This window comes from Chryseobacterium culicis, assembly GCF_900108365.1.
Lineage (GTDB): Bacteria > Bacteroidota > Bacteroidia > Flavobacteriales > Weeksellaceae > Chryseobacterium > Chryseobacterium culicis.
On record NZ_FNWQ01000007.1, the window covers coordinates 57,672 to 115,342 of the forward strand.

At 37.6% G+C, this 57,671-nt stretch carries 50 protein-coding genes (2 of these 50 cut by a window edge); 18 read left to right on the forward strand and 32 right to left on the reverse strand.

Going from position 1 to position 57,671, the window contains the following annotated elements:
- From guaA to BLW74_RS19710, 7 genes are all read right to left on the reverse strand, one after another.
- Positions 1-530: the 5' end (the start) of a glutamine-hydrolyzing GMP synthase gene (guaA, locus tag BLW74_RS19680; RefSeq protein WP_089695433.1), read on the reverse strand. It extends 1,000 nt beyond the left edge of the window; the window shows 530 of its 1,530 coding nt (coding positions 1-530); the start codon lies at positions 528-530; its stop codon lies beyond the left edge, outside the window.
- Positions 531-702: 172 nt separating this feature from the next.
- Positions 703-1,941 carry a phosphoribosylamine--glycine ligase gene (gene purD / locus BLW74_RS19685; RefSeq protein ID WP_089695437.1) on the reverse strand — a complete coding sequence of 413 codons (1,239 nt, stop codon included), beginning with the start codon at positions 1,939-1,941 and terminating at the stop codon, positions 703-705.
- 90 nt (positions 1,942-2,031) lie between these two features.
- Positions 2,032-3,549, reverse strand: coding sequence for a bifunctional phosphoribosylaminoimidazolecarboxamide formyltransferase/IMP cyclohydrolase (gene purH / locus BLW74_RS19690; RefSeq protein ID WP_089695440.1), 1,518 nt, complete (start codon positions 3,547-3,549; stop codon positions 2,032-2,034).
- A gap of 120 nt (positions 3,550-3,669) precedes the next feature.
- Complete coding sequence (gene purN, locus BLW74_RS19695; RefSeq protein ID WP_089695443.1) at positions 3,670-4,236, reverse strand: phosphoribosylglycinamide formyltransferase; 567 nt, start codon at positions 4,234-4,236, stop codon at positions 3,670-3,672.
- 75 nt (positions 4,237-4,311) lie between these two features.
- A complete protein-coding gene (gene purM / locus BLW74_RS19700) occupies positions 4,312-5,304 on the reverse strand; it encodes a phosphoribosylformylglycinamidine cyclo-ligase (RefSeq protein ID WP_089695446.1) in 993 nt (330 codons plus the stop codon).
- 282 nt (positions 5,305-5,586) lie between these two features.
- Complete coding sequence (locus BLW74_RS19705; RefSeq protein ID WP_089695450.1) at positions 5,587-6,138, reverse strand: NADPH-dependent FMN reductase; 552 nt, start codon at positions 6,136-6,138, stop codon at positions 5,587-5,589.
- 37 nt (positions 6,139-6,175) lie between these two features.
- The gene (locus BLW74_RS19710) at positions 6,176-6,904 is read right to left on the reverse strand and encodes a pirin family protein (protein ID WP_089695453.1); all 729 of its coding nucleotides are present in this window, start codon (positions 6,902-6,904) and stop codon (positions 6,176-6,178) included.
- 480 nt (positions 6,905-7,384) lie between these two features.
- On the opposite strand from BLW74_RS19710, the gene BLW74_RS19715 reads away from it, so the two are divergent.
- The gene (locus BLW74_RS19715; protein WP_089695458.1) at positions 7,385-7,852 is read left to right on the forward strand and encodes a lipocalin-like domain-containing protein; all 468 of its coding nucleotides are present in this window, start codon (positions 7,385-7,387) and stop codon (positions 7,850-7,852) included.
- Positions 7,853-8,038: 186 nt separating this feature from the next.
- On the opposite strand, the gene BLW74_RS19720 is transcribed toward BLW74_RS19715, so the two are convergent.
- The 3 genes from BLW74_RS19720 to BLW74_RS19730 are packed head-to-tail and all read right to left on the reverse strand — an operon-like array spanning position 8,039 to position 11,844.
- Positions 8,039-9,457, reverse strand: coding sequence for an MFS transporter (locus BLW74_RS19720; RefSeq protein WP_089695461.1), 1,419 nt, complete (start codon positions 9,455-9,457; stop codon positions 8,039-8,041).
- Entirely contained in the window at positions 9,448-9,975 is a 528-nt protein-coding gene (locus BLW74_RS19725) for a nuclear transport factor 2 family protein (protein ID WP_089695464.1), read from the reverse strand. Before BLW74_RS19725 ends, BLW74_RS19720 begins: the two co-directional genes overlap by 10 nt.
- 9 nt (positions 9,976-9,984) lie before the next feature.
- Positions 9,985-11,844 carry a glycoside hydrolase family 13 protein gene (locus tag BLW74_RS19730; RefSeq protein ID WP_089695467.1) on the reverse strand — a complete coding sequence of 620 codons (1,860 nt, stop codon included), beginning with the start codon at positions 11,842-11,844 and terminating at the stop codon, positions 9,985-9,987.
- Between the two features lie 205 nt (positions 11,845-12,049).
- On the opposite strand from BLW74_RS19730, the gene BLW74_RS19735 reads away from it, so the two are divergent.
- Positions 12,050-13,042: a sterol desaturase family protein gene (locus BLW74_RS19735; RefSeq protein ID WP_089695468.1), complete on the forward strand. Its 993-nt coding sequence runs from the start codon at positions 12,050-12,052 to the stop codon at positions 13,040-13,042.
- A gap of 67 nt (positions 13,043-13,109) precedes the next feature.
- Here the strand turns inward: BLW74_RS19735 and BLW74_RS19740 are convergent, their stop codons facing one another.
- From BLW74_RS19740 to BLW74_RS19755, 4 genes are all read right to left on the reverse strand, one after another.
- On the reverse strand, positions 13,110-15,266 hold the full coding sequence (locus tag BLW74_RS19740) for a glycoside hydrolase family 97 protein (protein WP_089695473.1): 2,157 nt from the start codon (positions 15,264-15,266) through the stop codon (positions 13,110-13,112).
- Positions 15,267-15,342: 76 nt separating this feature from the next.
- Positions 15,343-16,461: a SusE domain-containing protein gene (locus BLW74_RS19745; protein WP_089695476.1), complete on the reverse strand. Its 1,119-nt coding sequence runs from the start codon at positions 16,459-16,461 to the stop codon at positions 15,343-15,345.
- Between the two features lie 16 nt (positions 16,462-16,477).
- The gene (locus tag BLW74_RS19750; protein WP_089695478.1) at positions 16,478-18,076 is read right to left on the reverse strand and encodes a RagB/SusD family nutrient uptake outer membrane protein; all 1,599 of its coding nucleotides are present in this window, start codon (positions 18,074-18,076) and stop codon (positions 16,478-16,480) included.
- Between the two features lie 12 nt (positions 18,077-18,088).
- Positions 18,089-20,836, reverse strand: a complete 2,748-nt coding sequence (locus BLW74_RS19755) for a SusC/RagA family TonB-linked outer membrane protein (RefSeq protein WP_089696167.1) — start codon at positions 20,834-20,836, stop codon at positions 18,089-18,091.
- A gap of 337 nt (positions 20,837-21,173) precedes the next feature.
- Between BLW74_RS19755 and metG the strand changes: the two genes are divergently transcribed.
- On the forward strand, positions 21,174-23,213 hold the full coding sequence (gene metG / locus BLW74_RS19760) for a methionine--tRNA ligase (protein WP_089695482.1): 2,040 nt from the start codon (positions 21,174-21,176) through the stop codon (positions 23,211-23,213).
- A gap of 454 nt (positions 23,214-23,667) precedes the next feature.
- A complete protein-coding gene (locus tag BLW74_RS19770) occupies positions 23,668-24,339 on the forward strand; it encodes a hypothetical protein (protein ID WP_089695488.1) in 672 nt (223 codons plus the stop codon).
- Positions 24,340-24,544: 205 nt separating this feature from the next.
- On the opposite strand, the gene BLW74_RS19775 is transcribed toward BLW74_RS19770, so the two are convergent.
- From BLW74_RS19775 to BLW74_RS19805, 7 genes are all read right to left on the reverse strand, one after another.
- Positions 24,545-25,249 (reverse strand): class I SAM-dependent methyltransferase, encoded by a 705-nt coding sequence (locus BLW74_RS19775; protein ID WP_089695491.1) that lies wholly within the window; start codon positions 25,247-25,249, stop codon positions 24,545-24,547.
- A 134-nt stretch (positions 25,250-25,383) separates the two neighbouring features.
- Positions 25,384-26,196, reverse strand: a complete 813-nt coding sequence (locus BLW74_RS19780; protein WP_089695493.1) for a siderophore-interacting protein — start codon at positions 26,194-26,196, stop codon at positions 25,384-25,386.
- Positions 26,197-26,300: 104 nt separating this feature from the next.
- The gene (locus BLW74_RS19785; RefSeq protein WP_089695496.1) at positions 26,301-28,511 is read right to left on the reverse strand and encodes a TonB-dependent receptor; all 2,211 of its coding nucleotides are present in this window, start codon (positions 28,509-28,511) and stop codon (positions 26,301-26,303) included.
- 297 nt (positions 28,512-28,808) lie between these two features.
- Positions 28,809-30,401, reverse strand: coding sequence for an efflux MFS transporter permease (locus BLW74_RS19790; protein ID WP_089695499.1), 1,593 nt, complete (start codon positions 30,399-30,401; stop codon positions 28,809-28,811).
- 99 nt (positions 30,402-30,500) lie between these two features.
- Positions 30,501-31,619: an HlyD family secretion protein gene (locus tag BLW74_RS19795; protein WP_089695502.1), complete on the reverse strand. Its 1,119-nt coding sequence runs from the start codon at positions 31,617-31,619 to the stop codon at positions 30,501-30,503.
- Positions 31,620-31,643: 24 nt separating this feature from the next.
- Positions 31,644-32,954: a TolC family protein gene (locus BLW74_RS19800; RefSeq protein WP_089695506.1), complete on the reverse strand. Its 1,311-nt coding sequence runs from the start codon at positions 32,952-32,954 to the stop codon at positions 31,644-31,646.
- An 89-nt stretch (positions 32,955-33,043) separates the two neighbouring features.
- A complete protein-coding gene (locus tag BLW74_RS19805) occupies positions 33,044-33,889 on the reverse strand; it encodes a helix-turn-helix domain-containing protein (protein WP_089695510.1) in 846 nt (281 codons plus the stop codon).
- Between the two features lie 74 nt (positions 33,890-33,963).
- Between BLW74_RS19805 and BLW74_RS19810 the strand changes: the two genes are divergently transcribed.
- Positions 33,964-34,437 (forward strand): Mpo1 family 2-hydroxy fatty acid dioxygenase, encoded by a 474-nt coding sequence (locus BLW74_RS19810; RefSeq protein ID WP_089695513.1) that lies wholly within the window; start codon positions 33,964-33,966, stop codon positions 34,435-34,437.
- Here the strand turns inward: BLW74_RS19810 and BLW74_RS19815 are convergent.
- On the reverse strand, positions 34,434-35,501 hold the full coding sequence (locus BLW74_RS19815; RefSeq protein WP_089695515.1) for a DUF2891 domain-containing protein: 1,068 nt from the start codon (positions 35,499-35,501) through the stop codon (positions 34,434-34,436). The genes BLW74_RS19810 and BLW74_RS19815 overlap by 4 nt on opposite strands.
- A gap of 175 nt (positions 35,502-35,676) precedes the next feature.
- Here BLW74_RS19815 and BLW74_RS19820 point away from each other — a divergent pair, with 175 nt between their 5' ends.
- On the forward strand, positions 35,677-36,561 hold the full coding sequence (locus BLW74_RS19820; protein WP_089695518.1) for a DUF4349 domain-containing protein: 885 nt from the start codon (positions 35,677-35,679) through the stop codon (positions 36,559-36,561).
- Between the two features lie 61 nt (positions 36,562-36,622).
- On the opposite strand, the gene BLW74_RS19825 is transcribed toward BLW74_RS19820, so the two are convergent.
- From BLW74_RS19825 to dnaA, 5 genes are all read right to left on the reverse strand, one after another.
- Positions 36,623-37,000, reverse strand: a complete 378-nt coding sequence (locus BLW74_RS19825) for a hypothetical protein (protein ID WP_089695521.1) — start codon at positions 36,998-37,000, stop codon at positions 36,623-36,625.
- Between the two features lie 144 nt (positions 37,001-37,144).
- Entirely contained in the window at positions 37,145-38,947 is a 1,803-nt protein-coding gene (locus BLW74_RS19830; RefSeq protein WP_089695525.1) for a lytic polysaccharide monooxygenase, read from the reverse strand.
- A 400-nt stretch (positions 38,948-39,347) separates the two neighbouring features.
- Positions 39,348-40,046, reverse strand: a complete 699-nt coding sequence (locus BLW74_RS19835) for an SAM-dependent methyltransferase (RefSeq protein WP_089695528.1) — start codon at positions 40,044-40,046, stop codon at positions 39,348-39,350.
- A gap of 59 nt (positions 40,047-40,105) precedes the next feature.
- Complete coding sequence (locus BLW74_RS19840; protein ID WP_089695530.1) at positions 40,106-40,558, reverse strand: low molecular weight protein-tyrosine-phosphatase; 453 nt, start codon at positions 40,556-40,558, stop codon at positions 40,106-40,108.
- Positions 40,559-40,657: 99 nt separating this feature from the next.
- Complete coding sequence (gene dnaA / locus BLW74_RS19845) at positions 40,658-42,112, reverse strand: chromosomal replication initiator protein DnaA (protein ID WP_089695534.1); 1,455 nt, start codon at positions 42,110-42,112, stop codon at positions 40,658-40,660.
- Positions 42,113-42,248: 136 nt separating this feature from the next.
- On the opposite strand from dnaA, the gene BLW74_RS19850 reads away from it, so the two are divergent.
- The 5 genes from BLW74_RS19850 (at position 42,249) to BLW74_RS19870 (ending at position 47,705) form a co-directional block, all read left to right on the forward strand.
- Positions 42,249-42,656, forward strand: coding sequence for an acyl-CoA thioesterase (locus BLW74_RS19850; RefSeq protein ID WP_089695536.1), 408 nt, complete (start codon positions 42,249-42,251; stop codon positions 42,654-42,656).
- Between the two features lie 228 nt (positions 42,657-42,884).
- On the forward strand, positions 42,885-43,733 hold the full coding sequence (gene pheA / locus BLW74_RS19855) for a prephenate dehydratase (RefSeq protein ID WP_089695538.1): 849 nt from the start codon (positions 42,885-42,887) through the stop codon (positions 43,731-43,733).
- Between the two features lie 366 nt (positions 43,734-44,099).
- A complete protein-coding gene (locus BLW74_RS19860) occupies positions 44,100-44,810 on the forward strand; it encodes a hypothetical protein (protein WP_089695539.1) in 711 nt (236 codons plus the stop codon).
- 112 nt (positions 44,811-44,922) lie between these two features.
- Positions 44,923-47,151 carry a DUF2339 domain-containing protein gene (locus tag BLW74_RS19865; protein WP_089695540.1) on the forward strand — a complete coding sequence of 743 codons (2,229 nt, stop codon included), beginning with the start codon at positions 44,923-44,925 and terminating at the stop codon, positions 47,149-47,151.
- A 116-nt stretch (positions 47,152-47,267) separates the two neighbouring features.
- Positions 47,268-47,705, forward strand: a complete 438-nt coding sequence (locus BLW74_RS19870; protein ID WP_089695546.1) for a hypothetical protein — start codon at positions 47,268-47,270, stop codon at positions 47,703-47,705.
- 43 nt (positions 47,706-47,748) lie between these two features.
- On the opposite strand, the gene BLW74_RS19875 is transcribed toward BLW74_RS19870, so the two are convergent.
- Positions 47,749-49,026, reverse strand: coding sequence for a replication-associated recombination protein A (locus tag BLW74_RS19875; protein WP_089695549.1), 1,278 nt, complete (start codon positions 49,024-49,026; stop codon positions 47,749-47,751).
- Between the two features lie 101 nt (positions 49,027-49,127).
- On the opposite strand from BLW74_RS19875, the gene yidD reads away from it, so the two are divergent.
- Complete coding sequence (yidD, locus tag BLW74_RS19880; protein WP_185116373.1) at positions 49,128-49,379, forward strand: membrane protein insertion efficiency factor YidD; 252 nt, start codon at positions 49,128-49,130, stop codon at positions 49,377-49,379.
- Between the two features lie 449 nt (positions 49,380-49,828).
- Positions 49,829-50,710, forward strand: coding sequence for a prolipoprotein diacylglyceryl transferase (gene lgt / locus BLW74_RS19885; RefSeq protein ID WP_089696173.1), 882 nt, complete (start codon positions 49,829-49,831; stop codon positions 50,708-50,710).
- A gap of 93 nt (positions 50,711-50,803) precedes the next feature.
- Here lgt and BLW74_RS19890 read toward each other — a convergent pair whose 3' ends face one another.
- On the reverse strand, positions 50,804-52,321 hold the full coding sequence (locus BLW74_RS19890) for an NAD(P)H-hydrate dehydratase (RefSeq protein WP_089695552.1): 1,518 nt from the start codon (positions 52,319-52,321) through the stop codon (positions 50,804-50,806).
- Positions 52,322-52,566: 245 nt separating this feature from the next.
- Here BLW74_RS19890 and mscL point away from each other — a divergent pair, with 245 nt between their 5' ends.
- Positions 52,567-52,944: a large conductance mechanosensitive channel protein MscL gene (gene mscL / locus BLW74_RS19895; protein ID WP_089695554.1), complete on the forward strand. Its 378-nt coding sequence runs from the start codon at positions 52,567-52,569 to the stop codon at positions 52,942-52,944.
- Between the two features lie 74 nt (positions 52,945-53,018).
- Here mscL and BLW74_RS19900 read toward each other — a convergent pair whose 3' ends face one another.
- The gene (locus tag BLW74_RS19900; protein ID WP_089695557.1) at positions 53,019-53,978 is read right to left on the reverse strand and encodes a D-2-hydroxyacid dehydrogenase; all 960 of its coding nucleotides are present in this window, start codon (positions 53,976-53,978) and stop codon (positions 53,019-53,021) included.
- An 86-nt stretch (positions 53,979-54,064) separates the two neighbouring features.
- Entirely contained in the window at positions 54,065-54,475 is a 411-nt protein-coding gene (locus BLW74_RS19905) for an LNS2 domain-containing protein (RefSeq protein WP_089695560.1), read from the reverse strand.
- Between the two features lie 307 nt (positions 54,476-54,782).
- Here BLW74_RS19905 and idi point away from each other — a divergent pair, with 307 nt between their 5' ends.
- From idi to gcvT, 3 genes are read left to right on the forward strand one after another with little or no spacing between them, the layout of a single operon-like run.
- Complete coding sequence (idi, locus tag BLW74_RS19910) at positions 54,783-55,292, forward strand: isopentenyl-diphosphate Delta-isomerase (protein ID WP_089695565.1); 510 nt, start codon at positions 54,783-54,785, stop codon at positions 55,290-55,292.
- Positions 55,293-55,294: 2 nt separating this feature from the next.
- Positions 55,295-55,765: a hypothetical protein gene (locus BLW74_RS19915; RefSeq protein WP_089695568.1), complete on the forward strand. Its 471-nt coding sequence runs from the start codon at positions 55,295-55,297 to the stop codon at positions 55,763-55,765.
- A 17-nt stretch (positions 55,766-55,782) separates the two neighbouring features.
- Entirely contained in the window at positions 55,783-56,859 is a 1,077-nt protein-coding gene (gcvT, locus tag BLW74_RS19920) for a glycine cleavage system aminomethyltransferase GcvT (protein ID WP_089695572.1), read from the forward strand.
- A 94-nt stretch (positions 56,860-56,953) separates the two neighbouring features.
- Here the strand turns inward: gcvT and BLW74_RS19925 are convergent, their stop codons facing one another.
- On the reverse strand, positions 56,954-57,310 hold the full coding sequence (locus tag BLW74_RS19925; RefSeq protein ID WP_089695576.1) for an arsenate reductase family protein: 357 nt from the start codon (positions 57,308-57,310) through the stop codon (positions 56,954-56,956).
- Positions 57,311-57,431: 121 nt separating this feature from the next.
- On the opposite strand from BLW74_RS19925, the gene BLW74_RS19930 reads away from it, so the two are divergent.
- Positions 57,432-57,671 carry the 5' portion of an acyl-CoA thioesterase gene (locus tag BLW74_RS19930; RefSeq protein WP_089695579.1) on the forward strand. It continues 228 nt past the right edge of the window, so 240 of the gene's 468 nt are visible here — the first part of the coding sequence; its start codon is at positions 57,432-57,434; its stop codon lies beyond the right edge, outside the window.

Below are 57,671 nucleotides of genomic sequence, written 5' to 3' on the forward strand. Positions count from 1 at the left end.
TTCGCACCTTCTTCTGTATGAGAAACTTCCGGGTGGAACTGAACGCAGAATATTTTTTTGTCTTCATTAGAAATAGAAGCAATTACCCCTGATTTTGCGTTTAACTCAAAACCGGCAGGCAGTTCTCCCACTTCGTCAAAGTGGCTCATCCAAACCACTGAGTTCTGGGTAACTCCTTTTAATAAAGAGCTTTCTTTAACGATCTCAAGGTTGGCTTTTCCATATTCTCCTTTTTCTCCTTTATTTACTTTCCCTCCTAAAAGGTGGGCAGTCATCTGCATTCCGTAGCAGATTCCCAATACGGGAACTCCCTGCTCATATAATGCTTTTTCAACGAGGTGGGCATTTTCTGCATTTACTGAGCTTGGTCCGCCGGAAAGGATAATTCCCTTTGGCTGCTTTGCTAAAATATCTTGTAATGGTGTATTGTAAGGTAAGATCTCAGAGTATACCCCCATCTCACGGATTCTTCTTCCGATAAGCTGGTTGTACTGGGATCCGAAATCTAAAATAATAATACCGTTGTTCATTGTTGATAATTGATAAATGATGATTAATTATAAGCTGTAAGCTATAAGCTAAAGGCTGTAAGCTCTCCAGGCTGCAATAAGCATACTGCCTGTTGCATAAAGCTTATTGCTTACTTAACTGTTTTACAAAAAAAGACTTGGAGTTGCTCCAAATCTTTTTTCGTGATTTTTATTAAAACTTTCCGATGTCTTCTCTGTAGAAGCCGTAATCGAAATGTACATGGCTTGCATCTTCGTAAACCTTTTTGCGGGCATCTTCGAAAGTAGCTCCTGTAGCTACAATGTTCAGAACTCTCCCCCCGTTGGAAACCACTTTGTCTCCTTTGCTGATGGCACCTGCGTATAATAGTTTACTGTGTTTCAGCTTATCTTCTCCTGTAATTTCGAAACCTGTTTCGATGTTTCTCGGATATCCTCCTGAGCACATTACAAGACAAATTGCTTTTTCGTCCTTAAATGTAAGCTGAATATCTTTTCCTTCCATACAGTCCTGGATCACATCCAAAAGATTGTTTTCCATCAGCGCCATCAACACCTGAGTTTCAGGATCTCCGAATCTCATGTTGTATTCAAGAAGGTAAGCTCCGTTTTTAGTAACCATCAATCCGAAGAAGATGATTCCTTTAAATCCGAAACCTTCAGCTTTAAGCCCTTTAATGGTAGGCTCCAAGATGTTTTTCTCAAAATCTGCATAGTGCTCCTGAGTAAATTCCGGGCTTGGTGCTACTGAACCCATACCTCCTGTATTAGGTCCTGTATCTCCGTTCCCCGCTTTTTTATAATCCTTTGCAGCTACACAAGGGAATAGTTTTTCCCCGTTAGAGAAAGCAATAATAGACGCTTCAAAACCTTGTAAATATTCTTCGATAACTAAACGGATTCCTGCATCTCCATAAATTCTTCTGATCATGAAATCATGGATGGTAGCTTCAGCTTCTTCAAGGTTGTCACAAATAACCACCCCTTTTCCGCCTGCCAATCCGCTTGCTTTGATCACCAAAGGGTATTGCTGTGTCTGCACATATTCTTTAGCATCATTGTATGAATCAAACACAACAGCTTTAGCTGTTTTGATATCATAGGTCTGCATAAATTTCTTAGAGAAAGCTTTACTTCCTTCCAGACTTGCTACTTTTTGGGTAGGTCCGAAAACCTTAAGATCATGCTTTTTAAATTCGTCCTTGATACCTGCTACAAGAGGAGCTTCAGGACCTACGATCGTAAGATCAATTTTTTCTTTAATGGCGAAATCTCTAAGTTCTTTGATTTCTGATAAATGAACATTTTTCCCTATTACATCGGTAGTAGCATTCCCGTTAGCAAAAAACATTTTAGAAATTCTTGAGTCATTCTGAAGCTTTGCCGCTAAAGCAGATTCTCTACCGCCTTCACCTATGATTAATATTCTCATACTTTATATTATTATCTAGTCTTATTTTACAAATATATAATTTTGAATGCTAAAAATACAATCCCTAATTATTTTTTAATTCTATTTTAATTAGTGAAAAAAGTGTCTGACACCTGTAAACATCATTGGAATATTGTGCTCATTGGCGGCCTCAATACTATCCTGATCTTTTACACTTCCACCCGGCTGAATAATCGCCTTGATACCTTCCTGAGCGCAGAAATCTACCACGTCACGGAAAGGGAAAAATGCGTCTGAAGCCAATACCAGATCTCCTGAGAATTTTTCTTTTGCTCTTTCGATAGCCTGCTGAGTCGCCCAGATTCTGTTGACCTGTCCGCCTCCGATACCGAATGCCTGAATTCCGTTGGAAACTACGATGGCATTAGACTTCACATATTTTACCACTCTCTGAGAAAACAGTAATGCTTTTTTCTGCTCTTCTGTAGGCTGTACTTCCGTTACCACTTTGATATCGTCTGAGAAATGAAGGTCATTATCCTGAACAAGGATCCCTCCGTCTACTTTCACCCAAGTCTGTTTGTCTGAAACCGGGTTTACGATTTTAATGATTCTTAAGTTTTTCTTTTTTCTTAAAATTTCAATGGCGTCTTCATCAAATTCAGGAGCCATTACGATCTCAAGGAAAGTTTTATTCAGTTCTTCAGCTGTTGCTGCGTCTATTTTGTAGTTCATTGCAACAATTCCGCCAAAGATGGAAACCGGATCACATTCGAATGTTTTCTGGTATGTTTCCAGGGCTGAAGTTCCTATGGCAACCCCACACGGTGTAGAGTGTTTTACGGCACAACAAGCCATTTCTTCTTTGAACTCATTCACTACTTTCCAGCAAAGGTCCATATCACGAAGATTGTTGAAAGAAAGTTCTTTACCTCCAAGCTGTTCAAAGTCTTTCATGGCTCCGTTCTCGAAAGTAGAAACATAGTAAGCTGCCGTCTGATGAGGGTTTTCTCCGTATCTAAGGTCAGCTGCTTTTTTGTAAGAAGCATTCAGATAAGCAGGATATTCTTCATCAAGAAGCATTCTTGAAATGGCAGCATCATAAGCAGAGGTAAGGTTGAATACTTTTCCTGCAAGCTTTTTACGGGTTTCGATGTACGTATCTCCGTTTTGCTCCATTTCAATTTTCACAGCTGCATAATCTTCTACATCAGTGATTACAGTTACGGAATCAAAGTTTTTGGCCGCAGAACGAAGCATTGAAGGTCCGCCGATATCAATAAACTCTACTTTTTCATGTAAAGAAATGTCTTTGTTGACATTTTCAAAGAAAGGGTAAAGGTTTACGATCACCATGTCAATCAGACCAATTCCGTGTTCCTGAACGGTTTTCATGTGCTCTTCGTTGGTACGGACAGCCAGCAATCCTCCGTGAACTTTCGGGTGTAAAGTTTTCACTCTTCCGTCCAGCATTTCAGGGAAATTGGTTACCTCATCAATCTGAATAGGATTTAAACCAGCGTCTTTCAAATGTTTGAACGTTCCTCCCGTAGAGATCAACTCATAATTCTGAGCTTCCAAAAACTGCGCGAATTCAATTAACCCACTTTTGTCAGAAACACTGATTAAAACTCTCTTTTTACTCATTTTACTTTCAATTTTTTACTTTTTACAGCTATTTCAAACTGTGTCCGGGTCTTTCACCTCCGGACTTACTTTTATTTTACTTAGATTTTTCTATTTTTCCTGTCAAAAAAAAGTTTGACGTTAATTATTTCCCAGGACCTTATTGATGGCTACAGGAAATATTTCATATTCAATCTGGTGAACTTTCTGAGCAAGTGTTTCAGGAGTATCCTCAGCGGTTACTTCAAAAGATTTCTGAAGAATAGCTTCTCCTTCATCAATGCCCGGTGTTACAAAATGTACAGTTGCCCCACTCTCTACTTCTTTGGCTTCAATAACTGCATTATGAACGTTCATGCCCCACATTCCTTTTCCTCCGAATTTCGGAAGCAGCGCGGGATGAATATTGATTATCTTACCGTTCCAGTTTTCGCAGAATTCAGATTTTAGGATGGATAAAAATCCTGCCAATACTATAAGATCAGTATTTTCCGGGATTACTTCAGCCAATTCACTGCTGAAATTCTTTCCTCTTGGAATGAGTATGTTCTCTATATTGTGATTCTTTGCTCTTTCCAGCCCAAAACATTCCCGGTCTGCTACCACCAAAGTTACTTTTGCATTCCGGATTTCTCCTGAATCAATAGTATCAATGATTCTCTGCAGATTTGTTCCTGAACCGGATACGAGTACAACGATGTTCTTCATTATTCAGATGTTAGATGCCAGATTTAAGATTACAGACTTACCGTCTGATGTCCAGAGTCTGAAATCTGATGTCATTTAAAATTTCAAATCAATTTTCTCAGCTCCTTCTGTGATTTCTCCGATTTCGTAAGCATCATCAAGAAGATTTAATACTTTTTCAGCATGTTCAGCATCCACAACGATAACCATACCTACCCCCATATTGAATGTTCCGTACATTTCCTCGCGAGCTACTTCACCTCTTTTTTCAAGCTCAAGCATTATGCTAGGAATTCTGATTTTAGATTCGTCAATAGAAGCACAAAGTCCTTCAGGAATGATTCTTGGAACGTTTTCGTAAAGACCGCCTCCTGTGATATGGGCAATTCCGCTTACTTTTACTTCTTCCAATACTTTATGAATATCTTTATAGTATAGTCTTGTAGGAACTAAAAGGGTTTCGTATAATGGTTTTCCTTCAAATTCTTCTTCGAAGTTCGGGAATACTTTTCTTACTAAAGAGAATCCGTTTGAGTGGAATCCTGAGCTTGGTAATGCAATAATTTTGTTACCTGCTTTGATGGCAGAACCGTCAATAATCTGATCTTTTTCTACAATTCCTACACAAAATCCTGCAACATCATAATCTCCCGGCTGATACATTCCCGGCATTTCAGCAGTTTCTCCCCCAATCAGCGCACAGTTGTTATCCTTACAGGCAGCTACCATTCCTAAAACGATTTCTGCAGCAATTTCTGAATCAAGCTTTCCACAAGCCAGATAATCTAAGAAGAATAAAGGTTTTGCACCGTGACAAAGAATATCATTGGCACACATCGCGAAGCAATCTACCCCAATAGAATCGTATTTTTTGGTATCTAAAGCTACTTTCAGTTTTGTTCCTACTCCATCTGTTCCTGATACAAGAACCGGATTTTTGTATCCGCCGATTTCATAGAAAGCTCCAAAACTTCCCAAATGATTCAGTACATTGGAATTGTGGGTTTCACCGACCGCTTTTTTGATCTTGTCAACCGTTTTGTATCCTTCTTCTTTGTCTACTCCCGCTGATTTGTAAGTGTTGCTCATGTCTGCTTAGATTTTTAGATATTGGATTCAGATTTCAGATGATTATTTGTCCTGCATCTGATATCTTGTGTCTTCTTATCTTTTAATATTTCAATTACTTTTATACTTGATTTTAGAAAACAAAAAAGCCGACAATCTTTTCAGATTATCGGCCGTTATTTTATCTCAGAATTTCAGAGCCCACAACTTTCCCTTTATGAGAAAAACATTGTTTATAGGAGGTCTGAATTTTCATCTCTTTTCTTTTTGCAAAAATAGTAATTTTAAATGAATATTCAAATTCTATTTTTCAAGGATTGTTTCAATGGCTGCAATCTTTTTGATTTTTTCCTTTAACTCATTGTCTTTCTCTTCATTAGAAATCTTTTGAGCTTCTTTATCAAAATTATCATTAAAGAAAGGCAGCGAAAAAGTTTCCACCACATTTCCTCCGTGGAAAGGAAAACGCTTTGATGCAGCTTCCAAAACTCCTGCTCCACCTCTGCCTCCCGGAGATGTAGACATCAATAGCATCGGCACTTCATTCCAAACTGTTCTGTCTTTGATTCTGGATACCCAGTCGAAAACATTTTTGAATGCTGTAGAGTATGTTCCGTTGTGTTCTCCCAGGGAGATCAACAGTACGTTGGCCCCGTCAACTTTTGCAGCAAAATCATGAGCTTCCTGCGGAATACCATTCGCAAGTTCTCTTTCGTGCTTATAGATGGGCATTTCGAAAGGGTTCATATCAATTACTTCCACTTCTGCATTTTCAAATAAAGTTGATGCGTAGGCTACCAGCTGTTTGTTCATTGAAACTTCTGAGTTGCTTCCTGCTATTGCTAAAATTTTCATATATGAGGTTTATTTTTAAGATTACAAATTTAGTTTTTTATTTAAGATAAGCGGGCAGTTCCATTGGGACTTCCATTAATAATACTTCTGTGTCCTCCACGGCTTCAATATTAAAGCTTTGTGTATCCCAGATTCCCAATCCGTCTCTTTCATTCAGAATACGGTCTCCTATTTTTGCGCTTCCTTTTAAAACAAATGCATACACTCCGTTTCCTTTTTTGTTGAGCATGTAATTTTTACCGTTTCCTTTTGTAAAATTGGCTATATTGAACCATGCATCCTGATGAATCCATACGCCGTCATCATTTTTATCGGGAGATAGGATCTGCTGGAATCCATTGATTTTTTCTCCTTCTTTGATACTTTTCTGATCATATCTTGGTTCAACGTTCTGCTCTCTGGGGAAAACCCAGATCTGCAGGAATTTTACCTCCTCGTCTTTATTTTTATTGTATTCGCTGTGCATTACACCGGTTCCGGCACTCATCACCTGGATTTCTCCTTTTCTGATTACCGCTGTAGTTCCCATTGAATCTTTATGTTCCAAATCTCCTTCCAAAGGAATAGATATAATTTCCATATCCCTGTGCGGATGTGTTCCGAAGCCCATTCCCTGAGAAACGGTGTCATCGTTCAATACTCTTAAAACGCCAAAGTTTGTTCTGTCTCTGTTTTGATAGTTGGCAAAACTGAATGTATGGTAAGAATTTAACCATCCGTGGTTGGCATGGCCTCTTGAATCTGCTTTATGATATACTGTTTTCATTTTCTGTGATTATTTATAGTACAAATGTACGGCATGTGGACATTTTAAAAGTTGATGTAGGGTAAGAAAGGAAATTTATTGGGTAAAAAGCTTGAGAAAGTAAAAATATCAGCTAGGTTGGATTACGCAAAGACTCGATTTTTTTTACTTTCAATATGTTTTTAAGGCGCCAGGATTTTATCTCCGATAAAATTTGTGCTGGATATGATTTAAAGAATTTGGAGGATTATATAAATGTAAACATTTGTGTCATTTGTTTAGTCTACGGGAGGCAATTAGATTATAATATCAACATAGATTAAAAATTTGATTAAAATCAGTTATCAAACAGCATTCATAAAAGCCGCACAAGTAGGCATAAACAATACAATGTATTGAATATCAAATATTTACAATATAGAATTATATCTAAAAGGCAATCCGGTTTTGGATTTATGAAATAATTACATTTGCCCCGTTTAACACAAATAATAAAAAAAAATGATTAAAAAAGCTCTATTTTTAAGTATTGCAGCTCTAGGTATGTTCTCGTGCAGCAGTGATGATGATACCAATACCGTAAACGAACCAAGTATTGTTGGCAAATGGCATCCATCCAAGTATATGGCCTATTCCGGCAAGGATGGAAGTATCATCACCAATGAATCATCTGACGCAGGGGTATGTGATAAAAAAAGCTTTATTGATTTGAATTCTGCTGGTAAATGGCATGAAATTGATTACTATGGAAATGCCGGAGGACAATGTACTGTTGATCTTGATACAACATACGATTATACCTACGATGCGGCCTCTAAAAAACTTCAGGTTAAGTATTCTAACGGAGCAACTGATGTATATACCGTAAAAAAATTAACAGATACACAATTAGAGCTTGTAGAACAACTTTTTGATACCGATGGTGATGGTATAAAAGATGAATTTACTACACTATTTAACAGAGAATAAAAGAAAACGAGGCTGTCCCAAAAGGATAGTCTCCTTTCTTTTTTATAAATTATTTTATATTTTGGCTGAAGCCAATTGATAAATACTACAAGAGAAAGCGGGCTAAAGCCCGCTTCTATTGAATTTTATTAGAATATATCAGATATAAATTGATATTTTGTGCTATTTCTAACTTTTAGTTTCCCATTAAAAATGTACCTGCTTAATCTCTTCTTCAATTTCCTTTGGAGTTTCATCTTCTGACTTAACGAAAATCATGGTTACTAAAGCCCCAATCAGCATACAGACACCGCCTACGACAACATAATCCATAGCCTGCTTTCCGAAAATACCGCTTACAACTGGTCCTCCGAATAAACCATTGATGATCTGTGGAATGACAATAAAGAAATTGAATATCCCCATATAAACACCCATTTTTCTCTGCGGAATGACTTCAATAAGCATTGCATAAGGCATTGCTAAAATACTTGCCCATGCAAAACCTAATCCAATCATGGAGATCCATAAATGGTTTACCTCTTTAATGAAGTACATTGAAACAAGCCCAAGACCTCCGCACAATAAAGCTAAAGCATGAGTCTGTTTCTTACCGATCAGTTTGGCAATAGGAGTTAAAAGAAAAGCAAACGGGATTGCCCAAAGATTATACATCCCAAAGAGTTTTCCTGTTAAGTCACCTGCATCATTGAATGCTTTGGAATGGGTATCTTCCGGAGAAAGCCCGAAATGATGGGTTGCCAATGCACTGGTCGTAAATACCCACATCGTAAACAGTGCAAACCATGAAAAAAACTGAACAATTCCCAGCTTTTTCATCTGGGAAGGAATCGCAGCAAAATCCTTGAAAATATCTGAAAATTTTGATTCGTGTTTTTCTCCGTCCTCCCTATCTTCAAAATCGGCAAACTCCTTTGGAGAATATTCTCTGGTTGTCATGATCGTATATAAGATAGATATGATAAGCAATCCTGCACCAATATAAAAAGAGTAAATCACATTATCTGCAACAAATCCGGCAGGAGCTTCATTGGAAATCCCTATTTTAGTCAACCAATCTGGAAGATAAGAGCCTAATACAGCTCCAATTCCAATGAGAATTGTTTGTACAGAAAATCCTATGGTACCCTGATGTTTTGGGAGCATATCTCCTACCAATGCCCTAAACGGCTCCATAGCAATATTCACAGAAGCATCCATCATAGCGAGGAATATTACCGCTAATAAAAGTGCATTAGCAGCAAACATCTGAGTAACAGAAGCAGCATTGGGAAGCAGTACCAATCCGATGGCACATAAGACCGCGCCAATTAAAAAGTAAGGTTTTCTTCTCCCAAGCGGGCTCCATGTATTATCACCCATATGGCCTATGATCGGCTGAACAATCAGCCCCGTAATGGGAGCAACCAGCCAGAACCACGACAGCTCATGAACATCAGCTCCCAAATTTCCGAGAATACGGCTGGCATTTCCATTCTGTAATCCAAATGCCATCTGAATTCCCAGAAAGCCCATGCTCATATTAATAATCTGAATCAGGGATAAGTCCGGTTTTATCTTTTTTCCGGAGGTACCCTTGTCATATCTTGCGTTCATTAATGCCATTCTGCTTTCAGTTTTTGAATTAATGCCTCTTCAATAGGTGCTTTTTCCGGAACAACTTTATCTACTACTTCGTTAGGAACTGTCATAGAAAGAACGTATTGCTTCACCTTCCAGCTTCCATTAATTTTTTCTACTACTCCGGAACCTCTGCATATTTTCATCTGGGTGTCCAGTAATTCATCAAACCATGCCAGATTTCCATCTTTACTGAAATATATATTTCGTTTAACGGCCTTAAAATTCCAGGTTTTCTTCTTGTCAAAATAAGGTTTTGCCCACACCATGAATTCTTTTTTATTCCAGATTTCCGTAGCATCTGTTCCAATGAAAGTAGATTCATCCGCAAAGAAGTTAAAATAGGCATTATAATCTGCCTTGGCAGCCGCGGTATTGAACCCGTCAAGCATAGTGCTTATTTCAGATCTTTCTTTCTCAAAGGTAGTCTTCGATTGTGCGGTGAGTATAGAAAATCCCATTATAAAGAGGATTATTGTATAAACTGTTGTTAGTTTTTTCATGTATACCAATTATTTTTTGAGTTCAATAATTAACGGAGTTTTTGCAGGAACATTCATGGTGTTTTGTAATGGAATTTCTTTTCCCGAAATTATTTCTTTTCCTTGTGTAAATCCTGTGAGAGATTCTGCGAAGCGCTTCAGGTCTAAGGTCTGATCTTTTTCATTATTATTGATCACCACCATCACACTTTCTTTCTCATTATATCTGAAATAAACAAAAACGCCATCCTGAGGAACAAAATTTTTAGTTTTTCCGTTATGAATGACTTCTTTTCCTTTTCTCCAGTTCAGTAATTTTTTTGTAAACTGGAAAAATTCTTGCTGCTCCGGAGTCTGAGAGGATGGAAGAAAAGCATTTTGTTTGTCAGACTTCCAGCCTCCAGGAAAATCTCTTCTGATATCTGCATCTCCGCCTGCATTTTTATCCCCACGCATTCCTATTTCCGATCCATAATAGATCTGCGGAATTCCTCTAACGGTCGAAATCAGAGTAAGCGCCATTTTATAAGCGTCAGGGTTGGCATTAAAGATTTCATTCCATCTTTCAGTATCATGATTTTCGAAGAAAACGAGAAGATTATTGAGATCAGGATACAGAAAATCGCTGGTAAAAGTATCATACATTTTTATCATCCCTTTATCCCAGCTTTCTTTTTCTTTTAGGGCTTTAGGCATATTTTCAAAAAGCATAAAATCCATTACAGACGGTAAATTTGAATTATATCCTGCAATTTGTCCAACTTTAGAGTCCTTCTGCCAGGCTGCAATTTGCGCTGCAGTATACAGCCACGTTTCGCCTACGATATTGAATTTCGGATACTCATCAGTGATTGCTTTAGCCCATTTTGCCATGGCTTCTTTATCATTATAAGGGTAAGTATCTACCCGAAGACCTCCTAAATCTGCATATTCTATCCACCAGATTGCATTTTGGGTCAGATATTTTAAAACCAAAGGATTTTTCTGATTGATATCCGGCATTGTAGTGTCAAACCAGCCATCCAGCGCATATTTTTTATCGATATCCGAAGCATTGGTATCAAACTGCGTTGTGGTTTTATAATTGGAACGTTTAAATCCGTTTTCTCCATCGTTAAACCAATGTATCCAGTCTTTTGAAGGAAGATCTTTGATCATCCAGTGTGAAGATCCCCAGTGATTGGTCACATAATCCATCACGAGCTTCATATTTCTTTTATTAAGATCCTGGGATAAGGTCTTGTACTCTTCATTGGTACCATAGCGGGCGTCTATTTTATACAGGTCAGTTTGGGCATAGCCATGATAAGAATAGACTTTTTCATTGTCTTCATTCACAGGCGTTAGCCAGACTGCTGTAGCTCCCAGATTCTGAATATAATCTAGATTACTAATAATACCGCGGAGATCTCCACCATGTCTTCCATTAGGTAAACTACGGTTTGCTTTTTCCGTAAGCTCCGGCCGTGAATCATTTTTCTCGTCGCCATTAGCAAAACGGTCCGGCATAATCAGGTACATCACATCTTTTGAAGTAAAAGATTCCCGATTGGCAGATCCGGGTTCTCTCTGTTTAAGTTCATAGGTGTATGAACCGATATTCTTTTTACCTTTTTGAATATTAATGGTAAACTTCGGAACATTTATTTCGTTGGTATTGACTGTAATAAAAACGTAATTGGGATTTTCTACCTTCCTGATGTCTTTAATATGTATTCCATCTGAAAGCACAACCTCATTATGGGCAATGTCTTTTCCATATACAAGAATCTGGAGTTCTGGATTTTTCATTCCTTTCCACCAAAAGGCGGGTTCCACTCTTTCCAGCGTTTTCTGGGAAAAAGCTACAGAAGCTATTGAAAGGGCTAATGCGGAGTATATTGTCTTCATATTAGAGTTCAATTTAGCATTAAATTTTCACATATCCATTTAAAAAAAGGAAGCAGACCAACTTTTTTTAAGGTTATTAATGTAATGTTTCAGAATTTAATAAATTCATTTACGCATTGATTAATAATATTTAATTTTTTCATAAAAAATTCATCTTAAATGTTAATTTTTCATACATTTTATTTTTAGTTTTACAAAAAAAGAAATGTTTGATTTCAGTAATATTTTTAAAACTGAAGGACCGGATGTGGTTTACAGCTGGACTATTCCGGTATTTGCTGTTATTATTTTTCTAGAAATGACTTACAGCCACTTTAATAAAGAGAAAATTTATGAGACCAGAGATGTAGCAACCAATGTTCTTTTTGCCCTATTGAACTATGGGCTGGATATCATTATGAAAGGTTTCTCCTTATTTGTTATGATGTTTTTTTATCATCACCGCCTCTTTGACTGGCAAGAGGGTGTTTGGTATTGGATCGCGGTATTTCTTGCTCAGGATTTTGCCTATTACGTACATCATTATGTAGATCATCACTCAAGGGTTTTCTGGGCTGTACATATTACCCATCACAATTCTGATTATTTCAATATCAGCACCGGATTCAGAAGTCCTGTCTTTCAGCCGTTGTACAGATATTTGTTTTTCTCTCCGTTAGCTTTTATGGGCTTTCATCCGTGGCATATTCTGGTGGCCTATTCTGCGATACAGATTTATGGTACTTTTGTGCACACCCAATCTATTAAAAGCATGGGATTTCTTGAATATATTCTGGTGACTCCTTCACATCACAGGGTACATCACGCCTGTAACATCAAGTATCTGGACAGAAATATGGGCATGGGACTGATAATCTGGGATAAAATTTTCGGAACTTTTGAAAAAGAAGATCCTGAAGTTCCCGTAAAATATGGGGTTTATCCTAAAATTACGTCTAAAGATCCTGCTACTATGCTTTTCTATGAATGGAGGAGAATAGGAAAAGATATCCGGCAGCCGGGATTATCTTTAAAAAATCGGGTAAAGTATCTTTTCTATTCACCGGGATGGAGGCATGACGGCACCGGCAAAACTGTAAAACAATATCAGAAGGAGTATAGAGAAAGGATGAAATATAAAAGTTTATTGGTAAAAGATCCGGTCTCAGAGACCGAATATCAGTATTCACCAGCGGAAAAACCATCGGGAGATCAGTAATTCTTCTGCAAAAAAATACCCCGGACATCAATACTGACGAACCGGGGCACCTTAGTGTCTCTTCAAATTATTTTACAGGCTTTACAGAAATTGCGAAACCGCCGCTTCTTGCCATTTTAAAATTAATTTTTGATTTACTTGTAATCTCTTTTTTATAGATATTATAGCTTTGAGGATTATCAATATAATCAGCGTCTTTTCCATCTTCATAGATTGTTGCTTCATATTTCTTTCCTTTGTCCAGGAATGAGAAGTCCACTGTATAGTCACGTTTGTTTTCATCGGTAATACCTCCTACAAACCAGTTTTCAGTACCTTTTGCTTTTCTTGCAGTAACGACATAGTCTCCCGGTTCTGCAGATAAGATTTTTGTATCATCCCAATCTGCTGCTACGTCTTTGATAAACTGGAATGCATCCATATGCTTTTTGTAGTTTTCAGGCAGATCTGCCGCCATCTGAAGAGGCATATACATGGTTACATAAAGAGCCAGCTGCTTTACCAGGGTAGTTTTTACAAAACGGTTATCTCCAGGGAAATAATAATCCAGTTTTGTCTGGAAAATTCCCGGTGTATAATCCATAGAACCTCCCATCCATCTTGTAAATGGCAGAACGGTCTGATGGTCTGGTTTATTTCCTCCGAATGCTTCATATTCTGTTCCACGTGCGGCTTCTGCAGAAATATAATTCGGGTAGGTACGGCTTTCTCCTGTTGGACGTACAGATTCGTGGGAATTGACCATGATTTTATAGTCATTTGCTTTTTCTGCAATTCTGTAAAAATGATTAATTGTCCATTGAGAATAGTGGTGCTCTCCTCTAGGAATAATATCACCTACGTACCCTGTTTTCACAGCATCATAACCATATTTGTTCATGGTTTGGAAAGCTTTATCTGCCCATCTTTCATAGTTCGTGGCAGAACCGGAAGTTTCATGGTGCATGATGAGCTTAATGCCTTTTGAATGTGCATATTCATTCAACATTTTGATATCAAAATCCGGATAAGGGGTAATGAAATCGAAAACAAATTCTTTAGAGTGTCCGAACCAGTCTTCCCAACCGATATTCCAGCCTTCAATTAACAAGCCCTGGAAACCGTTTTCTGCAGCAAAGTCAATATATTCTTTAACTTTTGTATTATTGGCTGCGTGTTTTCCATTTGGAGTTAATTTTGTAAAATCTGTTTTACCTAAATGAACATTTTCCGCTGTAGAATATGCCCATTGCGATTTTCCGATGATCATTTCCCACCATACTCCCATATATTTTGTAGGATGAATGTAAGAGGTGTCTGTATATTTTGTAGGCTCATTAAGGTTAAAGATCATTTTAGAATCCATTACCTGCTCTGCTTTCGGTGCTACAATAATGGTTCTCCAAGGCGTTACCGACGGCGTCTGAATATACCCTTTTGCACCCTGTCTGTCAGCAGTTAAATGCGTTTTGAATTTATAATTCTGTGCGTCTACTTCAAGGTGTGAAGCCGGATAATCTAATACGGCTGCTTCTGCAACATTGATATACAAAGGCTCTTTTCCTTCCTTTTTAAGCATCAACGGAGACTGAACTGCATTTTTCACCAATGTCTGCGAAGCGTTGGCATCATATGCTTTATCCCATTTTGCCGGAATTTCAGAAACTTTTGTTTCTTGATACTGATATTCCTGAGAATCGTAATCTGCAACCATCCACCATGCCTTCATATCGGTAGGGAAGTCAATTTCAGAATCTTCCTCTCTGATTACGAAATAGTTAAGATTTTTTTGTTGTGGAAATTCATATCTGAAACCCAAACCATCATTGAATAATCTGAATTTCACGACAATACTTCTGTCTGTAGAAGCCTGGTTCAGGGTAACTGCCAGTTCATTGTAATGATTGATATAGTTTTTCTTTTCTCCCAAAACCGGCTGCCAGGTTTCATTTTTGGAGTCTCTTTTTTCATCTGTCTTTGCAAAACCGTTATTCAGATCGAATTTTGCATCTTCTGGTTTGGCTATTTCAGAAGCAAATTTTATGGCTGTGTCTTTAAATAATCTTAATCCCAATTTAGAATCTTCTACTACTACTGCACCATTATATTTCAGGTTATAGTATGGAACTCCAGCTTTCAGCTGAAAATTCATTTCGAACTTTCCGTCCGGAGATTTTAAAGATTGGGCTTTCAAACCTGTAAACATCATTGAGAGCATAAGCGCTCCAACTGTAATTTTCTTCATAATGACTATTTAATTAACTTAAAAAATAGATAAAGTGCTGCTTATCGCAGCACTTTGCTTTATAAACTCAATATTCTTATAATTTTGTAATCTTCAACTTGTAATATGCTGAATTATGCAAATCCAGTTCAATTTTATAGTTTCCTGCTTCTGAAACTTTATATCCAGGATCTCCCGTTACAGTATTCTCTGAACTTAAATAAGACTGAACAGCAGTTCCGGAAACCAAAGTCTGATCTGCATCTTTTGGCTGGAATTTCATTGCCCAATCATCATTGGCTCTGAATTTAAACACTCCGGTAGTGGATAATGCGATTGAATTGATTACAAAGGTTTTGGTTGCAGGGTTGTATACAAAATCAGTATCTGATCCCCAACCGGTAGGCGTAGCGTCACCAATAACACCAAAGTTTGCAATAACTGAAGAATAAGTATTTGCAGCCCAGTTTACTTTTATGTAATAGGTTCCTGCAGCAGGAGCTTTTATATTATCTCCATCTGCCTTCAGTTTTCCGGAATTGCTTCCGTCATCTCCTTTATTTCCCGGCCAGTCCTGATTGATCGCAAATTTATATTTTCCATCTTCAGCGCCAGCTACAGTATTGATCCAGATAAATCCTCTGTACTCATCATTCTTTCCCGGAGAAAACAAATTCGGAGAGTTAGCCGGGGTCCAGTTTGCATACCCTGCCGCTCCTGCATAACTTCCCGGTACATTAATCTTAGGATATACCAAATCCGGGTTGGGAGTATAAGGAGTGACCTTAATAGCTACAACATTAGAATAAAAAGCAGCTGATCCTACAGAAGTTTTCAATCTTACCTCGATATCATTGACAACATCCGGAACAGCTCCAATGGAAAACATTGCGGCATTCATTGCAGCATTGGTTACAGGACCTGAAGTCATATCATTGGAAAAATCAACGGAAGCACTTTTTTTGAAGTTATCCCCTTTGATTCCAAATTCTAATTGTTGACTTGAAACAACGGAAATATTGTATGTAGGTTTTGTCCAGTTAAAAGTGATTACAGCAACATTAGCATTAAGCTCATTAAGAACAATTGCACTTTTATCTGCAGATAACTTACCTGCAGATGTTTCAGTAATAACTGCCTGATCCTCGTCTTTTTCACAGGAAAAAACTATAAGTCCGGTAAAAACCAGGGCTAATATTTTGAATAAATTTTTCATTTCAAATGTTTTAAAATTAATATCCAGGGTTCTGAATAAGATTAGGGTTAGCAATAATATCTTTTGCAGGGATAGGATAAAGGTTTCTGTAATTTTCTACCGCTTTACCTTCTTTTACATTTCCTTTCCATGGCCATAGATAATCTCCTGTAGTAAATTTCCCAAATCTAATTAAGTCTGTACGTCTCGTCATTTCCCAAGATAATTCTCTTGCTCTTTCATCTAAAATGAAGTCTAAATTAATTGAAGCTACATTTCCGCTCGTATTTCCGTAAGCTCTTTGTCTTAATTGATTAACATAATCAATTGCAGTAGAAATATTTCCGTTTCCTCCTCTTAGTGTTGCCTCAGCATACATTAAATAAATATCTGCCAAACGGTATAATGGAATATCTGCCTCTACCCAGTTACTATTAGATCCAGGCGTTCCATCACTTTTAATATTTTTAAATTTGATGAATGCATAGCCATCATTAAATGAACCTAAATCATTTATTTCTAAACTCTGCCCACTTGTATAGAAGTTACCTCTTTTATCACTACCGTTTGTCGGAAACTTATTTACTAACGCTTTTGTAGTTCTAATACCACTCCATCCGCCATTAATACCAAAATCTGCAGCCGGCATTGTTCCTCCTACTGAAGCATGTACTAAATAGGTTGTTCCACCGTTAGTCTGGGTATTGATCCCATCAAAATTAACAGTAAGAATTGCTTCCGGATTATTAACATTATTATCTGCTAAGAATAAAGAACCATAATTTGATTTCAATGAATACCCTGCCCCAATTATTTTATTACAATAAGTGATAACATCATTGTTTCTTTGTGTACCTGTATAAACACCAGCATTTAAATATAATCTGGCTAACAATGACCATGCTGCCGCTTTATCAGCTCTTCCATAGGCATTGGTCCTCGGATCTTTCAAATCATTTGAACAGGCTAATAATTCCTGCTCAACATAATTGAACAATGCAGCTCTTTCTATTCTTTGAGGTGGATTAACAGATCCCGGAAGATAGTTTTCATCCACAAAAGGTACATTTCCAAAAAGATCTAACGCATGATAATATGATTGAGCTCTCAAAAATCTTGCTTCAGCACGCATACGTTTAGCTTCTGCAAGATTATCTCCTGTAATATTATTAGACGCAAGTTTTTCATCTGTTACATTTCTAAGAAACTCATTACAGAAGGCAATTTCTGTAAAAATTCTGTAATACATTGCTGCCACAAATTCATTGGAAGAATCCCAAGTCATTTTGTGAATAGTATGCAAGTTTCCATCGTTCCACCCAATTACAGCTTCATCAGTAGAAATTACATCTAAAGTATACATCAATCTTGTATATTGAGAAAAACCTCCATTTACTCCATTAATATCACTGTTTGGCGGATCTCCGTCACCACTTACCTGTCCTCCCATAGCAAGACCACCATATAATTTTGCTAGCGCATTAGGATAATTGGCAAAATTGGCAAAAACACTGGCAGATGTAACATCGGTAATAGGTTCTCTTTCAAGATCATTAACACAGGATGTTGTGGAAAGTAGCATGACAACAGAAGCTGATAAAATTAGACTTCTGAATTTTATTTTATTTGATTTCATCTTTTTATTTATTTAAAATTGAAAATTAAAACCTAAAGAGTATACTTTTGGACTCTGATAATAACCATTATCAATTCCTCCAAAAACTTCAGGGTCAACACCAGAATATTTTGTAATTACAAAAACATTCTGAGCCATTGCATACACCTTCAGATTACTTCCTTTTGTAAATAATTCTCCAAAATTATATCCGATATTTATATTATCTAATCTAAAGAATGAGGCATTTTCTACGAATATATCTGAAAACGCTCTGTTAGCATCTTTAAATTTATACTCCGGTGCAGTATTGAAAACGTTTTGCAAATATTCGTTTGTAGAGGCAGACTGTAAAGAACTATTAGATGAGGCATTGTTATAAACATAGTTACCCAGAACAGCTCTTGCGCTTAAACCGAAATCCCAATTTTTCACAGATAATTTAGTTGAGAATCCTAAAAGTGCATCAGGAGTAGTAGACTTGTAATAATATTTATCATAAACATCTATTTTACCATCATTATTTCTATCCACAAATGCACCATCTATAGGTTTTCCAGCACTGTCATAAACCTGCTGATATACCCAAAATGCATTTGGAGCATAGCCTACAGCGTGAGCTTGTATTGTATTTCCAGCACCTCCTTCAATTCCACCCACAGGAATATTAAAGCTTGCATCCGCTCTTGTTAATAAATTAGTAATAACCGGTTTATAATGGGTAGCATTGAAATTTAATTCCCATGTTGTTTTCCCATTTTTAATAGGAATTACTGTAATGCTTGCTTCAATTCCCTTATTCTCCATATTTCCTACATTTAGGAGGTTGTGATTACTTAAATCACCTGCAGCAATAGGAGAATCTACCAATAGTTTCTCAGTATCCTTTCTGAACAAATCAATAGAACCCATGATCCTGTTATTCAAAAATCCATAATCTAATCCGATATTTTTGGTAGTAGTTGTTTCCCATGTAAGGTAAGGGTTGTAGATATTGGCACGGAACATATAATAATACTGTTCTCCAAATTGATAGTTTGCCCCCGCACCACTTGGGTTATAAGCTGCAAAAGCAGGATAATTATTAGGTTTATTAGCATCAAGCCCCGGAAGTTCCTGCTGTCCTGTTTTCCCCCAACCAGCTCTTAATTTTAATGTACTTATAGAGGAAATATTTTTAATAAAACTTTCTTCATTTAATTTCCATGCAACAGAAACTCCCGGAAAGTTCCCCCAAAGGTTATCTCTGGTTCCGTTAAAGAAACGGGAAGAGCCATCTCTTCTTAGTGATCCGGAAATAATATACTTATTGGCGATTGTAAATATTGCCCTTCCATAAAAAGATATTAATGTATTTCTTGTTTCAAAATCATTATTAATTTGAGTTGGGGCATTTCCTTTATAATTGATAGCTCCAGGAATTGATGTTAAGAAATCCTGATAAGAATACCCGGCTGTAAGGTCCACTCCGGTATTAATCGCTGAAATATTCTTAACATAGTTAAAATAAGTTTCTAACAACTTATTCTTCTTTTCCATGCTGTAAATATTTGAACTTCCTTTATCATTGAATCCTGATTTATACCTTGCATCAATTTTCTTTTGTCCCTCACTTTTAGTATAATCATATCCGGCATTTACATTAAAATGTAAATCTGGAAGAAAGTGGAATTTATAATCCAACTGTGCATTTCCTAAACCTCTTGTAACTGATGAAACATCATGTATGGCCATTAAAGTAGCAAGTGGGTTAGCATTTGCATTTACGTTTAACCCTCCATTTAGAAGCCACTCATAATATCCGCCATAATTTGAGTTACCTGAATATACCGGCTGAGTTGGGTCAAAATAGGTGGCAGATTTAATAACACCTCCATCTGCAAATCTATTATCTGTAAAAGTACCTTTAGCACTTACATTCACGGATAAATGATTATCAAAAAATTTAGGATTTAGATTTAATCCCACAGAAGTCCTTCTAAATGAGTTTGTTCTCACAATACCGTTCTGCTCATTATATCCGACTGATAATCTGTATGGCAAACCTTTTATTCCTCCGGAAATAGCAACATTATTATCTGTTCCCCAAGCCTTCTGATAAATCAAATCTTGCCAATTTGTATTTGCTGTCCCCAATTTTGCTTTATATGCATCAGAAGCATAGGTATTCACAAAATTTCTAAACTCATCAGCATTAAGGACATCCACATTACCCATTTTAGTAGATAATGAAGCTACTGTTGAAAAATTCACTTTAAGCTTTCCTGCTGTTCCTTTTTTGGTTGTAATTAAAATAACACCATTGGTAGCACGGTTACCATAAATGGCTGTTGCAGAGGCATCCTTTAAAATATCAAATGTTTCAATGTCATTTGGGTTAATTAAAGACAATGGATCCGCTGCTCCATTTACTCCCGTAAAATCCTGTGGTACGCCATCAATTACAATTAACGGAGAGTTATTACCATTCAGGGAAGCTGTACCTCTGATTCTAATTGCAGTTCCGGATCCCGGTGCTCCACTGTTGTTGGTAATCTGTACCCCTGGTGTTTTACCCTGGATGAGCTGACCTGCGGAAGTAGCACCTCCGTTAAAGTCTTTCGCTGTAACTGAAGTGATGGAACCGGTAAGGTCAGATTTTTTCTGTTTTCCGTACCCGATCAAAACCACTTCGTCAATTTTCTTCTCCTGAGGAAGAGAATCCTTTTTCTGCGCGTGCATTACTGTACTTGCCAATAAAAAAGCGGGCGCAATTTTCAAAACTGTTGTAAAGTTCTTCACAATCATATTTTTTTATAGTTTCGTTTTTTTCAGTCATTTTTAGGCCTAGAGCCAGACTCGCAATTTATAAAAAAATTAGAATTATCATAAATTTAATATAATTTTAGCTAAAATTATGTATATTACGAAACCGGTTTTAGTTAGTTTTTTAGGATCCAATATTTTACAACGTCTTATGCTTTGCATAATATTTATTTTAATTTAACAATTTGTTAAACGTTTGTTTAACTTAATTTTCTATTCAGCCTTTCAAAATGGCAATCTTGACCATAATAACACCACCAATAGCAGTATTCAACAGATATTCCTTATCTTTGTAGTCAAAACTTTACTATAAATGTCAAACAGAAAGATGATTACGGCAGCTTTGCCTTATGCAAACGGGCCGGTTCATATAGGACATTTGGCAGGTGTTTATATTCCTGCGGATGTTTACGCAAGATTTCAGAGAAGATTAGGAAAAGATGTAGCGTTTATCTGTGGTTCGGATGAGCACGGTATTCCTATTACGATAAGAGCTAAAAAAGAAGGAGTAACTCCTCAGGATATCGTTGACAAATATCACGAAATCATTAAAAAATCTTTTTCTGACCTCGGTATTTCATTTGATGAGTATTCCAGAACAACGTCTAAAAAGCATTATGAAACCAGTCAGGATTTCTTCAAGGTTTTATACGAAAAAGGAAAATTCACGGAAGAAATTTCTGAACAGTATTTTGATGAGCAGGCAGGAGAATTTCTTGCTGACCGTTATATTGTAGGAACGTGTCCTAATTGTGGTAACGAAAATGCTTATGGTGACCAGTGTGAGAAATGTGGCTCTACCCTTTCTCCTTCTGAGCTGATCAACCCGAAATCAATGCTTAGCGGAAATGTTCCTATTCTTAAAGAAACAAAAAACTGGTATCTTCCATTAAACGAATACGAAGACTTTTTAAATGAATGGATCATTGAAGGCCACAAGGATGACTGGAAGCCCAACGTGTACGGACAGGTTAAATCATGGTTGAATGACGGTCTTAAGCCCCGTGCGATGACCAGAGATCTGAACTGGGGGGTTCCCGTTCCTCTTCCCAATGCTGAAGGAAAGGTTTTATACGTATGGTTTGATGCTCCTATCGGGTATATCTCTTTCACCAAAGAATGGGCAGAGAAAAACGGAAAAGACTGGAAAGACTACTGGCAGAGTCCAGACAGTGATCTGGTACATTTTATCGGAAAGGATAATATTGTATTCCACTGTATTATTTTCCCTTCTATGATGAAAGCTCACGGAGATTACATCATGCCGGCTAATGTTCCTGCTTTTGAATTCCTGAATCTTGAGAATGATAAAATCTCAACCTCAAGAAACTGGGCGGTATGGGCGCATGAATATGTAGAAGACTTCCCCGGGCAGCAGGATGTGTTAAGATATGCTCTTCTTTCATCGGCTCCTGAAACAAAGGATAATAACTTTACATGGAAGGATTTCCAGACAAAGAATAATTCTGAATTAGCTAATATTTTTGGTAACTTCATTAATCGTGTTGCAGTATTAATTAACAAAAACTTTGAAGGAAAAGTTCCTGAAGGAGATGTAAATGCACCAGAATTAGAAGAAATCAGCAAAAGAGCTGTAGAAATCAGAAACTCTCTTGAAAATTATGAATTCAGAAATGCATTAACAGCATTTATGAATCTTGCAAGATTTGGAAATCAATACTTGCAGAATGAAGAGCCTTGGAAAACGGTTAAAAATGATATTGAGAAAACCAAAAATACATTATTTATTGGAGCTCAAATTTCAGTTGCACTAGCAAATTTAGCTGAACCATTCTTACCTTTTACAGCACAAAAATTATATGAAATTTTTAATGTAGAACAAAAAACATGGTCTGAAGTTGAGAATTCAAAAGTATTAATTGAAGCTGGTCATTTAATAATGGCAAATGCTCCAATTTTATTCTCTCAAATTTCAGATGATGTCATCGAAGCACAAATCCAAAAGCTGGAGGACACAAAACAAAACAATAAAAAGACAAACCCTAACGCAAACCCTATGAAAGAAGAGATCACATTTGATGACTTTACTAAAATAGACCTTAGAACAGCTACCATTTTAGAAGCTGAAAAAGTAGAAAAAGCAGACAAATTATTAAAACTTACTGTAGATACAGGAGTAGATGTAAGAACTGTTGTTTCCGGTATTGCAGAAAGTTTCTCTCCTGAAGAATTAATCGGGAAACAGGTAATGATCCTTCTGAACCTTGCTCCAAGAAAAATCAGAGGAATTGAATCTCAGGGTATGTTACTTTTAACAACCAAACCAGACGGAAAATTATCTTTCGTAACACCGGATGACAGCAATGTTGAAAACGGGATTGAGATCGGATAAAATGCCCTATTTAATTATGAAAAAAATAGGATTTTCATTATTTGTTTTTGGGGGTAACTCTATTAAATGCACAAAAAAGAGATTATCTTTTGCTCAATAATGATAAAAACGGTGTTAAGTGGAGTTATTCATTTGATAAAAAAACAGATGATGGATTTTATTCCTGGGTCAAAGCTGACTATACAGAACAACAGGATCCGATGGTGGAATCTAATGAATATTTCATACAATTCAGATGCTCCGATAAAACAATGTCAGACCAAATTGTTCAAATCAACTATCGAGATCAGGAACATCAAATGGATAAAACTAAAATGCCATTCAGATCAATTTCAGAAAACAGCATTTTTTATTCATTACTGAAAAAACATTGTAAATAAAAAAAGACCGTCATAATGACGGTCTTTTTTACTGTCTGAATATAGTTGTATTTCATTATACATATATTTGTAATGTGATAAGAATTAACAGAAGTATTTTAAGAAAGCTCTCCACGCGTGAATTGGAGGCCTATCTAAAAGAAGGCAACCGGTTTGTTCCAGAGGCTGTTCAGATGGCTTTTGAAATTCTGGAAGAAAGAGGGCGTGTTTTCAGTGAGCAGGAAAAAACGGCCATTCAACAATTCATTCAGTATAAAAAAGAACAGGAGGAAGCAAAACGTGCAGAAGAGGTTGAAGTGTGGAAAGATTATATTACAGAAGATCCTGAGGCTATTCAACTTTATTCACGGATGACTATTTTTGTCAGCAGTATTTTGTTCAGCACAATTCCCGGAGCTATTTTACTCTCTCTTAATTTAATCAAACTCAAAAAATACTTCTCTGCTATTCTTACAATGGCATTTGGTATGTTGTTTTTTATATTTCAAAAATACGTTTTGCTATCCCATTTTGATTTCGGTACAACTTCCAGATACAGTCCAGAAATTGGAGTTATTTCAGTTGGAGCTTTGGGCTTGCTTGTCATCAGCGTTTTAGCCACTCCCAAAAAACTTCCTTACCGTGCAGAATCTTATATTCTTCCTGTAGTTTTATGTGCCGGAACCGCTGTTCTGATGTATTTTTATTTTCAGGAATGGTTTTCTTTCTATCCGTTGGCAAGAGCCATTCATCTATTCAGACAATAATAAGGAGCTGATTCCCGCTATCCACTTTTACTCCTCGCTCCCGGCTGCCACCCTGAGCGTAGTCGAAGGGCCTCTTCTTTGCTGTGGGGTAACCGTTACTATCGGGGCTGGAAATAGTACAAAAAAAGTCATCCCGGTTTACAGGATGACGATATATTGATTCCTAAGATTGCTTCGCTTTCAGCTCGCAATGACTTGTTGCAAATCATTTCTTAGTCAGTTTTGCCAGGTAAGAATCCTCATCTTTTAAAACTTTCTCTATTTTGAAACCATTATTTGTGGCAGCATTTTTTAACGTATTAAAGTCAAGGTACAGCCAGGTAATGGGCTCTTCAGATTCTCCTTTATAATGAACTACATATCCTAACTCTCCATAATAACCTCCGGCAGGAATATAGACTCCGCCATCTTTATCACGGTCAAACATGTAAAGAATATCTGTACTGTCAATCAGAACCTGTCCTTTATCATTGAGTAAAGTATGCAGTTTCTGAAGGTAAGTATCAATTTTTGCTAGCCTTTCAAAGACGCCGGTTCCGTTCATCAGCAATAAAATCGTATCAAATTTCTCCCCGGAAAAATGAAGCATATTTTCACAAACTGCTTTTTTTACTCCCCTGAGCTTACAAACTTCAACAGATTTTGGGGAAATGTCCAATGCAGTCACATCAAGATTTTTTTCATTCTGAAGATATAAGGAATGAGACCCCGCACCTGCTCCGATATCCAGAACTTTTCCGCCGGATAGCTGCAGTGCTTTCTGCTCAATATCATTCATTTCTTCAAAATCTCTGAATAAATAATCCACCGGGAGCTCATCCAGCTCAGAAATTGACGTTTCAGTCTGCAGATCTTCAGGATTGTCATTGTGGTAATAATCCCAGATCGCTCTGCCCATTAAATCTTTCATAGGGCAAAGATACGGGTTCGGGGTGATAGTTCCCATTTTATTTTGTTGCAGGTACGGGATGCTGGTTGTTTTTATTCGTAATTATCCCACAACGTTAAACTCTCTCAAATCCTCAAACTCAAAATCCCTTCCGCCTACTCCATCGAGTCCTTCTCCTTATGCCTGTCTGCCTGAGATTCATTCTCCGCAACTCCTGCTTTCCAGTAAGAATAGGCATATAATTCCTGGGAGGTCCAGTTTTTTTCTTTTCTCAGATACGTACGGATTTCTTTCACACTTGAAAACTCACAGGCTACGTAGCCAAATTTTGCAGTTTCAGGAATATCTAAACTTTTTACGGCATCTGAAATTTTACTGCCTCTATGAGGCTGTTCATTGTGCAGCCATTTGAAATCAATCTTAGCTTTGGTTTCAAGCCGCTGTTCATCTTCTTTTCCGTGAACTTCAATAATACATGTTCCGTTTGCTGTTTCAGGAAGTGTTTCCAAAATAGCACTGATCACCGGGATGGCTGTAGCATCTCCTGCGAGAAGGTACCAGTCTGCAGCGGGATAAAGCTCTTTTGCTTCCAGACGCATCATTACGCCCAGCTTTGAACCTGCCTCAGCCTCTCTTGCCCATCTGGAAGCAGGACCGCCGTCTCCGTGATCCGCAAAATCAATGATCAGTTCATTTTTTTCCAGATCAATTCCTCTGTGGGTATACGTTCTGATGGCCGGAGCTACTTCTTTTGGAGGATGTACCCATTGCTGATTTTCATCGAGTGTCGGGAAATGAATTTCATTCAGCCCAACCGGTGGAACAGCAATTTTATTATTGTCTCCCACGGTAGTGTTTTTGAATATCTGAACTTCAGGTGAATATAAATAGACTCTGATAAAATGGTCAGTAATATATTCTTTTCTGGTTACTTCGGCAACAATCTGCCCTGTTGAAACTTTAGCCATAACTGATTCTTTACAAGTTAAAATCCGGTTTCCGATCAATTCAGAAACCGGATTTGAAATACCATATATTTTCAGATCAAGGTATTTTTACCTTCATCTTATTTTTAAAATTCAAAAGTGTAAGAAAGGTTGAATGTTCTTCCTCTTCCTTTATAATTAAATAATTCCGGAAGTCCGTATGTAGAATACAGAACCTGCGAACGCTTGCTCCATATCGTCTGATAATCCGTATTAAATAGATTCTGAATTCCCAGATTGAATTTCCCCCAGTGGAATCGGTATCCTATCATCAGATCTGAGGTATTGTACCCCTCCACCACATTATTAAGCTCGTCTTTCTGTTTGAAATTCTGCAAAGACTGGAATCTGAAAGACCAGCTTTGAATATTATATCCAATATACGTTACCAATTTTGAAGGGGAAGCATTGTAAATTTCCTGCTTCTGCCATTCTCCTTTGTTATCTACTTCAGATTTGATCAGAAGTCCGCTCGCCCCGAAATAAACACCATTGTTTAAAGAATAAGAAACCTCAGCTTCAATTCCCATATTTCTTAATTTCAGATCATTCACAAGAATCTGAAAGGTCTTTTTATCTACGGCAACAGTTTTGTCAGAATTACTCAGGAACCCGGCAATCTGAGCTCTTAAGCCACCTCTGTTGACACGGTAACCCACTTCAAGCTGGTTGGTTTTGATGGCCTGCAGCGGCTGTTCTTTTACATTGATACTTGAGACTACATCCCAGTTTGTTCCCACCAATTTGTACTGCCCTATTCCATAAAATTTAGCAGGATCGGCCAGGCTTGCCCCCTGGGAAAATGTTCCCCATACCTGATGCTGCTCATTGAATTTGTACAGTAATCCGGCATTAGCCAATGTTACATTGTAAGAACTTTCACCGCCGGGAATTGCAGATGCTGAGCTTCCATAGCCCATAGCTACCTGTGTTTGCTGTTCTGAACCTACAAAATCATCCATTTTTACGTTGATATGCTGGTAACGGATTCCTGCATTCAATTGTAACCTGGGAAGAATATTGTATTTGGCCTGAACATATCCTGCATAACTTTGGGAATGATTGGTAGGATACCTTCCCAGACTGTATTTTGTTTCGTTGACTAAACCTCCGCTGGACATGGTCTTTGCGATATCATAAACAGATTGGGTTCCCTCAAATTTTTCAAAATCAAAATCCGCTCCGTACGTAACATTCAGTCCCCGCCATGATTTTGATAGTAAGGCCTTAATTCCTGAATAATAAGTATCCTGCTGTGAAGAAGACATGTAAGGTATTTTCCCGGTCTGTAAAGTGACATTCCCCGGAAATGGATAGAACCCTAATTTTTCAGCACGCGTTGCCAACTGTACATACAGATCCTGTCCGCCTAAAATCCCGTTTGCGTTGTAAGCTACTGTAGCCATGTAACGCTCTGTTCCTACATTTTTATCTGATGAGAAACCATCTCTCATTTCCAGTAGTGAAGCATTTTTTGTAGTGAATGCACTCAGATTTTGCCCCAGATATAAACTCCGGTCTCCATTAAATTTGGAATTGTAATACTGAAGGGAAGCCGTTATTTTATGTTTATTATTGAACTGATATCCTCCTGTAGCAAGGATATCAATTGATTGATTATACTGAAGGTCAGTTTGTGTAATATCTGTAAACAGCTGTTTCTGATCTGCTCCATACACCCCGCCGTTCTGCTGATAAGCTACTCCCAATCTTCCGAAGAACTTGTCTCCTTTAGCTGCAATAGATTGGGCTGCCCGGAAATCATGGTCGTCTTTCCCCATAAATCCGGTACGTACCCCCAATTCTGTTTCGCCGCTGATTCCTTTTTTGGAGGGTGTTTTTGTAATAATATTGATAATTCCGCCTGTGGCATTGCCCCCATAAATAGAGCTTGCTCCTGAAAGCACTTCTATCCTCTCAATATTAAAAGGATCAATAGCATCCAGCTGACGGCTTATGGAACGAATACTGTTCAGAGAAACCCCGTCTATCATTACCAATGCAGAACGCCCTCTCATGTTCTGTCCGTAATTGGTTCTTCCCTGCGGGCCGATGTCCATAGACGGGATCAGAATCGACAGCATTTCCTTGATAGGTACGCCGCTTTTAGCCTGTTCCTGAATTTTTTCTTTTTGTACTACCCAAACGGTTCCGGGTACTTCAGAGATTTTGGTGGGTTTTCTGGAAGCTACAATTACCACATCTTCAATACCTTTAGAGGCTGCAGTGTCTTTAACGGCCTGAGAAAATAACATCCCGGAAGCTAAAAGACCTATGAATGCATACTGCTTTTTCATTCTTTCTATTCAACGTTTTATAATGCGGCAAAGATAATTCTTATTTAGAAAGAATAAAAATAACTTTGTATGAGATTTTCCTTTTTTATAAAATGAGAGCCGGAAGCAGGGAGTTTGAAGTTGTTGATCATGTATAATCAATATACATATTTTTGAGATAAAGGTTTGTACTAAAACAAATAGCTATAAACCGCCTTTTATCACTCCCCTCCTCCAGCATCCAGCTTTTTCCATTTAAAAGCGTAAAATCCCAGCCCAATGAAGGACCAGGATTTTACTGGTAAAAACAAGGTATTTTTATACTGCAGGCCCTGCTGCATCTTTTATCTCTTCCAATAATTTTTTTCTTTCACGAAGTCTTCTTCTGGCAATGACGGATTTACCGCCCAGAACTCTTACAAATCTGAAATACTGGAAACGTTTTGCTCCGAAGTGATGCGTGGCAACATAAATCAGCACGCCGAATCCGACTAAAATAATATATCCGAATATTTTCTTGGTGGCAATAATGATGGCATTGAGCTGAATGACTTTCATATTCGCGGCTACATTCTGAGGAGTAAACGTCATTCCGTCCATATAAACGGCAAGATCACCAATTGCTGTCACCTGAAAACGGTACTGAAACCATGCATAGAGTGTTGAAAAAATTCCTACGGCAAGAAAAGTCCTCCAGACTAACACAAGTCCGATGGCTGCCAGCATTTCATCCATTTCAAGCTTATCCAGTGTGTAAAACCATACGGAGATAAACAGCGAACACATTCCGTATCCTTTTAAAAACATCGGCAGATACCAATTGTCATAACTGAACTCCAGAACCATGGAAAAATACATGATAACAGCATATGCAACCATAGATGCAAAACCGGAAAAAATATACATTTTCAAAGGCTTCTCTTTTTTAAACCAGAAAATTGCCAGAGCTCCGGCCAGTATAATTCCGGGAATCATGAGTACACTCAATCTGGTATTGGTTAATTGATCATATCCCAGTACCCCCACCGCAAAAGTATTCTGAAGAGACGCAGTTCCTAAAAACATTCCCAGCCAGAAAAGCATAAACAACCCATGCTGTACATTATTTTTTGTAAAAATTCTGAATGAAAGGTACGGGCGTTTTAAAGTTAACTGACGGATCGAAAGCAGCGCAAAGCTCACAAAAGCGGCAATGCTTGCATTGATAATATTCTTCGAATTAAACCAGTCCTGCTGTCTTCCAAATGCATACACATACGCCGAAAACATAAAAGTTGAAATGAACAGTAAAATACTGAGCCAATCAATATAGTGAAGAGGGACTTTTAACGCAAAATATTGATCATGCATAAAAATCCAGTGTATTAACGCTAAAATAAAGCATAAAACCGCTGTTAAGAGGTAAAACTGCTGCCAGTTGTAAAGTAAAGCGAACTCAGCGGCATAGTAAGTGGCCACCTGGTTCATTACCAGAACGAATGTGTAGAAAGCCCCATAGAATATACCACGGTTTCCAATCATAACCATTAACGGAAGGAACAGTTCTATAGTAACCATCATCTTCATAAAACCTATCACTAAAGATGTAAAGATGAAAATCATAGGCTGTAAAGTAGTTCCGTTGACATAGCTGAGTGCTCCTAAAAGCACCAGAAGTAAAACCATCTTGTCCCTTACTTTGAATCTCATTTTAATCCTTAGGACAACAGGCATACAGGCCCCCATGCCAATGGTAGTAGCATAGTTAGCCCACATAAAATATTCTGTCATAGCACCGGTACCGCTTACCAGAGAGCTGATATTCCCGGTATACACCCCACCAATTGGCATTACTACAGCAAGCAGTAATACAATCAGCAGCAGCTGTACGGGTTTTGGAACCCAATCGCTATATAATCCTTTGTTGTACATTATTTTTAGGTATAGATTTCAGATATCAGATGTCAGACCTTCAACATTCAGCGTTAGCTTTCCCAAAAACATAATGTCTGGAATCGGATATCTTACATCTTAGTCTTTATTAATATTCACGTTCATATTCATTCCTGCGCTCAGTTTGTCAAGATCTTCTTTTTTGTTGGAAGCTGTAAACTCTATTCTTACAGGGATTCTCTGCTGTACTTTAATGAAATTTCCTGTGGAGTTATCGGTAGGTACACTTGAGTATCTTGATCCGGTAGCTGCGGAAACCGCTGTTACAATTCCTTCGAATTTTTTTCCTCCTAAAGCATCAGCGGTCATAGACATTTTTTCTCCTACTTTGATATTCGGCATCTGGCTTTCCAGGAAGTTGGCGGTTACCCATTTCTGGCCGTTTAAAACAATAGTTGCCACTTGCTGCCCCGGCTGGATCAGCTGCCCTTCAGAAATCGTTCTTCTTCCCATAACTCCATCATAAGGCGCTGTAATAACCGTATATGAAAGATTGATTCTTGCCATATCCAAGGCAGATTTTGTTCTTTTGATCTCAGCATCGTTGATTCCCAATCTGCTTTTCACTTCTGTTGTGGACAGGTTGGCGGATTGTTTCTGGTTCACTAGAGTTTCGTAAGCTGCCTTCTGAGCATCATATTCTGTTTTTACCTGATCGTATTGCTGTCTGGTAACAGCTTCGGCGGCTAAAAGATTTTTGTATCGGTTTAAATTCTGTTCAGCATTCCATAATCTGGCTTTTGCCCCGGCAATATTGGACTGCATGACGTTGATATTGTTAGACACGGTATTTACAGAAGAGCCTGTTGCTGTTTTTTGCGCCAGAGCATTCTGATAAGCCGCTTCTGCCTGCCCTAATTGTGTAAGAATTTCACGATCATCCAGTATTACCAATGTATCTCCTTTTTTTACCCGCTGATGTTCAATAAACTTAATTTCTTTAATATAGGCAGAAACTCTTGTATTGATGGGATTGATGAATTCCTCTACCTGTGCTGCTTCCGTATAGGTTTTGTTTCCGATATGGAAATATTCACGGATTAACCAGAATAATCCAAAACCGATCACCAGAAAAACGATGATATTAGAAATGATGGCTCTGATCTTATTGGTTTTATTTTTCTTTTTTTTGTTTTCTGCTGCGGATGCTGCAGGAGTTGGTGCTGTATTTTGAGTAGTGTGTTCCTTGTTTTCCATTGTGTTGATTGTCAGTTTTAAAAATTAAAGTGTTCCTGTAGATTTCAGAAGGTTGTAATACTGATACAGAACATTGATTTCCGCGTTGGCATAATCAAGTTCCGACTGTAGTTTCTGGTTCTGTGCGTCAATCATTTCTGCCTGTACCGCCAGCTGATTAAGATATTTGGCTTCGGTAATCTTATAGTTTTCTTCCGCCAGTCTTTTGGAATCATTCAGGATATCTGCCTGCTGAATGGCTTCCTGATATTTTGTATAGGCCGCATTCACATCCATATCTACATTCTGCTGTACCAGCGTCATGGCATCATTTGCCTGATTCTTCTGCAGCTCGCCTAATTTCACTTTTTCTTTGGTTTTAAAAAGAGTGTCTATATTATAACTCAAAGAAACACCGGTCTGCCAGCCTCCGGAGTACATATCCAAAACAGGGTTTCTGGTCGTGATCGGTCTTTGCAGCGTGTATCCTCCAAATCCGGCCAGTGTAGGTGCGTTGTCTGTTTTGATAATCTCGATATTCTTATCTGCTACCGCAATATTTTTTTGGGCGGATTTCAGCATGGGATTGCTTTCGTGGGCCAGATCTGTATAATATTCCTTGCCAATTCCGGATTCCTTGTTCTCTAAACTTTCGGTAGGAACAATTTCGGTATCAGAAGGAAGCCCTAAAGCAATATTCAGGTTATAAGTAAGGATTTTTTTATTGTTGGTAAGCGTCAGGATTCCCTGATCCAGATTTTTAATGGCCAGTTCTCCACGAATGACTTCATTTCGGGTCACCATTCCCTGCTGATAAAATTTCTGAATATTTTTAAGACGTTCCAGAGCCAGTTTTTTATTATTTTGAAATACTTCTTCCTGGTTGATGATTTTGTAAACGTCCAGATAATTGGAAATCACTAAAAACTTTACGTCCTGTTTGTTTTTCTCCAGATCCAGTTCGGAAAGCTGTTCGCGCAGCCCTGCCAACTCTATGGATTTATTCACCAGTCCTCCTTTAAAAATAAGCTGTGTGGCCTGCACCGCATATGAACTTCCATAATGCGGCATCGGAACCTTGGTAGAGTTTGAAAAGTCTTTATCAATTGCCACCGCATCCCCTAAATAAAACTGGCTTGCAGAAGCTGTAATGGTGGGAAGTTTCTGAAGCTTAACAACGTTTATATTCTGTTTTGCGATGTCAATATTCTGTGCTGATACTTTGAGCTGCTGATGATTCTGCACAGCAAGTTCCGCCACTTCAGCTGCGGTCATCTGTTTTATCTGTTGTGAAAAAAACAGCGCAGGAAAAGCTGCTATCAGTACAGATAGTGCTGTTTTTATTTTCTTTGTCATTTTACCTTGTTTTACAGATGCAAAGTTAGGTCAACAACAAAATCAATCAAATGTTTGATTTTTGGAAAAAGATGTTCAAATGTAAGATTTTAATTTTCAAACTGGTGCCTGTACTGTGTAGGGCTTACCTCCAGATGTTTTTTAAAAAAATGAGAAAATGAGTATTGATCACTGAATCCGAGAATAGAAGAAACCTCCGAAACCGGTTTACTGGAAGAGTTTAAGAGTACTTTCGCCTCATTAATTACAATCAGGGCAATAATCTGACTTGCCGACTTGCCTGTAATGGCCTTTACCACAGAAGAAAGATGTCTGGTTGTAATTGACTGCCGCTCGGCATAAAACTCAACAGTTCTTTCTGTAAGGTGATGTTCCGCAAGATCGGTAAGAAATACAAATACGATTTCTTCCTGTCTGGACATCTGGTTCATGGAACTGTTATCTTCCTTGGAAATAATGCCTGCCATCTGATAACAGAAAACGGAGAAAAGATGCTCTACCATTTCTTTTTTATAAAGCATATCGGTTTCAGAATCCAGAATGTATTTCAGGAAATTGACACTTTTCCAGACGACTTCCATTTCATCTTCAGGGAAAGGAACTCCTTTGTTCATCTGCTGTCTGAAATAACGGTAGGTAATAAGACGGTTAAATTTTAATGATAAAGCAGCAATAAACTCTCTTTTGTAAGAAACCATCCTGGACTGAAAGTCATCAGTTACTCCCACCACTTCATAAATGGTTTGCGGATCAGTTACCATAAACATATTGGCAGAAACCTCCAGGTCACTGAAATGCTGGCGCAATTTTATAGTTCCGGATTTAATAAAGATAAAAGCAGGATTATCAGGGCGGAAGGGCTTACCAACAGCTATTCGCTCGAAAATATTGTGTTCCGTAAAAATATCGACTCCGAACTTTTCTAAGGCAGACATAAGACAAATGTAAGCAATCTTACCAGTGATTACAAAATTTTATTATTTTAGCATTAATCCAATTTTCCTTCATCATGAGAAAGGTTGATCTATTATTTGCCGAATACAGTAAAAGCCACAGAAACGCGACCAACAAGTTCATTCACTGGATTTGCGTACCCTTAATTTTCTGGGCAATTCTTGGTTTTGCCTCCCTGATTCCATCGCCTCATTTTTGTGCGTCCTATTTCGGATGTGCGAGTATTGTAAGTATTGTGGTGATTATTCTCATCACTTTATTCTATATAAGACTGTCTTTTCTGATTGCTATTGCGATGATTTTGATCATGATGATCATGGAGCATTTCATCTATCTCACTAATATCAGTATAGGAAGGCAGTCATGGATGGTTTACCTGAGCGTATTTATCGTTACCTGGATTTTCCAGTTTTTAGGGCACAAAATTGAAGGAAAAAAGCCTGCTTTCATTAAAGATCTTCAGTTTCTACTTATTGGCCCCATCTGGCTTTTAGGATTTATGCTGAAAAAAGCAGGAATCAGATATTAATCTTCGAGGGCATATACGGCAAAACTTGCCAGCCAGTGATCTCCGCCATAATTTCCCTGAAAAAGCAGCGGCAATCCATTATTCAGAAATACGTCTGCTGTTTTCCTGAATTCCTTTTTCAGTGGATGATTGGCAGGCAGTGCATTCGAAATCCCCTTCATACACCATGCTTTGGAAAAAGACAACCCCACGAGATGAACAGTCTGATAATCGCTCAGATCACTTACTACAGGTATTTTTTCAATATTCTCAAGACTCTTTTTTTCGTAGAAAGCATTCAGCCACTGTACAAATTCTTTTTGAGGAAGCACTCTGCGCATCAGATCTGCAATTTCCAGGCTTGGCGAAAAGAAATCCGACCCATCCGGTTCCAGATAAGCAGGGGTTTTCTGATCTTTTAAGAAAAAGTACTGAGCCTTTTCAATCAGCTGATTTTCAAATTCTTTATCTTTATTAGCTCGTGCCCAATCTATCGCAAATGCCATAGCAAATGCAGTATTGGGGTGAACTCCGGTTCTGTTGGGATAGGTTTGTTTTGGAAGATAGGTTTTCCAGGATTTCAGGATCTGATCAGTAAGCGGTTTCAGATTTTGATGCCATATTTTTGCTTTTGGATGTTCCCAATTCGTCAATTCTTCGTCCAGTTTTAAGATCCAGGCCCATCCGTAGGTTCTTTCAAAAGTTCCCGTTAACTGATACTTTGTAAAATAATCTGCTTCTGTCTTCAGTTTTTCTTTCTGAAAGGATTCATCCAGGATTTTTTCAATCTCTCTGGCATTAGAAAGACCGGGTTTTGTTTTTAAAAGTCTTGCGAGCATCCAATGTCCGTGAACGGAGCTGTGCCAGTCAAAACATCCATAGAAACTTGGGTGGAGATCTTTGGGAGTCAAAGGAACTTCACCGGCATTATTGATAATATGTGCAGTCTTGTTCGGATATTCCTGATTGATACAGTGAAGAGGCTTATCAGACAATTTCATGGCCATTTCGTCTGTAAGTTTCGGAACTTCCTGGGCATACATCAGAAATGGAGAAAACACAAATGCTAAAAGACTTTTTTTCATGAATTAAAAATAAAAATAAATTACCAGTCTCAACAATTTTTCGCCTGTTTTTACGGATATCTTCATATAATGATTGAATACTTTTAAACATTTTTAAATTTAAACTGCCATCAATGTTGGAAATAATCATTTTTGAGCACACTTTTTGATGATTTCCATAAAAAACTAAGCAACCATGACAAAAATTATTTTCCTGTTATCAGGTCTTTTCCTGATCAACTGCAGTAAATCAGGAGGTGAAACATATGAAGCTAAAGCTGATCTGATGGAAGTTTTACCCGAAGAAAAAGCACCTCCCTCTGCGCCTGCCCCCATATCTGCAGCTGTTGTTTCCGAAAAACTACTTCCTGATGAAAACGGAACAAATAAAGAGGTTTATAATCCAAAGAAAACAGATACCATCTCCAAAAAAATCATCAAAAACGGAGATATGAAGATTCAGGTGGGTGATATCAAAAAAGCACAGAACCAGGTGCATGAGCTCATTAAGAAAAACAGTGCTTATATCCAGAAAGAAGAGTTTCAGAATACGGATATGGATGATAATCTTACCCTCATTATCCGTGTGCCCCATAAAAATTTTGATGCACTCATCAATTCTTTTTCGGATGGTATAGGAACTGTTTTGTCTAAGAATATTTCCTCCAGTGATGTAACGGAGGAATATACCGATACCGCCATTAAACTGGCTAACAAAAAAATATATCTTGAAAAATACCGGGATATGCTGAAAAGCGCTGCCACCACGAAAGATATGCTGGAAATTCAGGAAAACATCCGTGAGCTGGAGGATGAGATTGATGTGGCTGAAGGCAGACTTCGCTTTATTGATGACCGCGTGAATTACAGCACCTTGAACCTGTATCTGTACAAAGAGAAAGTAAGAAGCTCTACGACCTCAAAAATTGGTTTTGGAAGCCGTTTTATGGATTCTCTGACTGAAGGCTGGAATAGTTTTGTAAGCTTTCTGCTGGGTATGGTTTCACTGTGGCCGTTCTTTTTACTTATTCCCGTTATTATTGTTCTCTGGAGAAAATGGAAATCAAAGAAAAAAGAGTAAGAGAAATTAATAAAACTCCGGGCATCTTCGATGCCCGGAGTTTTACTGCATTATCAACAATTTAAGCGTTAAAATGATCCTTTACTGTTTCCAGCACTTTCTCATCTGTCATTTTTTGTGAGGTTCCCAAGGTGATATTCAAATCCCTGAACTGAGCTGTATCATGAAGAAAGTGCTTCAATTCCTCCTGAGTTACTCCCGGCCCGGTAATATAAACTTCCTGAGAATTGGTCAGTAATTTTTCAATCTCTTTAAAGAATTTGTTTCTGTTGGTGATTTCAGCGTTATTTCCGGCATTTTCACTGGAGTTGCCGTGCTGTATCTCCGCTTTTACTGGTTTACAAAGGGTAAATTGAGAGACGTTTTGCCCGTCATGATTTTTGGCTACAATGGCTTTTTCTGTGTCAACCCAGATTCCTGCTAATTTTTTATCAGACATAATCATATAATTTTAGTGATGAATGGTAAAAATCAAGAATAATGCAATACTCCTGTTAATAGCTGTTAAATATTTTCCCAATGATCTAAAAAAAGAAAGCCGCTTTACGGGATAAAGCGGCTTAATTTATTTAAAATGATAAAATTATTTTCTGATGGTTTTGGTCATATTGCTTCCATCCTTGTAAAGAATTTTCACAAAATATATTCCAGACTGCAGATTGCTGATATTCATATTGTCTTTTCCCGGATTTGTAAAAGTCATTAGCTGAAGTCCGTGAGGGGTGATGATCTCTATCCTGCTTATTTTACCATAAACGTTTTCTGGTGCTAAATTGATCAGATGTTCAGATACGATCACAGAAAGATCATTGTCTTTATTGCCAATACCTGCTGTTTTACAGTTCTGCCCTTCATTACAATCGCTGACCACTTTCCAAACAGCATTATTTCCCGGTGCTTCTCCCGGATTCGCATACCATTTATTTTCCCAGATTTTACAGGCATGGAAAACCTTCGTGCCTGCTGTTGGATAAGTTTTTGCCGGATTATATTCCTGTGCGCCGCAATAAGTAACCGGACCGCCAGATTCACAGCCGGGTCCTTCCGTGCAGGCACTTACTTCTTCCCAAACCATATTGCTTCCCGGAAGTTCTCCCGGATTCGCATACCATTTATTTTTCCAGATTTTACAGGAGTAGAATACCTTCATTCCGGCAGCAGGATATGCATTGGCGGCATTATACTGCTCCGCTCCGCAGTAAGACTGGCCGTTTCCTGAAGTAACTTTTTTGGTTCTTACTTTTAATTCATTGCTGGCATCGGAGAACTGATCATTCACCGCAATAGATTTTACCGTGTAACTGTATTCTGTATCTTGTGCCAAACCTGTTCGTAAAAAATTGGTTTGTACCGTTTCTCCTACTTTGATTCCATTCTCAAATATTTGATAATTTTTGATTCCCTGCGAGTGCGTAGACGCCATCCACATGAGTGAAACTGAGTTTTCAGTAACTGCCATCGAATGAAGATTGGAAGGGGCAGTTGGTTTTTCAAGTGACCCTTCGGCGGTTGTTTTTACATTGAGCGGTGTACTTTTTCCTGAAGTGAGCCCCGAGGATCCTTTCGCCTGTATCTCATAGGTATAAATAGTATTAGCGCTTAAGCCTGTATCCTGAAATGTAGGTGTACTTACCTGCTGAATATTTTGTCCGTTGCGGAAAACATTATAAGATACTGCATCGGACTGTGGGTTCCAGCTAATTTTAGCAGAAGAACTTGTTACTCCGGTCTGTGTTAATCCTGTAGGAATAGCAGGTGCAGCAACGCCGGTTCCAGAGGTAACGTTAACGTCAATCACATTATAAAATGCATTGGTGGTATCTGCTACATCCCAAACCGCCAAAATAATATGGTAGCCGGTACGGTTAGCTGGAACGGTAATCTGGTGAGAAACATTGTCCTGTGGTGGTGTTCCGTTATGCGCGATGGTACCAATAAGTTCAAGATCCTGACGGGTAATCGGTTTATTTGGATCCCAGCCTTGCTTTGTCATATAATAATGCCATTTTGCAGTGGCATGATATGCCAGGTATTTCCAGATGAATGAATTTATCCCTGTGGTAATATTGGTTTTCTTCCAGCGGTCAGCTGTCTGGATATCCAGTGTAGTATCTCCGCCTATACTTCCGTTAGCGGAAGCAATTTTTCCATCTGCCGGACCCGATGCAGGAAAACCTTTGGGAGCTTCCAGAGATCCGGGTTCATTGATTACAGATCCGTAGATTCCAAATGCTGTGGAATAACCCAGTGATGCCTTATCTAAGCTTCCCTGATATCCTCTTGAAGCAGGGCTTACTACATATCCGTGTGCAGACAGATGAATTAAGGAAGGTATCAGTATGGACATCATAAGGAATACCTGAAAAAAAAATTTGCGTGTCATCATATTTATATATTTAGTGTTGATTGGATTGGGTTAACTGAATAGAATCGTAATTATAAAGTTTTCATTAAAAATCACAGTCAATAAATAAGATTAGTTAATATTTCAATTAAATACATCAATTAACAATTCATAACCTTTTATTATTAACATATAATCACCTTGTAATAAAACATAAAAATAGGAAAAAATAAGTAATTAATCACACTTTAATGAAATAAAATTAATCTACATCAATGTTCAATAGCAGAAGGCTGAAAATGAAGATATAAGACCTTCCAAATTTTACAGTTTTTAGCAGATTAAGCCTGCTAGAACCAAAAAAGCCGGAGAATTACTCATTCTCGCGGCCTGTAAATGTAAAAAGATTACCCCAGTGATATCGGATCTAAAGAAATAAAGCTTACTTCCCCAGTACAAATACTGCAGGAATTTTGTGAAGCTCCGGCTTTTGCTTCTGCCAGTCTTTTATCGTTTTTGTTTTGATGAATTCATGTTCCGGATCGTTGATATTGGCAGCAATACAAAGCTTTGTATTAGGAGACAAAAACTTACACAAATCTTCAAAAAGCTGGTTATTCCTGTAAGGTGTTTCCATAAAGATCTGTGAATATCCGGTTTTTTGAACAAGGCTCTCAAGGTTCATTATCTGTTTCTTTTTCTCTCCTTTATCAATAGGAAGATAGCCATGGAAGGTAAATTCCTGACCATTGAATCCACTGGAAATTAATGCCAGGATAATAGAAGAAGGCCCTGAAACAGGAATTACTCTGATATTTTTTTCGTGACACCATTTTACCATCAGGTTTCCCGGATCGGCAATACAAGGCAACCCGGCTTCTGAAAGCAAACCAAAGTCCTGCCCTTTCATCATCAGTTCCTGAGCTTCTTTGATGTCTGCATTTTCTGTGTATTTATCCAATAAGAATAATTTCAGATCCGACTGCTTTTTTTCCGGAGCAAAAAATTTCACAACTTTTCGCGCTGTTTTTTCATTTTCTACAAAGAAATAATCAGTCTGCATGATATAATCCTTCAAAACAGGGGAAAAATGGCTGATAGAAGTATTTTCTGATAAATAAGCAGGGAGTAAAAAAAGCATTGTATTATTTTTTTAGTTCTTTCGTTAAGGGAAGTTTGATGGAAATATCTTGTTTTTTCTTATTCTTCTGATAGTTGCTTCTTGATAGCTTCGCATCCTTTATCCAAAAGCTGGAAAACGCTTTCAAAATCTTTCATATCGCCCCAATAAGGGTCCGGAACCTCAGCATTCTTATGATCACCCAATACCTCCAAAAACAAAGACACTTTCTGACGCTCTTCCTCATTTTTAGTTTTAGAAACCACATCTTCAAATACATCAATATCCATACAGTAAATCTTATCAAAATTTTCAAAGTCTTTTCTGGTAACAGGCCTTGATCTTTGCTTCGATATATCAATATGATGATTAGCCGCAGTTTTGACTGCTCTTTTATCAGGATGCTCGCCTTCGTGCATGGAAATGGTTCCGGCAGAATCTACCGTATAATGATCTGGCAGCTTTGTTTTCATAATTCCTTCTGCCAATGGGCTTCTGCATATATTTCCCAGACAAACCATTAATATTTTCATATTCTGTTCTATTTAAAAAGAGTCTTTTTCAGGACAAAACTAAATAAAAAATGAAGAATACAACTATCCTTCATTTTAATTTATTTCAGCCAAACACTATTATTGTTTGATTCTTTCTGTAAGGTCTTTTACGTACTTCTTGATTTCTTTATCAATTTTCGAAACATCTTTGATCGTATCGCAGGCGTACATTACGGTAGAGTGATCTTTTCCTCCCATTTCCTCACCAATTTTTGTAAATGTAGAATTGGTGAACTCTTTGGAGAAGTACATCGCAAGCTGTCTTGGCAATGCAATTTCTCTTTTTCTTGTTTTTGAAAGCAGCTGCTCTTTTTTAATTCCGAAATAATCGCAAACCACTTCCTGAATGTAAGGAATATTGATGACTTTCTTCTGGTTAGCAGCGATTCTGTTAATGGTTTCTTTTAATAATTCAAGACTAAGGTCTCTCTTATATACAGTAGAGTAAGCAATTACCGAGTTGATCACCCCGATAAGTTCTCTTACGTTTGTTTTAGTTTCCACAGCTAGGAAGTCAAGCATATCTCCCGGAAGAACAATTCCGTCTCTGCTTAGCTTATCTTCAATAATCTGTCTTCTTGTGGATAGATCCGGTGATTTGATTTCTGCAGAAAGTCCCCATTTGAAGCGGGAAACAATTCTGTCCTGAATATCCATAATATCAGCAGGCGCTTTATCTGAAGTAAGGATAATCTGTTTTCCGTTCTGATGCAGGTGATCAAAAATATGGAAGAAACTGTCCTGTGTTGCAGATTTTCCGGATAGGAACTGAATATCATCAATAATCAGTACATCTACCATCTGATAAAAATTGGCGAACTCGGTCTGCTTATGCGCTTTGGCCGCAGAGATAAACTGCTGGATAAATTTTTCTGAAGACAGATAAAGAACCACTTTATCAGGAAACTGATTTTTTACTTCAAGACCAACAGCCTGTCCTAAATGGGTTTTTCCCACTCCGTATCCTCCATACAAGAATAGCGGATTGAAAGCTGTGGCACCAGGTCTTTTTGCAATGGATCTGGCAACAGTAGCCGCAAATTTATTGCTTTCTCCTTCTACATAACTATCAAATGAATAGTCGGGCTTCAGGTTTGAATCTATATTTACTTTTCTGATTCCGGGAACTACAAAAGGGTTCACAATATTAGCAGAGAATCCCTGCGGCATTGTCTCCTGCGTTTTTGGAGTAGGAACACTTTGTCCCTTGATGTTCATGGTAACAGGCTTTTCTTCGCCTTTTGGTCTGTTTTCCATTACAGAATACCATAACTTCACTCCTTTTCCAATATTTTTCTTCAGGGCAGCAGAAAGTAAAGACAAGTAATTGTCTTCTATATATTCCTTGTAAAAATCGCTCGGTACGATCAGCGTAAGGTTATTTGCCACCAATGAAAGCGGCTGCACCTTATCGAATAACATATCGAAAGATTTTTCAAGTTTTTTAAGGTCAGAATTGTCTTCAGCAGCGTTCAGGTTATCGCGCATAAACTGAAGGCATTTCTGCCATATCATCATTAAATTGTCATCCATTTTTTCTGCCCCGATTATTCTTTGTTTGTACTGTGTTTAGAAGGAAGACAAAGGTCTAATTTTTTCTTTTCAAAAAAAAATATTGCGGGTATTGATTATTTAAAAATATATTTGTATGTATAATTTAACACCTAAAATGATACACACAACACACTCATTACGAGTACGTTACGCAGAAACAGATCCCATGAAATATGTATACTACGGGAACTACGCGACCTACTTCGAAGTAGCGAGAGTTGAACTCTTCAGAAGCATAGGAATTCCATACGATGAAATTGAAAACCAAGGAATTTGGCTCCCTGTTTCAGACTATAAAATTAAATATATCCGCCCGGCACTGTATGATCAGAAATTAGAAATTCATACGTACCTAAAAAAAATTCCGGGTGTAAGGATTGAATTTGAATATGAAATTTATAATGAAGAGCATATTAAAATAACAGAAGCTTCCACCACTCTTTTCTTTCTGGATGCGAAAACCGGTAAAGTGGTCAGATGTCCGGATTTTCTAATGAAAATGATTGAGAAGAACTGGAAGTAAAGAGAGTTTTGAGTTGGAGGGTTTGAGAGTTCAAGGTTTAAAGTTCTGAATTTAGCGTTATGGACAACAGGAATATAAAAAATCCACAATCCATACTTCGAAGCCGGCAACTAATAATTCACAACCTGCAATCCGAACCCTGTAACAAAACAAGCTCAGCCCCCACTCTATTTATGAATTAATTCGCACCTTTGTACCTTTAATTAATCATCCCTTATCTATTATATTATGAAGATTGCATTTTTGGGACCTCACGCCAGTTTCACCCAGCTTGCCGCTGCACAGCTTTTTCCTGATGAAGAGCTGGTACCGCAAGCCAGTATTCTGGATTGTTTTAATGCTGTTGAAAACGGTGATGCCGTAAAAGCAGTTGTACCTCTGGAAAACTCTATTGAAGGAACCGTTTCTATGACGCTGGATTATTTATATAAAACCCCGTCTATTAAAATTGAAGCAGAGGCAGTAATGCCCATTGCCCATCATCTTATGATTCACCCGGAAAATGCTGTTGAGAACATAGAAAGAATTTACTCTCATCCTCAGGCCCTGGCCCAAAGCTTCCACTTTCTGGACAGCCATTATAAAGAGATCCCCAAACAGGATTTCTCTTCTACAGCAGCAGCCGCAAAATTTGTTGCAGAAAATCCGGAGACTACTCTTGCTGCGGTAGCCAACCAATTTGCCGCCAATTTATATGGATTGAAGATTATTAACCGTAATATTCAGGATTTTGAACAAAATCATACCCGTTTTATCATCATCTCTAAGGAACAGCATACCTATGAGAATGATAAGCTTGAGACTTTAGGAGAAAAAGCAGGAATGCTGATTACACTTCCTGAAGATCATCCCGGCGGACTTCACCAGGTTTTATCTGTTTTTGCATGGAGAAAAATGAATCTCAGCAAAATTGAATCCAGAACCTTAAAGACCGGTCTGGGAAATTATTTCTTCTTTATCAACGTAGAAGGCCCATGGGAAGATGTCCTACACGGAAACGCCCTTAAAGAACTTGAATCTATAAAAGCAAATGTTGATTTTCTTGGAAACTACAAAGAATTTCTGCTGGAGAGCTAGGAAGAATTAACAACAATCATAACAAAAACACCGCCTTAAAGCGGTGTTTTTTCTTTGCCATCAGTAAAAAAAGCATCAAAATTTCAAAAATTTCAGGATAAACTACTCCGGCGACAATAACTTCATTTCACTTTATAATAACCCACTACACAGGGAGAATTATTTTTCGTTAAAACCCTTATAAACAGAGGGTTAATTAAAAAACAGATATAATAACTCGTAATTAAATTATGAAGAAAAATAAATGAAAAAATAAACATATGTTTAAATATATTACATCATATTAATATAAAAATTACAGATATCACAATGGAGGGTATAATTTTTGTCGTATATTTGCTAAGCAACTAATTAAAAATCTTGATCATGAAAACTAAACTTTACAGCTTAATGCTAGCGTGCGCAGCTATACCACTATTCTCACAGGTCGGTATCAATACAGCCACACCAACTGCAACTTTGGATGTTAATGGAACACTGAAAGTTAGAGATGTACCAGCAGCTACTGCACTACCCGGATATCAGGTTTTAGCAGTTAACCAGGGAACTACTCAGGTCTTTTCAATGGATCCGGCGTTACTAACAGGAGCTTCAGCTACCAATACTTCTGTTTATGCTGCAAAAAAGACTTCAGGTTTAAACATTTTGAGTTTGGGAACATTACCGGCAGATTTCCAGCCAGTCAACTTTGTGCAAGCTGATCGAAATATAGGAACCGCTTCTTTATTTACAAATGCTGACGGCTCTTATAACATTCCTTCCACAGGTGTATACGCTGTTGGTTTTGCATTCCGATATGGAACAGGGCTGCAGGCTTCATTATTATCAGGAGCTCCAGGTATTGCAATCGCAAGAACAAGAGCTGCCGTAACAACGCTTATTGATACCCGCCCATTTAGTGGAATCAACCTTGCATTGGCAATTAACCTTACCTTATCAGATTCCAGCATTAACTCACTGTACTCTTTTCAGGCGGGAGACAAGGTATCATTTGGACTTGTTGACACAGGAAATATCAGCGTAACTCTGCTGGGAAGCAGCGTTGCATCCTTTTACATTTACAAAGTATCCAACTAGTAAAACATATTGTTAGTTATCTATACCGTTAACCCATCACTTATACCGTGATGGGTTAATTTTTTCAAATGCCTTATCAAACATTTGTCTATATTTGATAAAAACTAATGAAATGAATGAGTTTGTTGCTGTCATAATCCTTATCATTATCTTTATCATTTTCAACAATCTGAATACTAAAATCAGGAAGCTTGAAAAGGAAATCTCGGATCTTAATTATAAAATAGATAAGAACCAGCCGCAGCCTGACGCAGTTCATAAAAAAGCTTCACCGGAAGAAACCAGTATCGTACAGCCCATATCAACCCACCCGACTGCTCATGATACAGAACAGAACAAAAGAGAAGAAGAAGTTTCAATATCAGAACAAAAAGACTGGCTCACTCCTGTTTTTGATTTTTTAAAACAAAACGTACTGACCATTATCGGTATTTTTACCCTGGTTCTTGGAATTGGCTATTTTGTAAAATATGCTATTGATAAAAACTGGATTGGAGAAACAGCAAGAGCTGCTATCGGCTTTTTTACAGGAGCCGGAATTATCATTACAGGACATTTTCTCCGAAAAAATTATACTGCTTTTTCATCAATCATAACCGGAGGCGGAATTGCAGTCTTGTATTTTACGGCTACCATTGCTTTCCGGGAATATCATCTCTTCACACAGAATACCGCATTTTTTATCACCGCTGTAATTACCGCAGCATCCATCATTCTATCCTATTATTATAAGAGTGAAGTTCTCATTATTTTTTCATTAATCGGAGGTTTTGCGGCTCCTTTGATGATCAGTACAGGACAAAGCAACTATCTGTTCCTTTTTATTTACCTCACTCTTTTAAACATCGGAATGCTGACTGTATCTTTTCTTAAACACTGGAAAAGTGTGGGATGGACAGCTTATTTTTTTACAACAGCTTATCTCTTTTACTGGACGAATGAAAGCCCGCAGCTTTTAAGTATTATATTTTACCTGATCAGCTATGTAATTTTCTACATTTTTGCACTGCATGATTATTTCAGGAAAAAAATGCTCTCAACATCCGATATTGTCATACTTGCTTTAGCTAATTTCTCAAGTATTCTTGGGCTGCTTTATATTTTTGACACATTAGGCTATGAACCCCTTATCCTTTTCCCTCTTATTTTTGCGGCAATCAATTCTCTTTTGCTCTTTAGAGAGAGCTCGCAAAAGAACTTTGGCGTACCTTATTCCGTATTTGCAGGGCTGGTCACCAGTCTTATTACAACGGCTATAGCGATCCAGTTTAAAACCCACCTCATCACAAGTATTTGGGCCATTGAAACTACTCTTCTTCTTTTTGTATGGAAAAAAACGGGTCATTCTATTTTCAAGATCTTCTTTTATATTCTTTTCCCGATGGTTATCATGGCTCAGATTGTAACCTGGACAGAATATATAGGAACAAATGACTTTGCTATTATATTCAATCCACCTTTTATCACCAGTTCATTTACTATAGCTTCCATCATTGGTAATCTTTATTTATTAAGAAATACAAAACAGGAATCTGAAGAAAAAAATGCCGGCTTCTTTGAAGATATCATTACTGTTGTGAGCTACGGAGTTATTTATATTGCTTTCCTCCTGGAAATTACCTATCACATTTCGGATATGTCATGGGAAGCCATTACCAGCATAGGAATCTTATTTACAATTTATTATATCTTCATCTTATTGATTTTCAGAAGACCGCTGAATATAAAAAGCAACATACAGAATGCTCTTATTTATCTGGTTTTTATTCTGGCAGCCCTAAATCTGGCAGCTTCTGTATCTTCACTAGTTCCTGCTATTTTAACAAAAAAACTTCAGGTAAGCTTTTACTTGCTTCACCTGCTCCAGTGGATTCCTTTTATATATGTATATTTCGGGATTGTTCCTTCTTCGGAATTTCATAAACGTCAGATTTCATATTGGATAATGTCCCTAGCCCTTATCATTTGTATCAGTTACGAGCTTCATCATTCTTATGTAGTGATGATTTCTCATGATATTCCCCAATCTTATGACGCAGGCGAGCATTTTAATATTCTTTACCTTCCTGTTATATGGACCATTCTCGCCAGTATTTTTATTTATACAGGTTTGAAAAAAGATATTCAGGAATACAATAAAATTGGCTTTGCACTGGTGGGGCTTATGGTATTAAAACTTTACGGCTATGATGTCTGGCAAATGGATAATATTTCAAGAATAAGCGCCTTCATTGCTCTTGGAATCATTCTGCTATTAAGTTCCTTTGCTTTCCAGCGTCTGAAGAATATCATCAGAAATATGGTCGATAAAAAAGAGAAAACTGATGAAAGCACAGACTGATAATCAGGATAAAAGTTTTTATTTCTAAATAAAATGTAAAACAATTAAAGAATTCATCCACATTTTATAAAAAATAACTATATTTATCACGTTTTTAACAGTTACATATTCTGATTATGAAAAAATTACTCTATTCTTTTTTAATACTGTCTTCTGCCACTTTATCTGCACAGCAAAAAAATCCTGCTGTGAAATTTGCAGTTGCTGACAATGCTATCGGAACAGTAGAATTATTCAATGCGAAAAAGAGTGCTTTGCAGGTTTCTAAAGTATACAATTCTGCAGCAAGTCTTCCTCAAAATTTAAAAAAATACAGTTCTGTTTTTACAAAAGGGGTAACTGAATACAAATTCAAAAACGGAGAAAATATCCTTGATAGAATGGCACTGTCCAATATGAACGCACAGTATAATATCCCTGCAGATAATCCTGTATTCATTGAAGGATACGAATTCACGGATACCAGCACGATGATCTATCCTGAAATCAAGAAAAGAGCCGAGACAAAAGATTACAACGGTAAGAAAACTTTGTTTATCTATACTGCCGAATAATTTAAATAATAAAAGGATGCCGTTTTCAGCATCCTTTTCTATTTTAATATTTGTTATTCCACTTTTTCTTAAGCTCTTCGTAAATTTTCTTTTCCGTAGAGTTATTACCCGGCTCATACAGCTTCACATTTCTGATTTCTTCGGGAAGAAATTCCTGCTCTACAAAATTTCCTTCATAAGAATGGGCATATTTATATTCTTTTCCGTAGTCCAGATCTTTCATCAGTTTTGTGGGAGCATTTCTAAGATGAAGCGGTACCGGAAGATTTCCTGTTTGTTTCACAAGAGCCAAAGCTTCATTGATCGCCATATAAGCAGAATTACTTTTAGGCGAAACCGCAAGATAAACGGCTGTTTCACTTAATATGATCCTTGCTTCCGGGTTTCCGATCACATTAATTGCCTGAAAACAATTATTAGCGACGACCAGAGCGTTGGGATTGGCCAAACCTACATCTTCAGCAGCCAGAATAAGCATTCTCCTTGCAATAAACTTTATATCTTCTCCTCCTGCAATCATTCTTGCCAGCCAATATACCGCACCATTAGGATCTCCGCCACGCATTGACTTGATAAAAGCCGAGATAATATCATAATGCTGCTCCCCGTTTTTATCATAGAGAGCCATTGTCTCCTGAAGAACTTCAAGGACATCCGTATTGATAATTTCTGATGTGCCCGAATTCTTATATTGATTCAAAACCAGTTCTACAGAATTGATCAGCTTTCTGGCATCCCCGCCGGAATACTGAATGAAAGCTTCCTTCTCCAGGATTTTAAAATCGGTTCCTTCATCTTTATTAAACCTTTCGGAAGCAATGTCTATCAATTCTTCCAGTTTTTCATAGCTCAAAGCTTTTAAAATATAAACCTGGCTTCTTGAAAGCAGCGCCGAAACCACCTCAAAGCTTGGATTTTCCGTAGTAGCTCCTATCAAAACAATCCAGCCTTTTTCTACCGCATGCAGCAGTGAATCCTGCTGGGATTTATTGAACCGGTGAATCTCATCAATAAATAAAATGGGAGATTTTCCTGAAAACAGATTCTGTTTCTTGGCATCATCAATTACGTCCCGTACATCTTTCACCCCCGATGAAACCGCAGAAAGTTTATAAAATTTCCTTCCGGACTGTTCAGAAATAATTTCAGCCAGTGTTGTTTTACCTGTTCCCGGAGGTCCCCAGAGAATGAGAGAATTCAGGGTATTGTTTTCGATCATTTTCCGGATCGTTCCTTTATCGCCGGTAAGATGCTCCTGCCCCAATACATCGTTCAGGGTTTTGGGTCTCAGTTTTTCAGCTAATGGAATATTTTGATTCAAAGTAATTCTTTTTTTAAGATCAGTGTTCCGGATTTTTGATCACCGAAACTTCTAACAAATTTAAACTAATTTTCATTTTTTTAGCCTATTTTTGCATTGTTTTGAAACTTACATTCAATAAAATCATTACATTTCCGCTGGTAATTTTGATAAAATTCTACCAGTGGTTCATCTCGCCCTTACTTCCCAAAAACTGCCGTTATGAACCTACCTGCTCTCATTATATGATTGAGTCTCTTCGGGTTCATGGAATTTTTAAGGGACTGTGGCTCGGGTTTAAAAGAATTTCGCGATGCCATCCATGGGGAGGCAGCGGCTATGACCCCGTTCCACCTAAGCATAAATGTCAATAATCAAACTATTAAATCAATAGAAAATGAATACTATTTTTTTCAGAATTTATCTTGTGCTGTTTGCATTCACCACGCAGCTTCTTTTTGCACAGGAATACCCTGGAGGCTTATCTGACGGAACTTTAGATGTTAACGGAAAAAATATTCCGGTAAAAATCTATTCTACCACAGAAATGGGAGATCTGACCGCTTTTCCGGACAGAGAGTCAGATAAAAATCAGTCTTTTGTTGTCATTCTTAACGAATCTAATTTTGAACCTGCCTATTACAATTACGGCGCCTCTACATTGGCAAAGTTCCGGGAATCAAAATACCAGTTTCTGGATAAAAACTTTAAACTTATCGACACTCCTGTTTCTCAGGATAATATTACAACATTCAAGTATGCAGTAAAATCTGTACAGCCCATTACTGATTCTGACAAGGTAGAGCTTAAAACTTCTTTTAAAATTTGGGATCCTTCAAAAGGTATCCATATCGGATCTTTTACCCTTCATTTTTATAGTTTGATGTTTGTCTTTGCTTTTGGTTTTGGTTATGTTTTAATGACGAGAATCTTTAAAATTGACAATATCAACCAAAGATACCTGGAGCCTCTTTTCACATGGACGCTGATCGGGACTATTCTGGGAGCACGATTAGGACATGTTATTTTCTATCAGCCGGAATTATTCAAAGAAGATTTCTGGAGTGTGTTTTTGCCAATCAGTACAAAAAACGGGTTTAAGTTTACAGGATTTTCAGGATTGGCAAGCCATGGAGCTACAATTGCTCTGATTTTTACTACGCTTTATTACTCATTTAAAATCATCAGAAAAAACCCTTTCTGGGTGTATGACAGATTAGGAATTGTAGTCGCTTTAGGAGGTGCTTTTGTAAGAATGGGAAACTTTTTCAATTCTGAAATTGTTGGTAAACCCGCGGATCCGAACTCTCCGTTCGCGCTTCTTTTCCCCCAGCAAAGCAGTGAATACGGTCTTACCGTACCGCGTTATCCAAGCCAGTTATTCGAAGCGGTAGGATATGTTTTATTATTCATCTTATTATGGATTCTGTATAGAAAAACGGATAAAAAATATCAGCAGGGCTGGTTATTCGGACTGTTCTTTATTATTCTTTGGGCCATCAGATTCTTTGTAGAATTCCTGAAAGAACCACAGGGAGATGAATTCATCCAGATAGGAGGACTGAATACGGGACAGGTTCTTTCCATTCCTTTTATGATTGCAGGAGTTGTTATCATGATTGTTTCTAAGAAATTTAAAATCACTCCGGAAGAAAACGAAAAACCGGAATATATAGAAAATAGCAAGAAAACTACGGGAGTTTAGCAAACTCCGGTTTTTTAACTATAAAAAAGGCAAATTTGTACGCGTACAAATTTGCCTTTTTCCTTTAAGTAGATGGTAAAAATATGGGTTCTTTTACAGATTTCTTATGGTTTTTCGGTTCAGTTCTTCAAAGACAGTCCCCAACTCATCAATAACATCACCAGGAAGCATTGATTCTTTTGAGTATTTTTCAGCAGCAAGATCAGCGGCTTTTCCATGCAGCCATACTCCTAAAATACAGGTTTGTTCCTGAGAATATCCCTGAGCCAAAAGTGAGGTGAGAATTCCGGTAAGAATATCACCACTCCCTCCTTTTGCCAATCCTGAATTTCCCGTGATATTATAGAAAACATTTCCTTGCGGTGTGACAACCTGCGTATGATGATCTTTAAGGACAATATAAATATCCCGTTCTTTTGCTTTTTCTCTGGCCAGTTCAAGCCTTTTGAAAGAATTTGATGTACTTCCGAAAAGCCGTTCAAATTCTTTCGGATGGGGAGTAATGATCGATTTTTTAGGTATCCATTTCAAATTTTTTGAATCTTTTGAAATGAGATTTAATGCATCGGCATCCAGAATTAAGGGTTGGGTACAGTTTTTCAGAAAGCCCAGAAGATTTTTTCCGGTTTCCGGATGAGTTCCCAGCCCCGGTCCTATTCCGCAGGTACAATCTTTTTCAATTTCAAAATTAGTGATAAATTCTTCTCCTCCTTTTATAAACATGGCTTCCGGACATGAAGTCTGCAATATTTGATAACCACAATCCGGTGCTAAAGCAAATGTTAAACCCGCTCCTGTTTTCAGAGCCGATTTTGTTGCAAGAACTGCAGCGCCTATTTTACCATAACTTCCTCCTGCAATGGCTGCCTTACCATAGCTTCCCTTATGGGAAAATTCTGCCCGTGGTTTGAAAACAGATTCTATAAGAACATCATCGGTTACAAAATATGCTGTTTCCGTATTTTCCGAATATATTTTACTTAAATCCAGATCCAGCACTTCTACTTTTCCGGTATATTTTCCGGCTTCGGGATGAAGAAAAGCTCTTTTCCAGGATTGAAAAGTAAGCGTATAATCTGCTTTCAGAATAACATTATTTTCTTCCGGCATTTCATCTGCAGACAACCCGGAAGGAACATCAATGGATATCCTGATCGTCTTTTTAGCGTTCAGCTGCTCAACCAGTATTGTATATTCATCTCCAAGCGGTCTGGATAATCCTGTTCCGAAAAGAGCATCAATAATAAGGGTTTTATCATCAAAGTTGTAGTTTTCTGACTGATTAAATTTTCTGACTGAAATTCCTGACATGTCACGAAGTCTTTTCAGATTGACAGAAGCATCTTCTGAAAATTTTCCTTTAGGATCTTCTACAAACACATCTACATCAAAACCTTTCAGATAAAGAATTCTTGCCACCGCCAGACCATCTCCTCCATTATTTCCGTTACCACAAAACACGGCAAGCTTTTTATGGTTTTTACAGTGTTCTGAAATCCAGTGGGCTACTGCCATTGAGGCTCTTTCCATCAGTTGAATGGATGAAACAGGCTCTCGGGAAATGGTAAACTGATCCCAGCTGCGGATCTGTTTGGCGGTAAAAATTTTCATAAGTAAGGTCTAACTTTTAAGCAAATTACAAAAGATTTTTCATTATGATGCCACGTTATTAATAAAAATAAAGAGACTTCATTAATGAGATAAAGGATCTGCAAAAAGTTAAAATATTTATTAAAACAAATTCTAATAATTCGTTATAAAATTCAATATTTTGGGAATAAAAACTATAAAAAGTAGTGTTTTTTACATTTTTAAATTATATTTTTGTGTATATACTAATTAAAAAAATATAAATTATGGGATTTGTAAAAGAATTTAAAGAGTTTGCCTTTAAGGGTAATGTTCTCGATCTGGCTGTCGGTGTGATCATTGGGGCAGCTTTTGGAAAAATTGTTTCGTCTTTAGTGGAAGATGTAATCACACCTCTTGTCCTTAACCCGGCTTTGAAAGCCGCCGGCGCAGAAAATATCGCAAAACTTTCATGGAATGGTGTTGCGTATGGAAATTTCCTTTCTGCCGTAATCAGTTTCCTGTGTATTGCTATGGTTCTTTTCTGGATCATTAAATTTGCCAACAAAGTAAACAAAAAAGAAGCTCCGGCTCCTGCAGGACCTACAGAAGATCAGAAATTACTGATGGAAATCAGAGATTTACTGAAAAGCAAAAATATATAATCTGTAACTTCATTACAGTGTAAAAATAAAAAAGCACCTTATGCAGGTGCTTTTGTCGTATATATCTTTTCAAATTACTGAATCTGTAAGATACTTGAAATCTGCTCTGCCAAGGACAGTCCGATTCTATCCTGCGCTTCAAGGGTAGAGGCTCCTGTGTGAGGGGTAAGCGAGATTTTAGGATGGTTAAGAATTTCCTTAGATGGCGTGGGTTCATTAATGAACACATCCAATCCTGCAAATCTTACTTTACCAGAATCTAAGGCCTGAATTAAAGCTGCTTCATCAATAACTCCTCCTCTGGAACAGTTTACAACAGCTACTCCGTCTTTCATAATGTCAAATTCATTCTTACCAATCATGTATCCGTCTTTCTGCGCCGGAACGTGTAAGGTAATGAAGTCCGAATGTTTTAATACTTCCTGTAGCGGTTCCGTTTCAATATCTACGTTGATGAACTGATTGTTATAAAATTTTACCTTGATGCTTGCTCTTCCTACATTATTATCAGCTGCTACTACGCGCATGCCAAGCCCTAAAGCAATTCTTGCCACTTCCTGACCGATTCTTCCCATTCCTACGATACCGATCGTTTTTCCTCTCAATTCAATACCTGCAGCATACGCCTTTTTAAGTGCTCCAAATTCAGTATCACCTACCAAAGGCATTTTTCTGTTGGAATCCTGAAGAAATCTTACTCCGGAAAACAAATGAGCGAAAACAAGTTCAGCTACGGATTCTGAAGAGGCTGACGGCGTGTTGATGACATGGATTCCCTTTTCTCTTGCATAATCTACATCAATATTATCCATACCAACGCCTCCTCTGCCAATGATGTCGATGGACGGGCATCCGTCAATAATATCTTTTCTTACCTGTGTAGCACTTCTTACCAGCAGGGTGCGGATTTTGTGCTCATTAATATAATCTACCAAAAACTCCTGCGGAACTTTTGTAGTAATTACCTCAAAGCCTTTTTCTGTCAATGCATCTATTCCGGATTGATCCAGGCCGTCGTTTGCTAAAACTTTCATAAAATATCAAGTATATTAAAAAATGAAAGATTTAAAAATTAAAGGAACTCGTTCACATTTAATCTTTAAATCTTTGAATTATATTTTTATTCTCCGTCTTCTTTGAATACCTCAATGGTCACTTGCTTCTCAACCAGATCCGTAAATCTTCCTTTATATCTTGTAGCTCTTACCAGGTGATTGTCTATCCAGTGATAATTTCCTCCTCTTGGTTTTCCGCAAAGCACGCTGTGGTATTTGAAACCATGCTTATCCAGCCAGTCGATAGTGATTTGTTTCAGATTTTCGGTTCTTGAAGTAAAAAAGCAGATCTGATGTCCTTCGTCATACCATTTGTTAATAGTTTCCAGTGCATCAGGATATGGTTCGCAGGTAACCATTCTTTCCGGTTCTTCGTTGGGAACATCATCAGTAATGGTTCCGTCGATATCTATTAAGTAATTTTTTATTCCATCCTTTAGAATAGGACTAATGTGTTCAATGTATTCTAATTCCATTACTAAATATTAAAAAACAAAGTTAGCGTTTTTCCCATTATGAGGCTCTATGAATTTTAGTTTATATTCAAATTTTACTGCAAAACAATTATTTAAAGAATAATATTAATAATTTACAAGCCATTTTATTGCAAATAGTTAAAATTTTTCATCTTCCATTTTCTTTACGATAAGAAAGCGCCTAAGAGAATTGTCAATTTATCTGTAAGCCCTGTGCACTTCTTCCGTCTCATCAGCCTTATTACAAAAAGTATGATGTTTATCTAAAAATTTCCAAAATACATTTATTACTCTTACATTTGTAGGAATGGAAGAATTTGTCGTTTTAGTAAATCCTGAGGATGAAGTTATAGGGCTGATGGAAAAACAGCAGGCTCATGTCAATGGCTTGTTGCACCGCGCTTTTTCTGTATTTCTGTTCAACAGTAAAGGAGAAATGCTTCTTCAGAAAAGGGCTTCAGGAAAATACCATTCTCCCAATCAGTGGACCAATGCTGTGTGCTCGCACCCCAGACAGGGCGAAACTTACAAAGAAGGAGCCATACGCAGACTGAAGGAAGAACTGGGAATTGAAGCGGAACTTTCGGAAAAATTCAATTTTATTTACAAAGCAGATGTTGGCGGCGGCCTGTGGGAACACGAGCTTGACCACGTATTTGTAGGCCATCATGAAGATGATTTCAATTTGAATAAAGATGAAGTGGAAGAAGTACGATTCATTGCTCCTCAAGATCTGGATAAAGAAATCACTGAACATCCTGAAAAATTTACGGAATGGTTCAAAATCATCCTGGAAGAATATAAACACCATTTTTAAAGATGAAAAAAATATTGTTTTTTTCGGCTCTTATCACGGGAAGTCTTTTTTTTGCCCAAAAAGCAAAAGTATATGAAAACCCCAATTACTCTATTAATGTTCCCGAAGGCTGGAAGTCCACGAATGACAGTGAGATTGTGAATATCTTTCCTACCAGTGAAATCGGTGCTATTACCATTTCCGAGTATCATGGCCTGGCACTTCCCAAAGAAGAAATGAAAAAATTTGTTCTGGATCTTTATAAATCTACCGATCCGGAAAGTAAAGTAAAAGAAAGCAGGGGCAAAAGAGGATATACAGAATACTTTTACGAGTATTTTGATGAAAAAGGCAAATTATTCTGGATTACGAAAGCATTCCAAAAAGATAAAGATCTATATCTGGTTACCATCAACTGCGGTCAGAAATTCTGGAACGGAAACTACATGACCCAATTCAATGAGACTTTTAACAGTTTTAAAATAAAGAAATAAAGAAATAAAAATTAAATATGAAGAAAACAGCATTGTACGACAAACATGTTTCTTTGGGAGCGAAAATCGTACCTTTCGCAGGTTTTGAAATGCCTGTTCAATATTCAGGGGTTACAGAAGAGCATTTTGCCGTAAGAGAAAAAGCAGGCTTATTTGATGTTTCCCACATGGGACAGTTTTTCATCGAAGGACCAGGTTCAAAAGATCTTTTGCAGTTCGTAACTACGAATAATATAGAGGCGCTTGAAAACGGAAAAGCTCAGTATTCTTGTCTTCCTAATGAAAACGGAGGAATTGTAGATGACCTTATCGTGTACAAAATGGAAGATGACAAATATTTTGTAGTAGTAAATGCTTCTAACATCGACAAAGACTGGAATCATATTTCAAAATACAATACTTTCGGGGCTACAATGACCAATGCTTCTGATGAAATGTCTTTATTGGCAGTTCAGGGGCCAAAAGCTACTGAAATTCTTCAAAAACTTACGGAAGTAAATCTTTCAGAAATCCCTTACTACCATTTTACTGTAGGAAGCGTTGCGGGAGAAAATAACGTAATCATTTCAAACACAGGATACACAGGCAGCGGAGGTTTTGAGATCTATTTCAATAACGATAGTGCTGAAAAACTTTGGGATGCCGTAATGGAAGCTGGTAAAGAAGAAGGAATTATTCCTTGCGGATTGGCTGCCAGAGATACTTTAAGATTAGAAAAAGGGTTCTGCCTTTACGGAAATGATATCGACGATACTACTTCTCCTATTGAAGCCGGTTTAGGATGGATCACCAAGTTTGATAAAGACTTCGTTTCCAAAGAGGTTTTCGCAAAACAGAAAGAAGAAGGAGTTGGAAGAAAATTAGTTGGTTTCGAATTAACAGACAAAGGAGTTCCAAGACACGATTATCCTGTAGTAGATGCTGAAGGAAATGTGATTGGAAAAGTAACTTCCGGAACACAGTCTCCAATGAAGAAAGTAGGGTTAGGTCTTGCGTATGTAGACAAGCCTCACTTCAAATTAGGATCTGAAATCTTTATTCAGGTAAGAAACAAGAACATTCCTGCAAAAGTGGTAAAAGCTCCTTTTGTATAATCTGTTCAAAAGATAATTAAAAAAAGGATGTTCTCTGCGAAGAGACATCCTTTTTTATTTTGTAATCTGATTAAGATTCTTTGCTTACAGGCTTCTACACGTTTACACCGAAAAATTTCTGCAGGTCTTCAACGTTCTTCTTATCATTTCCTATAAAAATCTCCTTGTCTGTCATAAAAACAGGTCTTTTCAGGAAAGTATAATGATCCAGCAGTAATTCTTTAAAATCTTTCTCTGTCAAAGACTTTACATCCAGCCCTCTCAATTTAATCTGAGTAGACTTTTTACTGAATAATGCTTCGTAGGATTTTGTTTTCTTATGCATTTCCGCCAATTCCTCTTTCGTGATCGGCTCTTTCTTAATTTCGCGGAGTTCCCAGCCTGTAAGATCAAATTGGGCTAAAATTTTTCTGCAAGTATCACAGGTGTTGAGATAAAATACTTTCTTCATGACTGTTTCTAAATCTGTTATTGGTTACAATTCCCTTTCATTGAAAGTTTCGTCTTTCAAAAGTAGGATTTAATCTAAAACTTTGGAAATTATTAAATAACTTTATTCAAATTTTATAAAGATGCAGAACAAGCCTATTACTTTTCAGTTTATTTCGGAGCCTTCAGATGTTAATTACGGAGGAAATGTGCATGGAGGAAGTGTTATGAAATGGATTGACCAGGCCGGTTATGCATGTGCCACCACCTGGAGTGGTAATTATTCTGTCACAGTATACGTTGGCGGAATCCGTTTTTACGATCCTATTAAAATTGGAGAAGTAGTAAAAGTAGACGCTCAGGTAATTTATACCGGAACATCC

Coding starts and splice junctions, on each gene's coding strand:
- purD (WP_089695437.1), bottom strand. CDS start 1,941: ATGAGAATATTAATCATAGGTGAAGGCGGTAGAGAATCTGCTTTAGCG.
- purH (WP_089695440.1), bottom strand. CDS start 3,549: ATGAGTAAAAAGAGAGTTTTAATCAGTGTTTCTGACAAAAGTGGGTTA.
- purN (WP_089695443.1), bottom strand. CDS start 4,236: ATGAAGAACATCGTTGTACTCGTATCCGGTTCAGGAACAAATCTGCAG.
- purM (WP_089695446.1), bottom strand. CDS start 5,304: ATGAGCAACACTTACAAATCAGCGGGAGTAGACAAAGAAGAAGGATAC.
- BLW74_RS19705 (WP_089695450.1), bottom strand. CDS start 6,138: ATGAAAATTTTAGCAATAGCAGGAAGCAACTCAGAAGTTTCAATGAAC.
- BLW74_RS19710 (WP_089695453.1), bottom strand. CDS start 6,904: ATGAAAACAGTATATCATAAAGCAGATTCAAGAGGCCATGCCAACCAC.
- BLW74_RS19715 (WP_089695458.1), top strand. CDS start 7,385: ATGATTAAAAAAGCTCTATTTTTAAGTATTGCAGCTCTAGGTATGTTC.
- BLW74_RS19720 (WP_089695461.1), bottom strand. CDS start 9,457: ATGGCATTAATGAACGCAAGATATGACAAGGGTACCTCCGGAAAAAAG.
- BLW74_RS19725 (WP_089695464.1), bottom strand. CDS start 9,975: ATGAAAAAACTAACAACAGTTTATACAATAATCCTCTTTATAATGGGA.
- BLW74_RS19730 (WP_089695467.1), bottom strand. CDS start 11,844: ATGAAGACAATATACTCCGCATTAGCCCTTTCAATAGCTTCTGTAGCT.
- BLW74_RS19735 (WP_089695468.1), top strand. CDS start 12,050: ATGTTTGATTTCAGTAATATTTTTAAAACTGAAGGACCGGATGTGGTT.
- BLW74_RS19740 (WP_089695473.1), bottom strand. CDS start 15,266: ATGAAGAAAATTACAGTTGGAGCGCTTATGCTCTCAATGATGTTTACA.
- BLW74_RS19745 (WP_089695476.1), bottom strand. CDS start 16,461: ATGAAAAATTTATTCAAAATATTAGCCCTGGTTTTTACCGGACTTATA.
- BLW74_RS19750 (WP_089695478.1), bottom strand. CDS start 18,076: ATGAAATCAAATAAAATAAAATTCAGAAGTCTAATTTTATCAGCTTCT.
- metG (WP_089695482.1), top strand. CDS start 21,174: ATGTCAAACAGAAAGATGATTACGGCAGCTTTGCCTTATGCAAACGGG.
- BLW74_RS19775 (WP_089695491.1), bottom strand. CDS start 25,249: ATGAAAGATTTAATGGGCAGAGCGATCTGGGATTATTACCACAATGAC.
- BLW74_RS19780 (WP_089695493.1), bottom strand. CDS start 26,196: ATGGCTAAAGTTTCAACAGGGCAGATTGTTGCCGAAGTAACCAGAAAA.
- BLW74_RS19785 (WP_089695496.1), bottom strand. CDS start 28,511: ATGAAAAAGCAGTATGCATTCATAGGTCTTTTAGCTTCCGGGATGTTA.
- BLW74_RS19790 (WP_089695499.1), bottom strand. CDS start 30,401: ATGTACAACAAAGGATTATATAGCGATTGGGTTCCAAAACCCGTACAG.
- BLW74_RS19795 (WP_089695502.1), bottom strand. CDS start 31,619: ATGGAAAACAAGGAACACACTACTCAAAATACAGCACCAACTCCTGCA.
- BLW74_RS19800 (WP_089695506.1), bottom strand. CDS start 32,954: ATGACAAAGAAAATAAAAACAGCACTATCTGTACTGATAGCAGCTTTT.
- BLW74_RS19805 (WP_089695510.1), bottom strand. CDS start 33,889: ATGTCTGCCTTAGAAAAGTTCGGAGTCGATATTTTTACGGAACACAAT.
- BLW74_RS19810 (WP_089695513.1), top strand. CDS start 33,964: ATGAGAAAGGTTGATCTATTATTTGCCGAATACAGTAAAAGCCACAGA.
- BLW74_RS19815 (WP_089695515.1), bottom strand. CDS start 35,501: ATGAAAAAAAGTCTTTTAGCATTTGTGTTTTCTCCATTTCTGATGTAT.
- BLW74_RS19820 (WP_089695518.1), top strand. CDS start 35,677: ATGACAAAAATTATTTTCCTGTTATCAGGTCTTTTCCTGATCAACTGC.
- BLW74_RS19825 (WP_089695521.1), bottom strand. CDS start 37,000: ATGTCTGATAAAAAATTAGCAGGAATCTGGGTTGACACAGAAAAAGCC.
- BLW74_RS19830 (WP_089695525.1), bottom strand. CDS start 38,947: ATGATGACACGCAAATTTTTTTTTCAGGTATTCCTTATGATGTCCATA.
- BLW74_RS19835 (WP_089695528.1), bottom strand. CDS start 40,046: ATGCTTTTTTTACTCCCTGCTTATTTATCAGAAAATACTTCTATCAGC.
- BLW74_RS19840 (WP_089695530.1), bottom strand. CDS start 40,558: ATGAAAATATTAATGGTTTGTCTGGGAAATATATGCAGAAGCCCATTG.
- dnaA (WP_089695534.1), bottom strand. CDS start 42,112: ATGGATGACAATTTAATGATGATATGGCAGAAATGCCTTCAGTTTATG.
- BLW74_RS19850 (WP_089695536.1), top strand. CDS start 42,249: ATGATACACACAACACACTCATTACGAGTACGTTACGCAGAAACAGAT.
- pheA (WP_089695538.1), top strand. CDS start 42,885: ATGAAGATTGCATTTTTGGGACCTCACGCCAGTTTCACCCAGCTTGCC.
- BLW74_RS19860 (WP_089695539.1), top strand. CDS start 44,100: ATGAAAACTAAACTTTACAGCTTAATGCTAGCGTGCGCAGCTATACCA.
- BLW74_RS19865 (WP_089695540.1), top strand. CDS start 44,923: ATGAATGAGTTTGTTGCTGTCATAATCCTTATCATTATCTTTATCATT.
- BLW74_RS19870 (WP_089695546.1), top strand. CDS start 47,268: ATGAAAAAATTACTCTATTCTTTTTTAATACTGTCTTCTGCCACTTTA.
- BLW74_RS19890 (WP_089695552.1), bottom strand. CDS start 52,321: ATGAAAATTTTTACCGCCAAACAGATCCGCAGCTGGGATCAGTTTACC.
- mscL (WP_089695554.1), top strand. CDS start 52,567: ATGGGATTTGTAAAAGAATTTAAAGAGTTTGCCTTTAAGGGTAATGTT.
- BLW74_RS19900 (WP_089695557.1), bottom strand. CDS start 53,978: ATGAAAGTTTTAGCAAACGACGGCCTGGATCAATCCGGAATAGATGCA.
- BLW74_RS19905 (WP_089695560.1), bottom strand. CDS start 54,475: ATGGAATTAGAATACATTGAACACATTAGTCCTATTCTAAAGGATGGA.
- idi (WP_089695565.1), top strand. CDS start 54,783: ATGGAAGAATTTGTCGTTTTAGTAAATCCTGAGGATGAAGTTATAGGG.
- BLW74_RS19915 (WP_089695568.1), top strand. CDS start 55,295: ATGAAAAAAATATTGTTTTTTTCGGCTCTTATCACGGGAAGTCTTTTT.
- gcvT (WP_089695572.1), top strand. CDS start 55,783: ATGAAGAAAACAGCATTGTACGACAAACATGTTTCTTTGGGAGCGAAA.
- BLW74_RS19925 (WP_089695576.1), bottom strand. CDS start 57,310: ATGAAGAAAGTATTTTATCTCAACACCTGTGATACTTGCAGAAAAATT.